Origin of the sequence: Cyanobium gracile UHCC 0139 (assembly GCF_034931325.1) — a bacterium.
GTDB lineage: Bacteria > Cyanobacteriota > Cyanobacteriia > PCC-6307 > Cyanobiaceae > Cyanobium > Cyanobium gracile_B.
The window spans coordinates 1-52,159 of sequence record NZ_JAYGHX010000014.1 but is presented as its reverse complement, the minus strand read 5'-3'; the positions used below and the strand labels follow the sequence as shown (position 1 = coordinate 52,159).

Here is a 52,159-nt window from a genome sequence, read left to right as displayed (position 1 = left end):
GGCATCGCCGAACTCAAGCAGCAGGGCTACAGGCCCTGGGAGCTGAGCGCCTCCACCCCGGAACTGCCGGAGGTGCTGCATCTGATCGAGAGCGGCCACTTCAGCAACGGCGACAAGGAACTGTTCCGTCCCCTGCTGGAGAATCTCACCGGCCGCGACCCCTTCTTCGTGCTGGCCGACTTCGAGGCCTACATGAAGGCCCAGCAGGACGTGAGCGAGGCCTGGAGCGACCGCCCGCGCTGGAACCGGATGTCGCTGCTGAACACCGCCCGCAGCGGTCTCTTCTCCTCGGATCGCTCGATCCGGGAGTACTGCGAGCGGATCTGGCAGGCGGAGGAGTTCCCCGTGACCATCACCTGCGAGATCGACGAGGCCCCGGCCAAGGGCCGACGGCTGCCGGCTGCGCCGTAGGGGCGACCTGAGACGGGGCGGGGCGTTTCAGCCGCCCCGGTGATCGGGAAGATCGGGGGTCTGGTGCAGCAGACGGTTGAGACGCAGTCGGTCGGCGTTGAGGGGGTCGGGGGCCAGTTCTCCGGCCACCTCTCGGAAGGTCTGCTCCACGGGCTCGGGCACCCGCACGTCGAAGATGCGCTCCATCAGGGCTTCGATGGAGAAGAGGTGGGCGTTGATGTTCTCCAGATCGGCCATGGCCTGGTGGATCGCCTCATTTTCAGGCGGTGCATCGACGTTGACCTCGGCCGAGGCGCTGTCAGGGGCCACGGGGGTGGGGGGCGTGTCGCCGTCGCCGTGCTGCTTCTGAAGCTCCTCCAGGACCCGGCCGGCGAGGGTACGGAACGACTGCAGCGCCGCCCAGTTGAGCTCCTGCTGCTGCCGCAGGCTGGGATTTTCTCGGATCAGCCGGTCGTGTTCCCGATAGAACCGCTGGCAATCAGGACATTGGCAGGGCTCTTCTGGCACCGCGTCCCTTCTTTCATTCAATGGTCATCATGGCACCGACCTGGCAGAGCGGGGAAAACTGCGGCGCCGGAGCGGAACCGCTCAGGCAGCCAGGGGGCCCTGATCGGGAGGATCACCCGCCTCATGGAGCAGCGGCAGGGGAATCTCAATCGAACTCACCACCTGGATCACGTCGCGCAGACGCATGGAGTCGGCGAACCAGCCCATGGCCTGCTCCACGTCGCCGCGGCGCTCGGCATCGCCGGCCTGCTCCTCGTGGGCATCGGCCAGCAGGGCCAGCCAGCAAAGGCAACGGGCCTGCACCACCGAGAGATCCAGCTCATCGGGATGGGCCTGGGCGATGTTCTCGCTTTCCTGTTGCACCAGCAACCGCAGGCGCAGGTCGTGAAGCTGGGCCATCCACCGCAGACGACTGGGGGCACGCTAGCGGGAGCGTCCACTTTGGGAAGCCCACCAGCGGTAGCGCTCGTTACCGGGCAGACGAGGGTTCAGTGGCCGGCGTAGGCGATGCCGGCCTCCACCGGGGCGATTGGGCTGCTGGGTGACGGCTGCGCCCGAGGCGATGACCACACCGGCGAGGAATGCGGTGGACGGCCAGCACAACTGGGGTGTGAAAAAACTCAACACCCTTGTTCGGTATCTTCCGACGCCTTGGCCTGTTCCGCTTCAGGGACTAGGAGCAGACGGTTAAACCACCCGGTGACCCGCAGACTGGAACAAGGGTGTTTGAGGCGATTTGGAGTCTGTCGATCGAAACGGAGCACGGGGCTGGCGGGACTCGAACCCACGACCTACGGTTTAGGAAACCGTCGCTCTATCCGGCTGAGCTACAGCCCCTCTTGTGTCGCGCCTGAGGTAGGGACCCGCACGCATGGGCACTTTAGGGGTGAGCTTGCCCCCCCTGGCTCCTAGTCTGGACAGAAGAAAGCAGGCGAGGTGATCGCGATCGGTGCGGTGCGGCCTACGGGCCATCGCCGCGGCCGGTTGAGGAAAGTCCGGGCTCCCCAATGGCCAGGCCTGCTGGGTAACGCCCAGTGCGGGTGACCGTGAGGACAGTGCCACAGAAACACACCGCCGATGGCCCCGTGGGAGGTTCGCCTCACCGGGTGCACAGGTAAGGGTGCAAAGGTGCGGTAAGAGCGCACCAGCGGCATCGAGAGGTGCCGGCTCGGTAAACCCCGGCTGGGAGCAAGGCCCAGGGACAGCGGTTGGCCATCTTCCCCGTCCCGATTCCCATGCGCCGCTCGAGGCCGCCGGTAACGGCGGTCCCAGACAGATGATCACCCCCCCCTGCCGGCGGTCCGCCGCCGGCAGGGGAGAACAGAACCCGGCTTACGTCCTGCTTTCCCCCTTTGCCCCGTGATGACTCCCCAGCGCCGCCAGAAGATCCTGGCTTTCCTGGAGAGCCTCGGCTTCGGCGGCGCCTCCGGTCTGCTGCCCCCGGATCCGGCCGCCGCGGACGCCGCCCTCGACACCCTGGATGAGGCCCTCACCCACAGCTCCACCGGCCTCCCACGCCACCACGACCGCCTGGAGTTCCTCGGCGACGCGGTGCTGCGGCTGGCGGCCGCCGAGTTCCTGCACCGGGAGCATCCGTCCCTGGGCGTGGGCGACACCTCCGCCCTGCGGGCCCAGCTGGTCTCCGACCGCTGGCTCAGCGAACTGGCCCGCACCATCGCCCTGGAGCCGGTGCTGCTCATGGGGCCGATGGCCGCCGGCGACCGGGCCGGCCGCTCCACCGTGCTGGCCGAATGCTGTGAGGCCCTGGTGGGCGCCATCTACACGGTCGGGGGCGGTCCCCAGGGCGGCCTGGTGGCCGTGCAACGCTGGCTGGCCCCCCACTGGCAGGTGAGCGCCGCCGAGCTGCTGGCCGACCCGGCACGCCACAACTGGAAGTCAGTGCTGCAGGAATGGAGCCAGGGCCAGGGGAAGGGCCTGCCCGCCTACCGCTGCCACGAGCGCAGCCGGGTCCACGGAGATCCGGAACGTTTCGAATGCCGGGTGGAGGTGGCCGACCTCAGCGGTGAGGGCCGGGGACGCTCCCGTCGGGAGGCGGAGCAGCAGGCGGCCCGGGCGGCCCTGGCGGCCCTCGCCCTCAGGCCTGCTCCAGGGTGCTGAGCGGCACGGTCACCAGCTTGTCCCAGTTGCCGCCTTCGAACAGCACGGCGGCCATCGCCCCGCTGATGCGCTGCACGAAGCCCTGGTAGCCGTTGTAGATGGAGCGGGGATCGCGCACCACCACGGTGGAACCGGGCAGGATCGGGCTGCTGGCCATGGCGGATGCCCCTGGAGGGGACCATCAAGTGGGGCCATTATCGATGCCCGGGCGCCCCGTTGGGCCCGTGACGCGATGATGCGCCGCGACGGGAGCGATCAGGCCGTGGCCGACATCAGCAACGAGGGGCAAGGGGCCGACCCGGGTGAGCTCATGGCCGTGGGGAGGGTCGTGGCGGCCCAGGGCATGGGCGGCGACGTGCGCCTGCTGCCCCTGAGCGACTTCCCCGAGCGGTTCACCCGGCCCGGCCCCCGCTGGCTGCAGGCCCCCGGGGGCGAACCGCGGCCGGTGCGGCTGCTGGCCGGCAGACCCGTGCCCGGCAAGACCCTGTTCGTGCTCCGCCTGGAGGGCATCGGCGACCGCAACGCCGCCGAGTCCCTGGTGGGCCAGCACCTGCTGGTGCCGGCCGCCGACCGCCCCACCCTGGAGCCGGGGGAGTTCCACCTCCTCGATCTGGTGGGGCTCCAGGTGCGGCTGCTGCCGGATTCCCAGGCCCCGATCGGCACGGTGACCGACCTGATCCATGGGGGCAACGATCTGCTGGAAGTGGAGCTCAGCGAGGGCGGCCGGCGGCTGCTGATCCCTTTCGTGGAGGCGATCGTGCCGGAGGTGAACCTGGCGGAGGGCTGGATCGGCCTGACGCCTCCGCCGGGCCTGCTGGACCTCTGAAACCGTCCCGGGTGCACCCCGACGCTGACGGCCGGGGCCGGCTCGGGTTGAATGGGCCCGTCTGATGGTCCTGCGGGACAGCTGCCGCCGCGATGGCTACCCCCTCCCTGGTTCCAGTGATTCTCTGCGGCGGCACCGGCACCCGCCTCTGGCCCCTGTCCCGGGCCAGCTATCCGAAGCAGTACTGGCCCCTGGCCGGCACCACCGAGGAAACCCTCCTGCAGCAGACCCACCAGCGCCTCCAGGGGCTGCCCGACCTGGCGCCGCCCCTGCTGATCTGCAACGAGGACCATCGCTTCATCGTGGCCGAGCAGATGCGCCAGATCGGTGTGGAGCCGGCGGCGATCCTGCTGGAGCCGGTGGGTCGCAACACCGCCCCGGCGGTGGCAGTGGCGGCCCTGCAGGCCACCGCCCGCGGTGAGGACCCCCTGCTGCTGATCCTGGCGGCCGACCACGTCATCCGCCGGGCCGGCGACTTCCGCGCCACCGTGGCCGCCGGCATGGCGGCGGCCACCGCCGGACAGCTGGTCAGCTTCGGCATCGTGCCCACCAGCCCCGAAACGGGCTACGGCTACATCGAGGCCGCCGGGCCTATGGCCGCCACCCCCGTGCCGATCGCCCGCTTCGTGGAGAAGCCGGACCGGGCCACCGCCGAGGCGTTCCTGGCCACCGGCCGCTTCACCTGGAACAGCGGCATGTTCCTGTTCCGCGCCAGCGCCATCCTCGCGGAGCTGGATCGTTTCGTGCCCGAGGTGGTGAGCGCCTGCCGCACGGCCCTGGAGCACGACAGCGCCGACCTGGAGTTCCTGCGACTGGAGCGGGAGGCCTTCGCCAACGGCCCCAGCATCGCCATCGACGTGGCGGTGATGGAGCGGACCGACAAGGGCGTGGTGCTGCCCCTCGATGCCGACTGGAGCGACGTGGGCAGCTGGGCGGCCCTGTGGGAGACCTCGGACCAGGACCTGGAAGGCAACGTGCTGCGGGGCCGGGTGATCAGCGAGGGCAGCCGCAACTGCTACCTGCGCAGCGAGCACCGCCTGGTGGTGGGGCTGGGGGTGGAGGATCTGGTGGTGGTCGAGACCGACGACGTGGTGCTCGTGGCCCACCGGGACCGCGCCCAGGAGGTGAAGGGCATCGTCGGTCGGCTGGAGCGGGACGGGGCCCCGGAGAGCCGCGCCCACCGCCGCATCTACCGCCCCTGGGGCCATTACGACGGGGTGGTGGAAGGGGAGCGCTGGCAGGTCAAGAAGATCTCGGTGAAGCCCGGCGCCAGCCTCTCCCTGCAGATGCACCACCACCGGGCCGAGCACTGGGTGGTGGTGCGGGGCACCGCCGTGGTGGAGAAGGACGGGGTGCAGGAGCTGGTGGGCGAGAACCAGAGCACCTACATCCCCCTCGGCGCCCGGCACCGCCTCACCAACCCCGGCAAGATCCCCATGGAGCTGATCGAAGTGCAGAGCGGCCCCTACCTGGGCGAAGACGACATCGTCCGCTTCGACGACCGGTACGGCCGCAGCGATGTCCCGGCCCTGCCCAGCCCCTGAGCCAGCCTTGAGGGTGCCGGCCTGCGGCGGGCGAGCCCGCGGAGGGGGCAACGCCGCCTTCGGTCGGCGCCCTCAAAGCGGCCAGGGGAGTGCGCCATGGATGGATCTCGAGCCCCCCTCTCCCAGGAGGTTGTCGGTCCGCGGTGGGCTCGGAGGTGGCGTTGCCCGCACTAGCGGGCTCGCCCACCGCAGGCCCACCGCGGACCGACACCCTCATTCGACGGTGACGGATTTGGCCAGGTTCCTGGGCTGATCGACGTCCAGGCCGCGGTGGGCGGCGATGTGATAGCTGAGCAGCTGCATCGGGATCACCGTGAGCAGGGGGCTGAGCAGTTCGTCCACCTCCGGCAGGGGCAACAGCACGTCAAACAGTTCGGTGTCCGGGCAGGCGGGGGCCACGCCGATCAGCTGGGCGTCGCGGGCCTTGGCCTCCTGGGCATTGGAGAGCACCTTCTCGAACACGGTTCCCGGCACGGCGATCGACACCACCGGCACCCGGGCGTCGAGCAGGGCGATCGGGCCATGCTTCATCTCCCCCGCCGGGTAGCCCTCGGCGTGGATGTAACTGATCTCCTTGAGCTTGAGGGCCCCCTCCATGGCGATCGGGTAGTTGATGCCCCGCCCCAGGAAGATCACGTCCTGGGTGTCGGCGAACAGGTGGGCCAGCTCGGCGCAGCAGCGATCGTGGTCGTCGACCAGGCGCTGGAGCACGGCGGGCAGGGCCCGCAGCTGCTCCACCAGCTCCCGCAGCTGGGCGGGGGTGCGGCCGCCGCCGAGGGGATGGGCCGTGCCGCCTCGGCGTTCGGCGAAGGCCAGGGCCAGGCCGTAGAAGGCCAGCAGCTGGCCGAGGAAGGTCTTGGTGGCGGCCACCCCCACCTCGATGCCGGCGCCGATGTCGAGCAGGTGGGGCACCAGGCGACCCAGGGAGCTCTCCGGACGGTTGGTGATGCCCAGCAGCCGGGGGGCGTAGGCCGGATCGGCCACGAGGAAGCGCCGGTCCTGCTCCATCGCCAGGGCGGCGAGGGTGTCGGCCGTCTCGCCTGACTGGGTGACGCCGATGGTGAGGGTGTGGGGCTCCAGCGGCGGCGGGGCGTAGCGGAATTCACTGGCGTAGAACACCGCCGTGGGCAGCCCCGCCAGCTGCTCGAGCAGATGGGCCCCCACCTGGGCCGCGTGGCGGCTGGTGCCGCAGGCGAGGATCTGGATCCGCTCCACCCCCTCGTAGACGGACTCATCCAGGGGGAGGGCCACCAGGGCGCCCTCCGGCAGATGGCGGGCCACCCACAGGGCCACCGTTTCGGGTTGCTCGTGGATCTCCTTGTGCATGAAGTGGCGGAAGCTGCGCTTGTCCGCCACGTGCTCGGTGCCCACCAGCAGCGTCGGGTTGCGCTGCACCCGCGCTCCCTGCCCGTCGTAGAGCTCGATGCCCAGGGGCGTGAGCAGGGCCACCTCCCCGTCCTCCAGGGGCAGGATCGTGCGGGTGAAGCCGGCCAGGGCCGGGGTGTCGCTGGCGCAGAGGAACTCCCCCTCCCCCAGGCCGATCAGCAGCGGCGCCTGGCGCCTGGCCACCACCACCGCCCCGGGCACCGCCGCCCACACCACCGCCAGGGCATAGGCCCCATGCAGCAGGGGCAGCACCTGCTGGAGGGCCTCCAGCAGCAGCGCCGGCGAGGCCTTGGCCCCCTCCGCCTGCCGCTGCCGCAGCCGGCGGGCGATCAGGTGGGGGATCACCTCGGTGTCAGTGTCGGAGCGGAACTCCACCCCCTCGGCCTGCAGCTCCTCCCGGAGGCTGCGGTGGTTCTCGATGATGCCGTTCTGGACCACGGCCAGCTGGCCGCTGCCGTCGAGGTGCGGGTGGGCATTGCGCTCCTCCGGCTTGCCGTGGGTGGCCCAGCGGGTGTGGCCGATGCCGCACTGACCCGGTGCGCCCCGCTCCTCGAAGCGGGCCGTGAGGTTGACCAGCTTGCCCTCGGCCTTGAGGCAGTGGAGACCGGCCCCGTCCACGGTGGCGATGCCGGCGGAGTCGTAGCCGCGGTACTCCAGCTGGCGCAGCCCCTCCAGCAGCTGGGGGGCCGCTTCCCGCGAGCCGATCAGGGCAACGATGCCGCACATAGACAGGTAGGCCAAAAAAAAGCCCGGCGCAGGCGCCGGGCATGAGCTTATGGGAGGGCAGCGGTGCTGCCGGCGTTCAGTAGGCCAGGCCCATGGAGCGGCTGGTCTCGTCGCCGAGGTAGACGCGAATGCTCAGGAAGTCGGTGGGGCAGGCGGTTTCGCAGCGCTTGCAGCCGACGCAGTCTTCGGTGCGGGGCGAGGAAGCGATCTGGCCGGCCTTGCAGCCGTCCCAGGGGACCATCTCGAGAACGTCGAGGGGGCAGGCACGGACGCACTGGGTGCAGCCGATGCAGGTGTCGTAGATCTTGACGGCGTGGGACATGCCAGGGCCGGGAACGAACGGCGAGGTGCCCAAAGTACCCACACCGTTCCGGCGCAGGGCGGCATCCGCCGCCGGCCGTCACCCTTGTTCATACGCGGAAAGGGCCCGAACAGGGCGACCCGTAGGATGCTGCCTCCCTCACAGCAGCCATGTCCCAGGAAGCGATCTTCGAGAAAGTCCGGTCGATCGTTGCCGAACAGCTCAGCGTGGAGGCTGACGAGGTCAAGCCGGAATCCAATTTCCAGAACGATCTGGGAGCCGATTCCCTCGACACCGTCGAGCTGGTGATGGCCCTGGAGGAAGCCTTCGACATCGAGATCCCCGACGAGTCGGCCGAGGGGATCACCACGGTGGGTGACGCCGTCAAATACATCCAAGAGAAGCAGGCCTGAGGCGTCCATGGTGGAGGGTCTCCGCCGCGTCGTCGTCACCGGCCTGGGCGCGGTCACACCGATCGGCAACAACGTCGCGGATTACTGGGAGGGGCTGACCAGCGGCCGCAACGGGGTGGCGCCGATCACCCTTTTTGATGCCTCCCGCCATGCCTGCCGCTTCGCCGCCGAAGTCAAGGACTTCGACACGGCCGGCTGGCTGGAGCCCAAGGAGGCGAAGCGCTGGGACCGCTTCTGCCAGTTCGGGGTGGTGGCGGCCAAGCAGGCGGTCGCCGATGCCGGCCTGACGATCGATGACGGCAACGCCGCGCGCATCGGCGTCGCCATCGGCTCCGGCGTGGGCGGGCTGCTGATGATGGAAACCCAGGCCCACGTGCTGGCCGACCGCGGTCCCGACCGGGTCAGCCCGTTCTGCGTGCCGATGATGATTCCCAACATGGCCACCGGACTGGCCGCCATCGCCATCGGCGCCCGCGGGCCCAGCAGCGCCGTGGCCACCGCCTGCGCCGCCGGCTCCAACGCCATCGGCGATGCCTTCCGGCTCATCCAGCTGGGCCTGGCGGACGCCATGGTCTGCGGCGGTGCCGAATCGGCGATCACCCCCCTGGGGGTGGCCGGCTTCGCCAGCGCCCGGGCCCTGTCGTTCCGCAACGACGACCCGGCCACGGCCAGCCGTCCTTTCGACGCCGAGCGCAACGGCTTCGTGATCGGCGAAGGAGCAGGGGTGCTGGTGCTGGAGAGCCTGGAGCACGCCACGGCCCGGGGCGCCCGGGTGCTGGGCGAGATCGTCGGCTACGGCATGACCTGCGACGCCTACCACTACACCCTGCCTTCCCCCGGCGGCGTCGGGGCGGCGGAGGCCATCCGCCTGGCCCTGGCCGATGCCCGCCTGGAGCCGGAGGCGGTGGACTACGTCAACGCCCACGGCACCAGCACCCAGGCCAACGACAGCAACGAGACCGCCGCCATCAAGTCGGCGCTCGGGGCCCACGCCATGACCATCCCGGTCAGTTCCACCAAGTCGATGACCGGCCACCTGCTGGGCGGCAGCGGCGGCATCGAGGCCATCGCCGCGGTGCTGGCGGTGGCCCACAACCTGGTACCGCCTACGATCAACTACAGCACGCCTGATCCTGCCTGCGATCTGGATGTGGTGCCCAACCAGGCCCGGGAACACGCCGTCAACGTCGTGCTTTCCAACTCCTTCGGATTCGGCGGCCACAACGTCTGCCTCGCCTTCCGCCGGATGACCTGACCACCCGGCGCGCCAGAGCGCACCGGGCCACCCATCCCAGGAACACCTCCCTCCTCCCCGTACTCCCCCGTCAAGCCATGGTCGCCGCCCCCACCACCCAGGTCGATAGCCACGTAGAGACGCTCTGCATCAACAGCATCCGCTTCCTGGCGGTCGACGCGATCAACAAGTCCAACTCGGGGCACCCCGGCCTGCCCATGGGCTGCGCCCCGATGGCCTTCTCCCTCTGGGACAAGGTGCTGCGCCACAACCCGAAGAATCCGCAGTGGTTCAACCGCGACCGCTTCGTGCTCTCCGCCGGCCACGGCTGCATGCTGCTGTACGCGCTGCTGCACCTCACCGGCTACGACAGCGTGACCCTGGAGGACATCAAGCAGTTCCGCCAGTGGGGCTCCCGCACCCCCGGCCACCCGGAAACCTTCGAGACCCCCGGCGTGGAGGTCACCACCGGCCCCCTGGGCCAGGGCATCTCCAACGCCGTGGGCCTGGCGATCGCCGAAGCCCACCTGGGGGCGAAATTCAACAAGCCCGACGCCACCATCGTCGACCACTACACCTACGTGCTGATGGGTGACGGCTGCAACCAGGAGGGCGTCTCCAGCGAGGCCGCTTCCCTGGCCGGCCACCTGGGTCTGGGCAAGCTGATCGCCCTCTACGACGACAACCACATCACCATCGACGGCAACACCGGCGTGTCCTTCACCGAGGACGTGCTGAAGCGCTACGAGGCCTATGGCTGGCATGTGCAGCACGTGGCCGACGGCAACACCGACGTGGCGGCCATCACCCGGGCGATTGAGGCGGCCAAGGCGGTCACCGACCGTCCCAGCCTGATCAAGGTCACCACCACGATCGGCTACGGCTCCCCAAACAAGGCCAACACCGCCGGCGTGCACGGCGCCGCCCTCGGGGCCGAGGAGGCCGAGCTCACCCGCCAGCAGCTGGAGTGGAGCTACGGGGCCTTCGAGGTGCCCGAGCCCGCCTACGAGCACTGGCGCCAGGCGATCCAGCGCGGTGCCGCCGCCGAAGCCTCCTGGAATGAGAGCCTCGCCGCCTACCGCAGCCGCTATCCCGCCGAGGCCGCCGAGTTCGAGCGGCTGCTGCGCGGTGAACTGCCCGAGGGCTGGGATGCGTCCCTGCCGGTGTTCACCCCCGAGGACAAAGGCCTGGCCACCCGCCAGCACTCCTACAACGCCCTCAACGCCTTCGGCCCCGGCCTGCCCGAGCTGATCGGCGGCTCCGCCGACCTCACCCACTCCAACCTCACCGACATCAAGGGCGAGGCCAGCTTCCAGAAGGGCCACGAAGCCAACCGCTACCTGCACTTCGGGGTGCGGGAGCACGCCATGGCGGCCGTTCTCAACGGCATCGCCTACCACAACAGCGGCCTGATCCCCTATGGCGGCACCTTCCTGGTGTTCGCCGGCTACATGATCGGCGCCATGCGCCTGTCGGCCCTCTCCCAGCTGGGCGTGATCTACGTGCTCACCCACGATTCGATCGGCCTGGGCGAAGACGGCCCCACCCACCAGCCGGTGGAAACCCTCGCCAACCTGCGGGCCATCCCCAACCTGCTGGTGATCCGCCCCGGCGACGGCAACGAGACGATGGGGGCCTACAAGGTCGCCGTCACGAACCGCAAGCGCCCGACGGTGCTGGCCCTCAGCCGCCAGGCCATGGCCAACCAGGCCAACTCCGCCGCCGAGAAGGTGGCCCTGGGCGGCTACGTGCTCCAGGACTGCGACGGCACCCCGGACCTGATCCTGATCGGCACCGGCACCGAGCTCGATCTCTGCGTCAAGGCCGCTGCCCAGCTCAGCGCCGAAGGCAAGGCCGTGCGCGTGGTGTCGATGCCCTGCGTCGAGCTGTTCGAGGAGCAGGATGCCGCCTACCGCGAGTCGGTGCTGCCCGCCGCCGTGCGCAAGCGGGTGGTGGTGGAGGCCTCCAGCTCCTTCGGCTGGCACAAGTACACCGGCTTCGACGGCGCCAGCGTCTCGATCGACAGCTTTGGTGCCTCCGCCCCCGGCGGCGTGTGCCTCGAAAAGTTCGGCTTCACCGTCGACAACGTGGTGGCCACCGCCAAGGCCCTGGGCTGAACCCGCCGGGGCTGGCACCAAGCTCCCACCGACCGACTGCCGGGCCTTCGGGCCCGGCTTTTCCATGGCTGCCCAGGGGGTGGCGCCGGCGGTGGCTCAGCGCTCGCGCAACGGCACGTTGTGGCGGCTGCGCTCCACCACCAGGGGCAGGCGCAGGGTGCGCTGGTTGATGAAGCCGATGTATTCGCCCAGGATGCCGAGGGCGAACATCATGGCGCCGGCGAAGAACAGGGCCGAGATCGAGAGCATGGCCAGGCCGAACTGGAAGCTCTGCCAGAAGATCAGCTTGCTGAGCATGACCACGAAGGAGAGCAGGATCGAAAGGGCCCCGAGCGAGAGGCCAGCGGTGGTGATCAGCCGCATCGGCTTGCGGGAGGAGGTGACGATGCCCAGCACGCCGAAATCCACCAGGAACGAGAGGGAGGCGGAACTGCTGCCACCCTTGCGATCGGCGCTCACATAGGGAATGGTGGACCACTTGAAGCCGATGGCGCACACCAGGCCCTTGATGAAGGGGTAGGAATCGATCGACTGGCGCAGGGCCAGGATCACGGAGCGGTCGTAGATGCCGAAACCGGTGGTGTCCCGCACCATCGGATAGTCGGACAGCCAGGAGAGGGTGGCGTAGTAGATCTTCTTGCAGAGAAACAGGATCGGGCTCTCATGGCTGGAGCGCCGCACCGCAAAGATCACCTGGTCGTCACCCTTCTTCCAGCCATTGATCAGGTCCGCCACCAGCTCGGGGGGATCCTGCAGATCCGACATCAGAAAGACATTCGCGTCGGCATCGGGCGCAAGCAGGGCATTGGCTGAGGAGCGCACGAAGCCGAAGTTCGAGACATTGCGGATCAGGCCGACACGGGAATCCCGTGCCGCCAGGCCCTCGATCAGTTCCACCGTGTGGTCGGTGGAGCAGTTATCGGCAAAAACGATCGAGAAGACGTCGTCTGGGAACTGCTCGAGAACTTTCGCCAGCCTCACATAGAGCGCTTCGATATTGGACGACTCGTTGTAACAGGGAATGCAAATGGCGATATGATGCGGCGATCTCGTCATGGGCTAATGTTGTCAAAAAGCATGCTGCAGGCAGTGTATCTTTTGGCTGCCGTTCTTGCGGCATGCCTGGGCCAATTCATCTTGCGGATCCGTCCACCAGCCGAAGGCGTGCGCACCGGTGCGCTCTACCTGGCGGCGTCGCTTGTTTGCTATGGCGCCTCCTTCGGAATCACCGCCCTCGTTCTGCCCGCCGCCGACCGAAAACTGGCGGTGCTGATGCTGAGCCTGCAGTATCCGCTGCTGTATGTGCTGTTCTCGCTCAAGGATGCGGCTGCCCTGCAGCCGGCCAGCGTGATGGCGATCACCCTGGGCTATGCGATCGTCGCCGTCGGCATGTTCGGGCGTTAGGAACGCTCGGCGCAAAGGCGCTCGATCTGTTGCTGTTTCAGCTGGAAGTTCCAGGTTGGGCCGCCATAGATCTGGATCGGCATCGGATCCTGGCGCTGGCATTGCGCGCTGAGCTGCTCCGCATAATCCAGCATCCGAATCTGGCGGTCGGGCGTCACCATAAAGACGGGCCTGGGGACGACATTGTTGTGATAGAAGATCAGCGTGAGCACCAGCCAGATCGTCAGGGCCCGGCCCGGAAGGCTGCGGCGACCGCGTGGATCCCGCACCAGCAGCACGAAGGCGATCAGCAGCACCGACAGAAACAGGACGCTGTTCCAGTAGAAGAAACGCCCGCCCGCATCCTCGATCACCACCAGTTTCAGGTCCACGCCGCGGCGGGTGGCCACCAGCAGGCTGGACAGGGAGAGCACCAGGGTGGAAAAGATCGCCACGTAGAGCAGGCCCGGCTGCCCCATGGGCCTCACCACCACCCGCAGCGCCAGCAGCACCAGGGCCAGGACCACCAGCACCGCCAGCAGCTGCAGGGGATCGGGCAGAGTCCGCAAAAACCACCACGGCTTGTAGCCGCCCAGCAGCGGGCTGATCAGGTGGACGGTGAACCAGTCGAGCAGCAGGGCCGGACGGGACAGCAACGCCTTGAGGGCCTCGGCCGTCGACAGGGGGTAGGTGGTCTGCAGCTGGGAGACGTAGAGCTGCAGGGAGGAGAGCAGCACCGGCAGGCTGAGCCACAGGGGCCGCAGCGGCAGGCGGCGGCGGCGCAGGCCAGCGAAGATCAGCAGTGGAATCGCGTAGATGGCCAGGAACGGGCCCGTGAAGGCCGCCACCAGCCCGTACAGGAACAGCAGGCCCCGAAGGGGCGCAGGCCAGGGGGGCTCGGGGCGACCGCTGCCCTGCCGGGCCACCACGCCGTAGGCGATCAGGATGAAGCCGAGCGGGAAGAAGATGTAGGCGTTCGGCAGGTTGAGGTAGGTCTCACCGGCATAGGGGACATAGACGTAGGGGATGTAGGCGACCCGCATCAACCGGCCGAACACCCCGGCGCCGATGAGCGCCTCGACGCTGATCAGGGGCAGCAGCCAGGACAGCCAGGCCACCAGCAGAAAGAAGCCGGGATAGGCCAGCGGGGAGAGCTGGTTCACCGCGGTTAGCGCCGTGATCCGCTGCAGGAGATGGCTGTAGCCCGCATACAGCTGCAGCAGCGATCCGGCGCCCTGGTCGATGGCCTGCTGCAGGAAGACGGAGCCGTCCTCCGCGTAGAGGGTGGGCACCAGGGAGACGGAGGGACGCCGCAGGTGGTACCCGAGGGCGCAGAGGCCGATCAGGGCGGCGGAAACGAGAAAGCCGTGCAGCCGGGCAGGCAGCCGCTGCTCCGCTGACCGGCGGAAGCGCTGAATCGCGTGGAGGACGTTCGCCATGGGTGCGCGCAACGGCTCCGCTCAGGCCGCCATCAGCTGGGTTTCGGTCCAGGTGAGCATGCTGGCGACGCCCTCGCGGCAGGAGATCGCCGGTGACCAGCCCAGGAGACGCTCGGCCTTGCCGATGGCGGCGATGAAGCAGTCCTGGTCGCTGGCGCGGCGGGGGGTGGGCGTGTACACCAGCGGCGGCATGGCCAGCAGCTCGGCGAGCAGGGCGAACAGCTCCAGCAGGCTGAGGGAGTTGGCGGCGCCGCCGCCGATGTTGAAGATCTCGCCGTTCATCTGATGGCGATGGTCGTAGGCGGCCCGATAGAGGCGGATCAGGTCGTCGGCGTGGAGGACATCGCGCACCTGCTTGCCGGTGCCGGCGATGGTGAAGGGCTCGGGGGCCACACCGGCCTGGTGGGCGCGCTTCTGCTCGATCGCCTTCTGGCAGAACCAGCCCACCCAGCCCTGGTCGAAGGAAGCGAACTGGCGGCCGCCGAAGATCGAGGAGTGGCGGAACACCACCGTCTTGAGGCCGTACACCCGGGCCCAGTCGCGCACGTACTGATCCGCCGCCCCCTTGGAGCAGCCGTAGGGGGTGGAGAAATCGAGGCCGAGGGACTCATCGAGGCCGTCGGGATGGTCGGGAAGGCGGTAGCGGGTGGGGGTCTCCTCGTAGCGGAGGCCCTCCAGGTCGCCGTACACCTTGTTGGTGCTGCTGTAGGCGATCAGGGCCTCGGGGGAGAGGGCCCGGGCGGCCTCGAGCACGGCGAAGGTGCCGAGCACGTTGGTCTGCAGGTCGCGGGCGGGATCGGTCAGGGAGGTGGTCATGGCCACCTGGCCGCCCACGTGGCAGATGTAATCGAAGGGGGCGTGGCGCCGGAACACGGCCAGCACGGCCTCGGCCTCGGCCAGGTCGGCCTGGATGAAGTGGAAGCGGCCCGGGGCGGCCTGCTGCTCCAGCCAGGCCAGGTTCGCCGCCGAACCACGCCGGAACAGGGCATCGACCACGATCACCTCGGCCCCTTCCTGCAGGTAGGAGGCGGCCAGGTTGGAGCCGAGGAAGCCGCAACCGCCGGTGATCAGGACCTTCATCGACATCAGGGCAGAGGGGACGCGGGAAGCCTCAAACCAGCCAGGTCCGGAACGTATCGCTCGATCTGATCGGGGCGGTCGGGAAGCACACCGGGGCGCAATCTACCGGTCGCCCCCAGGCGCTCCCATTCCGCCGCGGCGAAGGCCAGCAGGCTGGTGGCAACGCCCGAGCCGATGTTGGTCACCAGGGGCCGGCCGGGCTCCACATCGGGCCGGGTGCAGGCCTCCAGCAGGTGGGCCGCCACGGCGGCGACGGGCACGAAATCGCTGACCTGGCGGCCGGAGGTCATGGGGAAATCCTCTCCGGCAAGAGCCGCGCGCCGCAGGGAGGGCCAGAAGTTGCCTGCGAACTGGCCCTCGCCGTAGGCGGTGAAGATGCGGCCGTAGAAGAGCTCCAGGCGCCGCTCGATGGCGAAGGTGCGCAGCAGCTGGAAGGCCGCCGCCTTGCTGGCCCCGTAGGCGCTCAGAGGCTCCAGGGGGGCATCGGGGGGGATGGCCGCAAACCGGCGGGCGGCGTTGCCGTACTCGTGGCTGGTGCCGGTGACGACGCAGCGGCGCACCCCCGCCTCCGCCGCCCGCTCCAGCAGCCGCAGGCTGCCGGCCACGTTGGCCTGCACCAGCTCCTTCCATGGCACCTGCTTCGGGCTGACACCCGCCGAGGCCAGGTGCAGCACCGCCTCCACCCCCTCCAGCGCGGAGGCCGGGAGGGTGAGCAGATCGCCCTCGCACCACTCGGGCTGGCGCGGCAGGGGGATCACCGGGGCGGAGGCGGGGCTGCGGCGCAGGACGCGTACTTGGTGCCCCGCCGCCAGGGCCGCCGCCAGCACGTGGGAGCCGATGAAGCCGGTGCCGCCGGTGAGGAACAGCCGCATCAGACCTGGCAGAAGTCCTTGATCACGTCGATCTCCCGCTCCAGCATCGGCGCCGTGAGGCCCGGGTAGGTGCCCAGGAACAGGGTGTCGACCATGATCGCGTCGGCGCCGGCCAGATCGCCCACCACCCGCAGGGCGTCGGGGCGATCGGCGCGCAGCTGCACGAAGGCCGGCTGGCGCACCAGGTTGCCGCCGAAGAGCATGCGGTTGCCGATGCGGTGGGCATCAAGCTCCCGGGCCAGGTCGGTGCGGCGGAAGGGGGCGTCGGGCTTGACGGCGATCTTGAAGCCGAACCAGGAGCAGTCGGTGCGGCAGCCGCTGGCATCCCAGGAGAAGCCGGTCTGCGGATCCCAGCCGGTGGCGTGGGTGGGCAGGGAGAACTCGAGCACGTGCTCGGTGGCCACCAGCCCCTCGCGCAGGGTCTGCCAGTTGCGCTTGCGGGCCTCGATGAACTCCGGCAGGCGGCGCAGCTGCACCCGGCCGATGGCGGCCTGGGGATCGAGGGGTTTGAGGTTGAAGCCGAGGTGGCTGTAGATGTACTTGTGGTCGTAGCCGGCGGGCAGTTCGCCCAGCTGCCAGTCGAAGCGCTTGCCGCAGGTGTCGTCCTTGCCGGAGGGGCACCAGCAGTCGCGGCCCCAGTCGCGGAAGCTCTCGGCCACCACCTTGAGCTTCTGGTCGCGGACGATGTTGACGGCGCCGCCCTCGCCCATGGTGAGGTGGTGGGGCGGGTAGAAGCTCTGGGTGCTGATGTCGCCCCAGGTGCCGGTCCAGCGGATGACGCGGTCGGGGCCCTCATCGAGGCCGGGGCTGTTGTCGGAGAAGCCGAGGGATTCGGCCAGCTCCCGGGGCATGGAATAGGAGCAGCCCAAGGCGTCGCAGTTGTCTTCGACGAGATAGAGGTCGTGGGCGCGACAGAAGCGCAGCACGGCGGCCAGGTCAAAGGGGTTGCCCAGGGCGTGGGCCATCATCACGGCCTTGGTGACGCCGGGCCGGTAGGCGGCTTCCAGCTGGTCGCAGCGGGCGTTGCCCGTGATCGGATCGGCGTCGATGAACACCGGCACCGCACCCACCTGCAGGATCGGCGCCACGGTGGTGGGGAAGCCGGCGGCGACGGTGATCACCTCATCGCCGGGGCGCAGGCGCCGCTCGGCCGGCAGGCGGTGGGAGGTGAGGGCCGAGATGGCCACCAGATTCGCCGAGGAGCCGGAGTTCACCAGCAGGCTGTGGCGCACCCCCAGGAAGGCGGCCAGCTCGCTCTCCATGGCGGCGCCTTCGGTGCCGAGGGTGAGCCAGAAGTCGAGGGTGGTGCCCACGGCCGCTTCGACTTCGTCTTCGGTGAAGACCCGGCCCGCGTAGGGGATGGTCTGGCCGCCCTCGTAGGGGGTGCGATCCGGGTCGTCGCCGGGACGGAAGCCGGCGTGGGCGCGGCGGGCGTAGTCGCGGGTGAGCCGCAGGATCTCCTGCTTGAGCTGGTCGAGGTCGGCGGTCATGGGGTGGATCGGCCCGGCGGGAGAGAAGCGAGATAGGCGGTGAGGTCGTCGAGGCAGCAGGACACGGGGTCGTCGCCGGCTTCGATCACGCGGCGATACCACTGAAGCGTGCGGGCGGTGGTGGTCGCGAAATCCCAGCGGGGCGACCAGCCGAGGCGATGGTGGGCCTTGTCGACCACCAGATTCAACAGGCCCGCCTCGTGGGGGGCGGTGGGGTCGGAGGCATCGATCCAGGTGCCGGGCCAGTGGTGCAGGGCCTGCTCCACCAGCTCCTGCACGGGCCGGTTGGCCTCCAGCTGGGGCCCGAAGTTGAAGGCTTCGGCCATGGCTGCGCCACCAGCGGGCTCGGCGAGGGCCTCGGCCAGGGCCAGGTAGCCGCCGAGGGGTTCGAGCACGTGCTGCCAGGGGCGGGTTGCGCCGGGATTGCGCAGGGTGATGGGCTCACCGGCGCGGAGGGAGCGGACCGTGTCGGGAATGATGCGGTCGGCGGCCCAGTCGCCACCGCCGATGACGTTGCCGGCCCGGGCGCTGGCCAGGCGCAGGTGGGGCGACTGGTGGGGCAGGGTGCCGCAGTAGCTGGCGCGCCAGGAGCTGATCGCCAGCTCGGCGGCGGCCTTGCTGCTGCTGTAAGGGTCGTGGCCGCCGAGGGGATCGTTCTCCCGGTAGCCGTAGAGCCACTCGTTGTTGCGGTACACCTTGTCGGTGGTGATCAGCACCGCGGCGCAGGGCTGGGCCAGGGGCCGCAGGGCCTCGATCAGGTGGATGGTGCCCAGGACGTTGGTTTCCCAGGTGAGCACCGGCTCGGCGTAGCTGCGGCGCACCAGGGGCTGGGCCGCCAGGTGCAGCACCACCTCCGGCTGGACGGCCGCCACCAGCTCGCTGAGGGCGGCCGGATCACGCAGATCCCCCACGTGGTGATCGAGGCGGCCGGCCAGGCCCAGCTGGTCGAACAGGGAGGGTTCGGTGTCCGGCGCCAGGGCGAAGCCGGTGACGCGGGCCCCCAGCTCGCAGAGCCAGAGGGCCAGCCAGCTGCCCTTGAAGCCGGTGTGGCCGGTGAGCAGCACCCGCTTGCCCTGCCAGAAGGCGGGATCGGGCTGCTGCCAGGCCCGCCGGGGGGAGGTGCTGGCCATGGTCAGCTCCAGATCTTCCAGGGGGCGCGGCCCTGCTGCCAGAGGTCTTCGAGGCGCTGGCGGTCGCGCAGGGTGTCCATGGGCTGCCAGAAGCCGCGGTGCTTGAAGGAGTTCAGCTGGCCCTGGGTGGCCAGGGCCTTGAGGGGGGCCTGCTCCCAGATGCACTGGTCGCCGTCGATCAGGTCGATCACGGGGGGCTCGAGCACGAAGAAGCCGCCGTTGATCCAGGCATTGTCGCCGTCGGGTTTCTCCTCGAAGTCGGTGACGACATCGCCGTCGAGGTGCAGGGCGCCGTAGCGGCCGGGGGGCTGGACGGCGGTGAGGGTGGCCTGCAGGCCCTGGCGCTGGTGGTGGGCGATCAGGGCGGTGATGTCCACATCGGCGACGCCGTCGCCGTAGGTGAAGCAGAAGGATTCCCCGGGCGGCAGGTAACTGCGCACCCGGGCCAGACGGCCGCCGGTGAGGGTGGCGTCGCCGGTGTCGACCAGGGTGACCTTCCAGGGTTCGGCCTTCTGGCGGTGCACTTCCATATGGTTGAGATCCATATGGAAGGTGACATCACTGGTGTGCAGGAAATAGTTGGCGAAGTATTCCTTGATCACATAACCCTTGTAGCCACAACAGATGATGAAATCGTTGATGCCGTGGTGACTGTAGATCTTGAGAATGTGCCACAGGATCGGCTTGCCGCCGATCTCCACCATCGGCTTGGGCCGCAGGTGGGTCTCCTCTGCGAGTCGGGTACCCAGTCCACCGGCCAGGATGACGGCTTTCATCGAGAGGGAAGGCGGGGAGGGAATGGCTGAACCGCCGACCGCGTCAGGCCGCAAGTTCAAGGCTGCGGGGGGAACCTAGCAAAGGATCCCTACCGTCCCAGGCCATTCCAGGCCTGGAGCGCAGGTGGATGGCCTGGGTGGTGGGAGACCACCCGCGGGTGGCGGCGTGCCGCACCCCCTCCTGGCTCGCCCGCAATCACAGCTCCTCTTTGGATGTTTCGTGACCATATTCGGCCTAGAGGGGCGGGTTCACAGGAGCATGGCAAGGTTCAATTGCCAGCCGCATGGCCACAATCGACATAGCGCTTGGCGATCTATTTTTAATGACCTTGTTGGGCCGCGGCGTTGGAAATACGAGCCTCACCCCCTCCCACACCCGCATGAATCCAGAAGCACATTAATCAGACGAGCAAGCCATTCCACGCTCAAAGGTTATGTCAGCCTTCAGAAGCAAGTCGCCGCCCATGACCCTTCGGCCGAAGAAGGGACTCAGAATGCGTACAGCTCAGCCTCGATGTAAATAATCTGTGCGCTTACAGGAAACCCAAACGAAAGAACAGTGGCCCGACTAGTGGCAACGAAGACAATGGACAACAACGAGTGCCTTGTCAGAGATTAGTGTCAAGATAATCCTCTGTCGCCTTGACAAGTTGCTTGACAAAGTAAATGTGCTTGCGAATATCGTCCTTTGTTACTGGGTGCGGAACCGGAAGGCCCGCAATTGGGCGTAAAGAGCGATGCGCGATGTCTCCCCTCTTTCTTACAAGGCGATTCAACTCTGCTTTAGCTTGTTCCTGCTTACAATTGTTCCAACACCAGCCCTCAGTGACGTCCAATGCAAGATACTTCTTGAAGATCATTTTTACGCGATCAACATTGGGAGAGTTGAAGGTCTTAAGGTCAACCTCTAAAGATTGCCGGTAAAAGACTGCTAGCCTCTCGTCCGCACCGCTCAACTGACATGCTGCACTTACTGCTTCTGATAGCCGATCTTCAAAGTAGGTTTCCAATGCTGCAAGCGCCATAACCAAGCTGGCACGCTTGAGGACTTCAATCTCAGGGGGTGGAGGCTGCCTATTCAAAGCATCAAAGTGCCGGATGAGATCTTCAGAGTCTTGAATAGCATGATGAAAGTTCTCAAATGCTTGTGAAGTCATTCGTCGGAGTTTGAATGCTTAGAATCATCAGCAGCGGCAGCCCGCTGCACTAGTGGAGCAAGTTATTCTCCATCCACTGCATCGTGCCGATAGACCGCCTCTATGATCACAAGCCAAGCCCATTGCACTCGATACAGCTTTTCAGGTTAGGCGCAGCAGAGAATGCAGGGACAATATAGGAAAAGACGTTGGCTTCATCACTAAGATCCTTAAAGATGTCTTCCAATTCTCGCTCTTCGCCTTTACTCGCCTTAGCGTATGTATCTTTGTGCATTTCGGCAAGGATGAAGATGTTAAAAAAGAACTTGTACCTTAGGCGGTAAAGCATCCTTTGGCCAAGGGCCAACTTGATCCCGTCAAGCGAATCGCTTAAGTACTTGATTTCAATAGCAATGCCATCCTCATTAATTGTCAGGTCGGGCCTGTGGCGCTTGCCAAAGCAATAAACGCTTTTGACGATTGTATCCTGATCGGTTTGAGAGAATATCTTTCCCTTCAGTCTATCTGAGTGGGCTGCGAGCGTTTGCGTGAATGCAAACTCAAACCCGCGCTCGCTCTTTCCTGTAAGCGCAAAGCGAGTCTTTTTAACAATTGCGTCAATTGCAATCACGTCATCCCAAACAGAGCCGCGGCGTATTCCCTTTTCAAAGCCCATGGCCTCATGCAAAGCGAGTATGGGCAAGAAGCTTAGCGATCCCGCCCTGGGAACGGCTGACTTGAAGATCAGCGGCGGGCATTTTCTCTCTACATTCGCGATGAATTCTCGGACCTGCCCGCTGGATTATAATGCTGGATGGCGGCAAATCAAAATACCGTTCCCAGGACACTAGATTACTTGCATAATTGCATGTCAAGTGGGCATTGGTTGGTGACATTTAGACTGAACAGTAGTTCCTTTCATCCATTGATGTGTGGCCTTCTGTCGAAGGCTCAGCTCTCCGACCCTTGCATCACTTACATCCCTAGGGTCTATCATTGTGGAGGCACTGGCACGCCGGCTAGCCAAAGCATGGTGAAGGGCCACAATGGGCGGTAGAGTGACTCAACTCTTGACTTCCTGCAAAAGCGACCCCCTGCTAATGCCCGTCTCGAATTGCGTTGAAGTTGGTTCGGGCATCCAGCTGACCAAGCTTCATGTTGAAAACTTTAAGTCGCTTGTAAACTTTGATATTTCATTCTCAAAGTTTAGTTGCCTCATAGGCTTAAACGGCTCAGGCAAGACAACTGTTCTTCAGTTTATAGACTTCCTTTCGCAGTTATCGAAAGGCGATACATTGGACTGGCTCAAGACGAGACAGTGGTCCTCTAGTGATCTCCACTCAAAGCTGACTAGCCAAAGACTTATCAAGTTTAGCGCAACCTTTTTGCTTGATGAGATTGGTCAAGTCATATGGGAGGCAACCTTTAATCCGGACCTTAGCCGATGTACTTATGAGCGAATTAGCATTGATAAATTGATATTGATGCTCGCAGAAGAGAAAAAACTATCGCTACACAAGAATGTAGACAATTCTGTGCCGCCTATTCAGAACTATCCAATCATCTTTGACTATCAAGGATCAGTCATTTCTCAACTTGGCCATGATCTGCTTGGCAACTTCCACCCCGCTCTCCTTAAAGTTAAAGAGTTCTTGTTGAAAACCCACAGTCTTGAGCTGCTTTCTCCTGCATTTCTTCGCAGGCGATCACGCAACTCAGAAGGTGGGATCGGCTATGGAGGAGAGCAGATGACTGCAGTGCTTTATGGTCTTGGGCGTTCTAAGCGAAATGAAATTCTTGCAAAACTCAAAACTGTGTATCCGTACCTGCAAGAAATTGATGTTAGTCAGCTCCAAGCGGGCTGGAAAAAGCTTAGCGTAGTTGAAGAGTATAGTTCCAAAAAGTATAGTTTTGAGTCCAAGCACGTGAACGATGGCCTGCTTAGATTACTGGCAGTCTTTGCGCAGCTAAAGTATGATGATGGTTTTGTCTTGTTCGACGAGATTGAGAATGGTATCAATCCCGAGCTGATTGAGTTCGTAATAGATCTTCTCGTTGAGAGTCCGCATCAAGTTCTTGCATCTACCCATAGCCCAATCGTGTTGAACTATATTGAGGATAACGTCGCGATCGAGGGGCTTATCTATATTTATAAAGGGCAAAATGGCTTCACAAGGTCAATCCCATTCTTTTCAATTCCCAGCATGAACGAAAAGCTTTCAGTCATGGGTCCTGGCGATGTATATCAGGACACCAGTCTTGTAGAACTTCAAGAAGAGATCATCTCTCTAGGGTATCTTGAGCCGCACCAATGATCATTGTGTTCAGCGGTGAAGGGCCAACTGACTTAGGATCAACATACGCTGGGACCTTCTCTCCAGGTCCAGTAGCACTCATGATAAACAGATGGATTTTCAAACGTATTGGATATTCTTTATTGGAGACTAATGGCGCGAACTATTATGTCTGTAAGGCGACTTTGGCGGATATTGCCAAGCAACTCCCGAGAGCGGCATTGTTGCGAGGGAAAAAGGCAGACCGTGGTGGACTTAGCTTGGAGACTAGATATTACTTCCAGAATGCTCGTGCACTAGTTGCATGGATTAGGGAACAGAGGCTAGAGCAACCTGCCATAGCACTCTTGTTTCGAGATGCGGATGGTACCGCGAGTGCAGGCAGGGGTGAATGGGAACACAAAGTTAATTCAGTTATTCATGGCTTCCATTTTGAGAACTATCCATATGGTGTGGCGGCCATTGCAAAGCCTAAATCCGAAGCATGGTTCCTCTGTGCTGTGCGATACAACTACGCCAACTGCCAATCTATAGAGGCTTCGTCTTCGGGCAATGATGCTTCTCCAAATAGTTTAAAGCAGCAATTGGAAGCGGCAATGCATCAGAGATTCGGGTGTGGCTGCTCTCGAGACGATCTGAATCAGATAGTATCCGACGGACTTATTGATGAGCAAGAGATAGATATGCAAAGCCTAAATCTGGTTAAGTCCCAATGCAATGATGTAGTTGACTTGATCTTCGGCATCTCGCCACGCGCATAACCCAACGGCGCATGTCTAGCCTACGAAAAAGATGTCTCGAGATTTCACCTATAGACGATTTCGTTCAACCTTGTGCAACCACCCAACTTGTTATCCGGTGGTCCCGTGAACCACCCACAGCCCATAGGCCCATTCCCGACAAGACGGTTGAGTTCAAAGCAAACTGTGCCTTAATTCCTTGGCACGCAGCGACACTCGATCCAGAAACGCCAACTCCAACCGCAGTTAGCGCGTCCGTGAACCACTTGTGTTCACGGCTACAACAGAGCGCAATGGTGTGATTCAAACGGGGGTGCTCCAGCGGCAGCCCCTGCGCCTTCGAGGCCCGCAAGCCGCCGCGCAGGTTGGCCATCTGGGTCAGGCCTTTCTTCTGCAGCTGCTGCGTGGCCAGGGCGGAACGGCTGCCGGAGTGGCAAAGCACCACCGTGGGACGATCCGTGGGGATCTCGTCGGCTCGCGTCGGCAACTCGGGCAAGGGAATCAGCAGGCTGCCCGGGATGCGACCGTCCGGGCCCTGAACTTCCGCTTCGGAGCGCACGTCCACCAGCGTCAGGGTCTCGCGGTGGTCGGCCACCCAGTCGGCCGTCAGTTCCGGCAGGCCGGCATAGCTGCGCTCGATCGGTGCCCAGTCGTCCGCCTCCTCCAGGCCGCCGTCAGCGGGCCGGCCGGAGCGCAGGTTGGCCGGCACGGCCACGGAGATCCGGTTGGGGTGGGGGAGGTGCAGGTTCTCCATGTAGCCCACGAAGTCGCGCTCGTCGGTCTCGCCCCCGAGCCGGGCGTTGTAGGCCTTCTCCTCGGCCACCGAACTCACCGCCCGGCCGCTGTAGTCATGGGCCGGGTAGAGCAGGCAGTGGTCGGGCAGGGAAAGGAGCTGCTCGGTGATCGAGTGGTAGAGGGTGGCGGCATCCCCCTGCTGAAAGTCGCAGCGGCCGCAGCCCCGCACCAGCAGGGCATCGCCGGTGAAGGCCACGCTGTGGGTCATCGAGCACGACGCTGAGGCAACCGTCGGTGTGACCAGGGGTGGCGCGCACCTCCAGAAGGCGGCCGCCGAAGCTCACCCGATCCCCATGGCGCAGGGGCAGGGTCACGTTCTCGGCCCCGGCAACCGCCGCCAGGGCGATGGCGCAGCCGGTGGCCCGGTGGAGTCGCCAGCTGCCGGTCACGTGGTCGGCGTGGACGGGGTGTCGAGGCTGGCGACCAGCTTGGATGCCCAGCTCCCGGATCAGGGAGAGATCACGCGGATGCTGCTCGTACACCGAATCGATCAGCACCCCCTGCCGGGAGGCCACATCGGCCAGGAGGTAGATAAAGGTGCTGGTCTCGGCGTCGAACAGCTGCCGCAGCAGCAGCGGCGCACCGCCGGCGGCGGCCGCCAAGGCGAAGGGAGCGTTGGAAGCCATCGCGTCGGGGGCGTCAGCCCTTCAGCTTGGGGCGGCCTTCCGCAAGCACCCCCTGCAGGTAGGCGACCACGAACATCCCGGCCAGGCTTTGACGCCGAGGGTGAGGACCATGACCATCAGTCCCAGTCCGAGGAACAGCCCCCCGACCAGGTAGGACGTGACGCCATTGGGAAATGGGAAGCCCAATCGATGCGGTCCCCGAAACCGCTAGGGCCATAAACACATTAGTGGACGTGGGCAAATCAAGGCCGTGCACGGTTATAGGAGGTCTTGAAAGCTGGCTCTTGTGAGCTTGACATCACGAAGAATGCTTGCCAGAAGTCCAGGCCCCAACGTTTCATTGGAATGAACGGGCACAACCGTCGCTCTACCGTCTGGGTGCCTCAGGAAATGGTGACTACCTTTCACCCTGATTTCCCCAAAGCCAATGTCTTTCAACGCTGCGATGAGAGCCTTTCCTGAAACCGCAGAATATCTCGTCACACCTCGACGGTAACGCGCTGCACTCCTACGAAGTCAAGCGACTCAGGAGCGGTACCGGCGACTTCAAGGCAGAGCTCAATGGCCTCCTTGACTCGCTCCATCAATTGATCCAGGGATCGGGCCTGCGTATGGCAACCGGGCAGTGCCGGGACGGTCGCCACAAAGAAACCTTCTGAATCCCTTTCGACGACGACATCAAATTGTCTGGACATTGAAGACACCTCCTCAATTCACTCTAGCGGCTTTGCCTCTGCTCTCTCCGCCCTGGCTCACAAGCCGACCAGACCTCCCGGTCAGTCAGAGTCAAACGCCTTGATCACTGGCAGCGCACCAGGAAACATCTCACCCAGCGCCCCCAACTCCATCCGCTCCACCCGTTCCGGATCCACCCGCCCCCACACACTGGTGCCCAGCAGCGCGTAGCCGAAGGCGCCAGCCGGAGCCACCCGTCCTGCATGAAACGTGCCACCGGCAATCGCCAGCTGGGGCCGCTCCCCTCCCACCAGATCGCTCCCCACCCGATGCCGTGAGGCCACGCCATCGGCGGACACCAACAGCACCTCCAGTGGATCGCCCAGGTAGTGGTGATACACCTGATCCTGGGCGATGCGATGCAGCTGGATGCCCCGCTCCGGGCTGGCCAGGAAGTAGAGGGCACCGCCAGGGATTGCTCCGGCCGTGTAGCTCTGGGCCACCAGGCCGCAGGTGCGGTGGGGCTCCAGGCCCAGGAGGGTGATCACCTCCTGGGCCGTTGGCTGTGCCACCCCCAACCTCAGACCCCCAGCGGTTCCCCCTGCGCCTTCTTCTGCTCGGCCAGCACCTGCTCGAGACCCTCGATGTCTTCGTCGGTGATCTTGGTCTGCATCGGGCAGTGCTTGGGGCCGCACATCGAGCAGAACTCGGCCTGCTTGTAGATATCGGCCGGCAGGGTTTCGTCGTGGTACTCGCGGGCCCGCTCCGGATCCAGGCTCAGGTCGAACTGCTTGTTCCAGTCGAAGGCATAGCGGGCGCGGCTGAGCTCGTCATCGCGGTCGCGGGCGCCGGGGCGGTGGCGGGCGATGTCGGCGGCGTGGGCGGCGATCTTGTAGGCGATCAGGCCCTCACGCACGTCTTCGGCGTTGGGCAGGCCCAGGTGCTCCTTCGGCGTCACGTAACAGAGCATCGCCGTGCCGTGCCAGCCGGCCAGCGCCGCGCCGATGGCACTGGTGATGTGGTCGTAGCCGGGGGCAATGTCCGTCACCAGAGGACCGAGCACGTAGAAGGGCGCCTCGCTGCACTCCTCCATCTGCTTCTTGACGTTGAACTCGATCTGGTCCATCGGCACATGGCCCGGACCCTCCACCATCACCTGCACGTCGTGCTTCCAGGCGCGGCGGGTGAGCTCACCCAGGGTCTTCAGTTCCGCCAGCTGGGCCGCATCGGAGGCATCGTGCTGGCAGCCGGGGCGCAGCGAATCCCCCAGGGAGAAGCTGCAGTCGTAGCGCTTGAAGATCTCGCAGATGTCGTCGAAGCGGGTGAACAGCGGGTTCTGGCGGTGGTGGTACAGCATCCACTGGGCCAGGATGCCGCCGCCGCGGCTCACAATCCCGGTGAGGCGGCCCTTCACCTTGGGCAGGTGCTCGATCAGCAGGCCCGCATGGATCGTCTGGTAGTCGACGCCCTGCTGGCAGTGCTTCTCGATCACATGCAGGAAGTCGTCCTCATCCAGCTTCTCGATCATCCCGTGCACGCTCTCCAGCGCCTGGTACACGGGCACCGTGCCGATCGGCACCGTGGAGGCGTTGATGATCGCCGTGCGCACCTCATCGAGGTTCACGCCGCCGGTGGAAAGGTCCATCACGGTGTCGGCGCCGTACTTCACCGCCAGCTTCAGCTTGGCCACCTCCTCGTCGAGGTCGGAGGCATTGGGGGAGGCGCCGATGTTGGCGTTCACCTTGCACTTTGACGCAATGCCGATCGCCATCGGCTCCAGGCCGGGGTGCTCAATGTTGGCGGGGATGATCATGCGGCCCCGGGCCACCTCCTCCATCACCAGCGACTCGGGCAGGTTTTCCCGCTTCGCCACGTAGGCCATCTCCTCGGTGATCACCCCCTGGCGGGCGTAATGCAGCTGGGTGACGTTGGCTTGACCACGACGCTTCTGGATCCAGGCGCTGCGCATGACGGGCTACGGCAAAGGACGGGGGCGCTGCCGGAGACTGGTTTCACATTCCTGTTCCACTTCCCTGCGCCGGCATGACCCGGATCAGGTTCGGAGGGTGTGATCTCAGCCCTGGGCGAAGCGATCGGTGGATCCTGCGCCGGGCACCCCTAGTGACGCTCGAAACCTAGCAAGGCTGGACGGGGGTGGGGCCAGGGCTGAAAGGGGGCGGGGCCAGGGCGGAACGGGGACCGGGCTCCGCCACCACGAATCCCGGTTCTGTACAGGCTGTACAGGTCTGGGGAACAACGCGCCACCCCATCCCCGGCGCCCACGAACCGTCGGATCGGCGCAGGTGCAGGCGTCAGGCCTGCAGACCGTCCAGGGCAATCGCCGTCACCCGGTGGTCGCCGTCGCCCTGCAGCGCCGCGAGGGCCTCGCGGGCCTGGGCCGCCTCCGGCCCCCGGCCCTCGCGCACCAGGCGGCCCAGGATCTCGGCCCCGCCGGCCCGCACCGTGCCGTCACCGTCGGTCACCGCCTCCCGGGCCAGCTCCAGCAGCCAGGCCGGCGGCATGGCCTCCTGCTCGGCCAGGGCCGAGAGGATGCTGCAGCGCACCAGCCACTGGTCGTCGGCCACGAACGCATCCCGCAGCAGGGGCCAGGCCCGCTCCACCCCGTAGCTGGCCAGGGCGTTGGCCGCCTCGGCGCGCACGTTGGCGTCCTCGTCCTGGCGCACGGCCGTCTCCAGGGCCGCCCAGCCGGCCTCGCTGCGCTTCACCCCCAGCCCGGCGCAGGCCAGCGAGCGGATCACGAAGGTGGTCTGCTCCAGCCCCAGCAGCAGCAGCGGGATCGCCGCCTCCGCCTCCACCCCCCGCAGGCCCGCCAGGGCCGGCATGGCCTTGCTCGGATCACCCGAGGCGATCGCCTGCCGCACCGCTTCCAGATCGGGGGTGGATTCACTCACGGGGATCAGGGCGGGGATCCTTCACCTTGGCGCAGCTCGCCGCCGGCTGGGGGGGCCTGCCGCAGGGCCCGCAGCAGCTCGGCCCGACGCCGCCGCCGCCGGATCCAGCTGGTGGTGAGCAGGCCGCCGCCGATCACCAGGGCGGGCACCGCCGGCAGCCGGTCGGTCCCCTGGCGGGTGAACAGCACCAGCAGGGCCAGCAGGATCAGCAGCGGCGAGGAGAGCGCCAGCAGCGCCGCCCGGAAGCGGGAGGGCCGACGGCCGCTCAAACCGGCTGCTCCATCCAGCGCAGCAGGCTGAGGGTGAGGACCTTGATGCCCACCTCCAGGCAGCCCTCATCCGGATCGAAGCTGTTGCTGTGCAGGGGCGTGCAGCCGCCGGGCCCGGCCACCCCCAGGCGGAACATGGTGCCGCGGGTGCCCTCCAGCAGCTGGGCGAAGTCCTCGGCCCCCAGGGACGGCTGCTCCAGCCACTGCACCCGGGCGCGGCCCAGCAGAGCCACGGCCGTGTCGGCCACCAGCTGGGTGAGCTCCGGATCGTTGTGCACCGGCGGCGAGATGCAGCGGTAATGCACCCGGGCCTCGCCGCCGTGGCCCTGGCAGAGGGCGTGCACCGTGTCCTCGATCCAGCCCGGCAGCTGGGCGTGCACCTCCAGATCCAGGCAGCGCACCGTGCCCAGCAGGCGCACGTGGTCGGCGATCACGTTGAAGGCCTTGCCCCCCTCGATCAGCCCGAAGCTCACCACCACCGGATGGAGCGGATCCAGCCGCCGGCTGATCGCCTCCTGCAGCCCGCTCACCACCCGGGCGGCGATCCAGATCGCATCGGTGCTCTGGTGCGGGCGGGCGCCGTGGCCCCCTTCCCCCAGCACCTCCACCTCCAGCTCCCCCGCCGCGGCCGTGAGGCTGCCGCTGCGCACCCCCACCGTGCCCACCTCCAGGCTCGGGAACACGTGCACCCCGAACAGGGCCTGCACCCCCTCCATCGCCCCGTCGGCCCGCATCCAGGCGGCCCCCTCGGCCGTCTCCTCCGCCGGCTGGAACAGCAGCCGCACCCGGGCCGTGAGCCGGTCGGCCACGCCGGCCAGCAGCCGTGCCACCCCCAGGCCCACGGTGGTGTGGATGTCGTGGCCACAGGCATGCATCAGGCCCTGGCGGCTCGACGCGTAGGGCAGCTCGGTGCGCTCCTCGATCGGCAGGGCGTCCATGTCGGCCCGCAGGGCCACCAGCGGCGCCCCCACCGGCCCCAGCTCGGCCACCACCCCGGTGCGGCCCACCCCTTCGCGCACCTCCCAGCCCCAGCGCCGCAGCTCCCCGGCCACCAGGGCGGCGGTCTGCTGTTCGTGGCCGCTCAGCTCGGGGTGGCGGTGGATGTGGCGGCGGATCTGGATCAGCTCCGGCAGCAGCGTCTGCAGGGTGTCCTCCAGCCCCAGGGCGTCCCAGGTGGCATCAGCCGGGGCCATGGGGGACAGGGGGGGAGGCGTCATGGACGGGGGTGGTTCAGGAGGCCAGGGCCAGGAACTGGGCCAGAGCCTGCACGGGCACGGGCGGCCAGCGCCGTATCTGCAACAGCCATTCTTCCTGCCGGTAGCGGGGATCGAGCCCGGAGGCCGCGGCCCAGTGGCTCTCCGCCTCGCCCCGGGCCCCCCGCCGCCACAGCAGCGCCGTCAGGCCGGCACGGGCATCGGCGAACAGGGGATAACGGCGGATCAGGTCGCGCAGCTGCTTCTCCGCCACCGTGGTGTCCCCCAGCTGGAAGGCGGCCAGGGCGGCGCTGGAGCGGGCCATGGCGAAGCCCGGCCGGGCGGCGGCGGCCGCCTCGAAACAGGCGCGGGCCGCCGGCCAGTCGCCCCGGGAGCCCTCCACGTTGCCCAGGTTGTAGAGGGCGGAGGCATCCTCCGGATTCCGTTCCAGGATCCACTGGTAGTCCGCGGCGGCGGCACTCCACAGGCCCAGGGCCTCCTCGGCGGTGCCGCGGTTGAGGTGGGGGTCGGCGCTGGCGGGCTCCAGCTCGATGGCCTTGTCCTGGTCGGCGATCGCCGCCCGGGCGTCCCCCAGGGCCAGCTGCACGTTGCCGCGGTTGCTCCAGGCCGAGGCGTCCTCGGGCGCCAGATCCACCACCCGGTCCCACAGGGGCAGGGCCTCGCCGAAGCGCCCCTCGCGGCTGGCGGCCAGGGCCTGCTCGAACAGCGCCGGCAGCGTCGCCGCCACCCCCGCCGCCGGCCAGGCCAGCAGGCCCACCAGCAGCAGCACCAGCAGGGGCAGCACCGCCGCCGCGCGCCGCCTCATGCCGCCACCGCGGAGGCACCGTCGAGGTGGGCGCGGCCGGCCGGCGTGACGATCCGCCCCCGGGGCGTGCGCTGCAGGAAGCCCAGCTGCAGCAGGTAGGGCTCCACCACCGCTTCGAGGGTGGCGGGGTCCTCCCCCAGCCCCGCCGCCAGGGTTTCCAGCCCCACCGGCCCGCCGCCATAGGCCTCCATCATCAGGCTCAGCAGGCGCCGGTCGCTGGCATCGAGGCCGCGGCCGTCCACCCGGTGCAGGGACAGGGCCTCCTCCACCAGCGCCGCATCGATCCGGCCGTGGCCCCCCACCGCCGCCACATCCCGCACCCGGCGCAGCAGCCGGTTGGCGATGCGGGGCGTGCCCCGGCAGCGGCGGGCCACCTCCTGGGCGGCGCAGGGCTGCAGGGCCAGCTGCAGCAGACCGGCGGCCCGCACCACGATCGCCTCGAGGTCGCCCTGGCCGTAGAACTCCAGCCGCTGGATCAGGCCGAAGCGATCCCGCAGCGGCGAACTGAGCGAGCCGGCGCGGGTGGTGGCCCCCACCAGGGTGAACGGGGCCACCTCCAGGCTGCGGGTGCGGGCCGTGGTGCCCTTGCCGACGGTGAGATCGAGGCGGAAGTCCTCCATCGCCGGGTAGAGGATCTCCTCGGCCACCCGGTTGAGCCGGTGGATCTCATCGATGAACAGCACCTCGCGGGGCTGCAGGTTCACCAGCAGGCCGACGATGTCGCGGGGGCGCTCCAGGGCCGGGGCGCTGGTGATGCGGCAGCGCACCCCCAGCTCCTCGGCCAGCACCAGGGCCATGGTGGTCTTGCCGAGGCCGGGGGGGCCGTAAAGCAGCACGTGGTCGAGGGCCTCCTGGCGGCGGCGGGTGGCCTCCACGGCGATGCGCAGCACCTGCTTGAGCTCGCTCTGGCCGATGTAGTCGTCCAGCCGGCGGGGCCGCAGGCCGTCCTCCCGCACGGGGGGCTCCTCGACGGCGGCGGTGGGGTCGACAAGCCGCTCCGGAGCCGCTCCTGACCGCTGCCCCCGGGGAGCGGGTGCGGCCGTTCCTCCCGAAGAGATGATCGCCATAGCTGGAGGGTACCGGCTGCTGCCTAGGGTCGGGGAGCACCCAGGTGATCAGGAACGCGGCGATGGCGAAGGGGCCCGGCAGGAAGGGCGGTGGCGCCAAGGGCGCCGATCCGGCCAACCGGCTGCTGGCCGACAACCGCCTGGCCCGTCACCAGTACGAGATTCTCGAAACCCTCGAGACCGGCATCGAGCTGCTCGGCACCGAGGTGAAGTCGATCCGGGCCGGCCAGGTGAACCTGCGCGATGGCTTCTGCCTGATCCGCAACGGCGAGATGCAGCTCCACAACGTCCACATCTCCCCCCACAGCCACGCCGGCAAGTTCTTCAACCACGAGCCGCTGCGGGTGCGCAAGCTGCTGGCCCACCGCCGCGAAATCGACAAGCTGCGCGTCGCCCTCGACCAGAAGGGTCTCACCCTGATCCCGCTGAACCTGCACCTCAAGGGTTCCTGGATCAAGATCACCATCGGCCTGGGCAAGGGCCGCAAGCTGCACGACAAGCGCGCGGACGAGAAGAACAAGCAGATCGCCAAGGAGACCCGGGCCGCCGTCGCCCGGCTCTGAGCGACTTCAGGGGTTGGTGGCCTCCGGCCTTCAGGGGTTGGTAGGCGGCGGCGGTGCCGCAGGGGCCGGGGCCGATGGCGCAGCGGGGGCCGGGGCGGCCGGGGCCGGGGTGGCGCCGGGGGTGGCCGGAGCGGGCGTGGCCGGCGTGTCCTGCGGTTCCTCGGGGGCCGGTGGGGCGTCCGGCTCCGGCGGCGGCGTGGGGGCCGGTGGATCGGCCCGCAGCGACAGGCGGATCAGGGCCGGGGCGACGCCGTCGTTGGTGAGCAGCAGCTGCACCGGCGAGCTTTTCTGGGAATCGAGGGTGACCACCCGCAGCGGCCCCCTCGGCTCCAGCAGGGTGCCCCCGGCCGAGTAAACGCTCATCTGGAGCAGCGGCGAACCGCTAACGCCGAGGGCGAGGCCATGGCCGGCGGGCAAGCGAATCGGGAACAGGCGCGCCCCGCTGGCGGGCACCTCGGCCGACAGCACCTGGGCGGTGCCGGAGGGGGCCTCGATCGGTTCGATCCTCAGGTTCTCCAGCATCATCTCGGCGGCCGCGTACCAGATCTGGCGGAACGGTTCCGGCGGGATCGCCTGGGAGGCCCGGCTCGGCAGCAGGTTCTGGACGCTGGCCGACACCAGCTCCCGCAGCACCGCCGGGCTCAGCCCCTGGCGCACGAAGGTGCCCTGGCGCTGCTCCCAGTCGCTGGCACTGAAGCTGCCCAGCCGGCGGCGCAGAGGCAGGGGCAGCTGTTCCACCCGGGCCAGCCATTCCTCGGCCAGTTCGTTCCACACCCGCCGCAATGGCGCGTCCTCCAGGGCATCGGAGGGGAGGCGACCGTTGCGCTCGGGGTACTGGGCCAGCAGGGCCGCATCCACCAGGCTCAGGAACCAGGCCCGATCCACCTGCATCGCCCGCAGGCGGTTGAGCAGCTGCTGGCGCTGATCCACCTCCGAGGGGGGCAGGCTGCTGGGAAGCTCGCTCTGGCCGCCGGGGGCCGGGGCGGCCACCTTGCCGCGGCTCAGCCACCACCAGCCCACCGCCGTCCCCACGACCGCCGACAGCACCAGGGCGATCAGCACCGGCCAGAAGCCCCCCTCGGCCTCCTCCTCCCGTTCCTCATGGCGGCGGCGCACGCTGTCGGTCACGGCCACGGCGGCCGGTGGCGCTGGCGGGCTGGCGGCCGCCGTGCGCAGTGGCAGCTGGGGCTCCGCCCGCGGCGCCTGCGGCGATCTGCTGGCGCCGATCAGGCCCCCCTCCCCGGCGACCTCGGCCGGCCGCCACTCCTGGGCCGCCTCGGATGGCGGAGGTGGGGCCGGGGCCGGCGGTGGCGGCGGTGGCGCGGCGGCCTCGGGCACCAGCACCACGGTGCGGTCGGCCCGCGGCACCGGACCCATGCTGTCGGGCATCGCCAGCGACTGGAACGCCACCAGGGCCTGGCCGGCGGAGGCGAAACGCTCCTCGGGCTGGCGGCTGAGCAAGCGCTGCAGCTGGCGCAGCAGCTCCGGCTCGTGCTCGAGCGCCGCCGGCCAGCGCCACTGCATCGTCGCCGGATCGAGCAGGCGCTCCGGCGCGTCGCCGCTCAGCAGCACCAGGGACATCACCCCCAGGGCGTGCAGATCCATCCAGGGCTGGGCGGGCTCGCCCCTGGCCAGCTCCGGCGGGGCGTAGCCCGGGGTGGCCCCCAGCAGCCGCTCGCCGGCGGGGCCGCCGGCCGTGCCCCGCACCAGGCCGAAATCCAGGGGCACCGGCAGGCCGTCGCTGTCACGGCGCAGCAGGTTGGCGGGACTGAGGTCCCCGTGCAGCAGGTCCTGGCTGTGCAGGGCGGCGAGCACCGGCAGCAGCTGGCGCAGCAGCAGCAGCACCTCCCCCGCCCCGAACACCAGCTGGCGCTCGGCGCGCAGGTCCAGAAGCTGCTGGTAGGTGCGGCCCGCCTGCCACTCCCGCACCAGCCAGAGCTGGTCCTCGGCTTCGATCACAGCGCCGATGCGGGGAACCTGGGGATGGAGCACCCCCTGCAGCCGCGACCACAGCTCCCGGGCCCGGGCCTGGTCCTGCTCCGGCCCGATGCGGCGCAGGGCCACGGGCGCATCGGCGGCCAGCTGGTCACTCGCCTGCCACAGCTCCCCCTGGGGCCCGCCCGTCTCCGCCGCGAGCCGGCGCTCCAGCCGGTAACGGCCGCCGATCACCTGGCCCTGGGCTGCGGTCATGGGATCAGGGCCGTTCCGGTGCGCTGGGGCTGCTCCAGGCCGCGGCCCGCCAGCCAATCCGGGTCGTAGAGGCGGGAGCGGTAACGATCGCCGCTGTCACAGAGCACGGTGACGATGCGATGACCAGGCCCCAGCCGTCGGGCCGTCTCCACCGCCGCGGCCACGTTGATCCCCACCGAGCCGCCCATGAACAGGCCCTCCTGCCACAGCAGGCCGTAGATCGTGCGCAGGGCCATGGGGTCGTCGATGCGCACCGCGTCATCGATCGGCGCCCCCTCCAGGTTGGCGGTGACGCGGCTGTTACCGATGCCCTCGGTGATCGAGTTGCCCTCGCTCTTCAAGGTGCCGTCGGTGGCCCAGCTGTAGAGGGCGCTGCCGCAGGGGTCGGCCAGGACGCAGCGGATCCTGGGATCCTGCTCCTTGAGATAGAGGGCCACCCCGGCGTAGGTGCCGCCGGTGCCGGTGGCGGCCACCCAGGCATCCAGCCGGCCCCCGGTCTGCTGCCAGATCTCCGGCCCGGTGCTGCCGTAGTGGGCGCGCCGGTTGGCGAGGTTGTCGAACTGGTTGGCCCACACGGCGCCGGGGGTCTCCTCGGCGATGCGGCCCGAGAGACGCACGTAGTTGGCCGGGTCGCTGTAGGGCACGGCGGGCACCGTGCGCACCTCCGCGCCGAGGCTGCGCAGCAGGCCGATCTTCTCCGCCGACTGGGTCTCGGGGATGACGATCAGGCAGCGGTAGCCGCGGGCATTGCAGAGGTGGGTGAGGCCGATGCCGGTGTTGCCGGCGGTCCCCTCCACCACCGTGCCCCCCGGCTTCAGTTGGCCGCTGGCCTCCGCCTCCTGGAGGATGCCCAGGGCGGCCCGGTCCTTGACCGACCCGCCGGGGTTCATGAATTCGGCCTTGCCCAGGATCTCGCAGCCGGTGAGGGCGCTCAGGGCATGGAGCCGGATGAGCGGCGTCCCGCCGACCGCCCCGCTGAAGCCCTCGGTGATCCCGGTGCTCATGCCGTCGCTGTGGGCTCCCATGCGGCTGGCCTTCTCCATGGCTGCGTGGCCGGATCGTAGGGAACATCCCTATGGTCGGCCCCAGAGAACGGCAGGACCATGGGTTCCAGGGCACACGCGCCGGCGGACATCTCCTGCCTCCTGCAACGGCTCCAGGCGGTCCGCCAGCACAGTGAACGTCTGATCGAGGGTCTGGAGCCCGAGGATCTCTGCCTGCAGGGCATGGCCGATGCCAGCCCCGCCAAGTGGCACCTGGGGCACACCACCTGGTTCTTCGAGACCTTCCTGCTGGAGCCCCACCTGCCGGGCCACGCGACGCCCGACCGCCGCTGGGGCCATCTGTTCAATTCCTATTACGAAGCGGTCGGCAGCCGCCACCCCCGCCCCGAACGGGGGCTGCTCACCCGGCCGGCCATCGGCGAGGTGCTCGCCTGGCGCCGGCGCGTCGACGCCGGGCTGGAGACGCTGCTGCTGGAGCTGGATCGCGGCCCCGCTGAAGCCGCGGCCCCCCTGCTGGAGCTGGTCGAGCTGGGGCTGCAGCACGAGCAGCAGCACCAGGAGCTGCTGCTGATGGATCTGCTCGACGGCTTCAGCCGCAACCCCCTGGAGCCCGCCTATGGCGTTGAACCCCCCGGCGCTGGGGCGCCGGACACCGCCGGAGGCTGGCGCTCCCACCCCGGCGGCTTGGTGGAGATCGGCCACGCCGGCGCTGGCTTCCATTTCGACAACGAAGCCCCCCGCCACCGCCAGTGGCTGGAGCCCTTCAACCTCGCCGAAACCCTGGTGTCCAATGAGGCCTACGCCGCCTTCATCGCCGATGACGGCTACCGGCGGCCGGAGCTGTGGATGAGCGAGGGCTGGGCGGTGGTGCAGGAGCGGGGCTGGTGCGCCCCGCGCTACTGGCGCGGCGACTGGGAATTCAGCCTGGCGGGCCGCCGGCCGCGCCACCCCGAGGCGCCCGTGCGGCACCTGAGCTGGTTCGAGGCCGATGCCTTCGCCCGCTGGAGCGGCGGCCGCCTGCCGAGTGAAGCGGAATGGGAGCTGGTGGTGACGGAAGCCGCCCAACCGGGCGGCCGCCCCCTGCCCCAGGCCTTCGGCGCCCTCTGGCAATGGACCGCCAGCCCCTACCGGCCCTACCCGGGCTTCCGCCCCGCCCCCGGTGCGGTGGGGGAATACAACGGCAAGTTCATGTCCTCCCAGTTCGTGCTCCGCGGCAGCGGCTTCCTCACCCCGGCGGACCACGCCCGCCCCACCTACCGCAACTTCTTCGGGCCCCACTGCCGCTGGATGGCCGCCGGAGTGCGACTGGCCCGCGACGGCGCCACCCGCCCGTGCTGATCGACCTCCATCCCGAGCCGGCCGACATGGCCCGGCTGGTGATCGAGGGCATGGCCCGCCGCCCGAAGCAGCTGCCGGCCTGGCTGCTGTACGACGCCGAGGGGTCACGCCTGTTCGAGGCCATCTGCGAGCAGCCGGAGTACGGCCTCACCCGCACCGAGACGGCCCTGCTGGAGGCGCGGGCACCCGAGCTGGCCGCCGCCCTCGGGCCCGGGGTGGTGGTGGAGTTCGGCGCCGGCAGCGCCCGCAAGGTGAGTCCCCTGCTCAGCGCCCTGCAGCCGGCCGCCTATGTCGCCCTCGACATCAGCGCCGACCACCTGGCCCCCGCCTGCCGGGCCCTGCAGCAGCGCCATCCCGACCTGCCGGTGCTCGGCATCTGCTGCGACTACAGCCGCCTGGAGCAGCTGCCCGACCACCCCGCCCTGGCCGGCCACGGCCGGCTGGGCTTCTACCCGGGCAGTTCGATCGGCAACTTCGACCCCGCCGGCGCCCGGGACCTGCTGCGCCAGTTCCGCCGGCTGCTGGGGCCGGACAGCCGCCTGCTGATCGGCATCGACCAGCCCAAGGCGGTGGAGCGGCTGGAGGCGGCCTACAACGATGCGGCCGGCTGGTCGGAGGCCTTCGCCCGCAACCTGTTGACCCGGCTCAACCGGGATCTGGAGGGCGATTTCCACCCCGACGACTTCCACTACCGGGCCTGGTGGGACGCCGGCCAGTCCCGCATCGCCATGGCCCTGGTGAGCCGCCGCGAGCTGGAGGTGCACCTGGCGGGGCGGCCCTGGCCGTTCAAGGCCGGCGAACCGCTGATCACCGAATACAGCCACAAGTACGCCCCCGAGGCCTTCCTGGCCCTGGCCGCCGAAGCCGGCTGGCTGGGGGCGGGCCGCTGGAGCGATGCCGCCGGCGATTTCTGTCTGCATCTGCTGGTGCAGGCAGACTCGGAACAGCACCGGAGCACGCCATGAGCAGGGAGGAGCAGCGTCAGTCGATGCGCGGGGTGCGCGAGGGGCTGATCGAGGAGCTCGAGGACCTCTACCGCCGGGCCTTCGACAGCATCGGCGCGCAGGACCTGGGCGAAGGGGCCATCGCCCGGCTCACCCAGCTGCTGCTGCGCTCGCGGGAGGCGGCCATCACCCCCCTGCAGGAGGAGATCGAGGCGCCCCTGATCACGCGCGCCCCCGGCGAACCGATGCCATGAGCAGCAGCTGGCTGGAGGAACTGGAGGCGCGGCTGGATCAGCAGCTCGAGGGCTTCCTGCGCACCAATCCCCAGCAGGAGGAGCTGCTGCGGGAGCAGGCCGCCCGCGACCGCCAGCGGCAGCTGCTGGCGGAACGGGTGCGCCTGCGCCAGCAGGCGGAAGAGCAGCGGCGCGAACTGCTGCGGCTGGCCGAGGAGATCCGCCAGTGGCAGGAGCGCACCGGCCGCGCCCGGGCCGCCGGCGCCGAGGACCTGGCCGGCCGCGCCGAGCAGCACATGACCGGGCTGATGGATCAGGGTCGCCACCGCTGGCGCGCCCTGGCCGATCTGGGCCAGCGCTTCGCCGGCGTGGAGCAGGAGCTGGCCGAACTCACCAGCCGCCCCCGCAGCGGCGCCGCCCCCACCCCTGACCTGGAGGCCGACTGGGCCCGGTTCGAGGCCCAGCAGGAGCTGCAGGAACTGAAGCGCCGCAGCCAGCGCTGAGCCCCGCCGTCCCATGGGTTTCCTGCTCTCGAAGCTGCTGCCGCTCGGCCTCTACCCCCTCGGCCTGGCCCTGCTGCTCCAGATCGCCGGCCTGCTGGGCGGCCAGCGCCGCTTCGCCCCGGTGCTCTCCGGGGTGGGCATCGCCCTGCTCTGGCTGGCGGCCACGCCCCTGCTGAGCCGGCAGCTGGTCTGGAGCCTGGAGGAGCGGGCCGTCCGGCTGACGCCGTCGCCGATCCCCAGCGCCGATGCGGTGCTGGTGCTGGGCGGCGGCCTGCGGCCCGCCCTGCCGCCGCGCCAGGGGGTGGAGGTGAATGAGGCCGGCGACCGGCTGCTGCGGGCCGTGGCCCTGATGCGGGAGGGCAAGGCCCCCTGGCTGCTGGTGACCGGCGGCAAGGTCACCTTCATGGCCAACGATCCGGCGGCCGGTGAGGCCCGGCTGGCCAAGGCCCTGGCCACCAGCCTGGGGGTGGCCCCCGATCGGATCGTGACCAGCGAGGAGGGGCGCAACACCGGCGAGGAGGCCGGAGCCCTGGTGCGGGTGGCCCGGCAGCGGGGCTGGAACTCCCTGCTGCTGGTCACCAGCGCCACCCACCTGCCCCGTTCCCTGGCCACCCTGCGCCGCGCCGCCCCGGAGCTGCGCATCATCCCGGTGGCCTGCGACTTCCAGCTGCCCGAGCGGCGCTCCTTCGGCACCCCCACATTGGCCGGCACCCTGATGGGAGTGCTGCCCAGCGCCGAAGCCCTGGTGCTGACCACCACGGCCATGCGCGAGCACCTGGGCCTGGTGGCCTACCGGCTGCGGGGCTGGATCTGAGTGGGCTTGGTCGCCGGAGACGGCGGCGGGTTACTTCTTGGGCGCCGGCGGCACCAGGCTCACCCCTTCGGGCGGCGGGGTGGGGTCGGGATCGGCGATGAGCATGTGCTGCAGCACGATCTCCGGACGTTCACTGTCCCGCCAGCGGATGCGATAGGCGGGCATCTTGGTGCCCCGGCTAGTGGTCTGCTCCACGGGCTCCATGACCCAGCCACGGCGAGATCGCCCCTGGGGATTGCGCTTCACCACAGCATCGGCGTGTTGAAAGCGAAAACCGACGCGCTCACCACTCATACCAGAGCCCCGAGGGGGAGAAGGCCTACTGGGGTCCATTATCCCACTGCGTCGGTTCCGGCCTTCTCGCGGGCCTCCGGGCGCAGCAGGGGGAAGGCGATCACATCGCGGATCGAGGGGCTGTCGGTGAGCAGCATGGCCAGGCGATCGATGCCGATACCGAGGCCGCCGGTGGGGGGCATGCCCACCTCCAGGGCGTGCAGAAAATCTTCGTCCACCGTCTGGGCTTCGGGGTCCCCCGCCTGGCGGCGCAGCTGCTGCAGCTCGAGCCTGGCGCGCTGATCGAGGGGGTCGATCAGCTCGCTGAAGGCGTTGGCCGTCTCCCGCCCGACGATGAACAGCTCGAAGCGCTCCACCAGCCCGGGCTTGCTGCGGTGGGCCCGGGCCAGGGGCGAATTCTCCACCGGGTAGTCCATCACGAAGGTGGGCTGCACCAGGGTGGTCTCCACCGCCTGCTCGAAGGCCTCCACCAGCAGCCGGCCCACGCTGTCGGCCGCCTCGGGGGTCGCCAGGCCGGCGGCCGCCATCGCGGCTGCCGCCTCGGCACGATCGCCGAAGGTGTGGAAATCCAGGCCGGTGGCCTGCTCCACCAGCTCGTGCATGGTGACCCGCCGCCAGGGCGGGGTGAGATCGATCTCGGTGCCCTGGTAGGTGATCCGGGTGTCGCCGCAGACCTCCCGGCAGGCCGTCGCCAGCAGCTGCTCGGTGAGGTCCATCATCGTGTGGTAGTCGGCGAAGGCCTGGTAGATCTCCACCGAGGTGAACTCGGGGTTGTGACGGGTGCTCACCCCCTCGTTGCGGAAGATGCGCCCCAGCTCGTAGACCCGCTCGAAGCCTCCCACCACCAGCCGCTTGAGGTGCAGCTCGGTGGCGATGCGCAGGGTGAGGGGCAGGTCGAGGGTGTTGTGGTGGGTGGCGAAGGGGCGGGCGTCGGCACCGCCGGCTTCGGTCTGCAGGACGGGCGTCTCGATCTCGAGGAAGCCGCGCTCGTCGAGCCAGCGGCGCATGGCGCTCACCAGCCGCGCCCGGCGCCGGAAGGTCTCGCGGGTGTCGGGCGAGACGATCAGATCGAGGTACCGCTGGCGGTAGCGCTTCTCCACGTCCGCCAGGCCATGCCACTTGTCAGGCAGGGGCTGGAGCGCCTTGGAGAGCATCACCCAGTCGCTCACCTTCACCGACAGCTCGCCCCGGTCGGTGCGGCGCAGGCTGCCGTGCACCCCGATCCAGTCGCCGCCATCCACCAGGGAGGTGATCTGGGCGAAGGCCTCCGGCTCGTCCGGGTGGGCGGCCAGCAGGGCGGCCTTCTCGATGAACAGCTGGATCGGACCGGTTTCGTCGGCGATGGTGAAGAAGGCCAGCTTGCCCATCACCCGCCGGGTCATCACCCGGCCGGCCACCGCCACCGCCACGGCCCGCTCCTCGCCGTTGGGCAGGTCGGCGTGGGCCTGCTGCAGCTCGGCGGTGCGGTGGCTGGGGGCGAAGCCGAGCGCATAGGGGGCCCGGCCGAGGGCCTCCAGGGTGCGGGCTTTCTCCAGACGGGTCTCACGCAGATCCGACAAGGCAGGCAGGGCGATGGAGAAGGGTCGCTGCCCATCCTGCAGGACCGGACGGCATCGGCTTCGGCGGGCGGTTCAGCCGGCGGCGGCCAGGGTTCCTTCGCCCATGCGCTGGGAGGCGTAGCCCGTGCCCCTCACGGTGAGGATCAGCTCCGGGTTGCGGGGGTCGGGCTCGAGCTTGCCGCGCAGCCGCGCCACATAAACGTCCACCACCCGCAGGTCGGCGGCCCGGCGGGGCGGGTAGCCCCAGAGCTGCTCGAGGATCTCGGCCCGGGGCACCACCCGCCCCGGCTCGCGGAACAGGAGCTCCAGGAGGCTGAATTCGGTGTAGGTGAGGGCGATGCGCTGTCCCTCGCGGGTCACCTGGCGGCGATTGGTATCGACCACCAGATCCCCCACCCGCAGCACGCCGGTGCCCGTCGGCAGCTCCCGCGGCTCGCTGGTGGCGGCCCCCCGGCCCATGCGGCGCAGGATCGTGGAGATGCGGGCCTCCAGTTCCTTGGGACTGAAGGGCTTGGGCAGGTAGTCGTCGGCGCCGAGGTCCAGGCCCGCCACCCGCTCGGCAATGGCATCGAGGGCGGAGAGGAAGATGATCGGCACGCACGACTCGGCCCGCAACCGCCGGCAGACGGCGAAACCGTCCAGTTTCGGCAACATGACGTCGAGGACCACCAGGTCGGGCTGCTCCTTGTGGAACAGGGCCAGGGCCTCCTCGCCGTCCTCGGCGCACAGGACCCGATAGCCGGCCAGCTGCAGGCGCATCAGCAGCACCCGCCTGACGGCGGCCTCATCGTCAACGACGAGCAGGGTGGCGATGGGCTGGGAGGGCTGCTGGTCGGCGGTAGGGGGTGACGCGGGCTGCTGGGCGGCGGAAGCACCACCGGAGGATTCCTGCTCATCAGCCCCGTCGGTGAATGCGGAGGCTGAGGATGCAGAGGATGCAACCGATGGAATGGGCATCGCTCCTGTCCGACCGGGTGAAGAATCGCAACCATAACGCGACGTCGTTTCAGGCCGCGAACACGGAAACGGCTCCGGCAGCTGGCCTCTGGCCGGTTTACAACATTTCTTCAGAGTCCCCGGCCCGCCGGCGGCGGCCTCAGGGCCAGCGGGCCTCGGCGTAGCTGTTCCACTGCCTCTCGGCCTCAGCCAGGGCGGCATCGCTGTCGAGCTGCCCCAGCATCGCCCGCTGCAGCTGGGTGTAGAGGATCGCCTGCAGCCGCTTCACCCCCGGGGTCGCCGGCACCAGCACCCGCGCCGCGGCCAGGGTCTCGATCGAGAGCAGCCGGGCGGTGTGGACCAGCCGCTCCTGCCCGTCAGCGGGCACCGCCGCCCGCAGCCGACCCTCCAGGCTCGCCAGGGCGCCGCGGGAGGAGGGCAGCACCCGGGCCTCCTCGGCGAAGGCCAGCTGGTTGGCTGCGTTGCTCAGGAACAGGGCGAAGCTCAACGCCTCCGGGGCCATGGCGCTCTGGCGCGGCACCACCAGGTTCATCACCGCCACATTGGCCTCGCCGCTGGCCCCGGTCAGGGGCGGGAAGGGGGCGGAGGTGGCGGCGATGCCGGGGGCGTTGGTCTGCAGGTTGCGCAGGAAATCAGGACCGCTGGCCACCTGCGCCAGATCCCCGGCCTGGTAGAGCTCGATCGCCCGCCGGTAGCCCTGGCTCACCACCTCCCGCGGCAGCAGGCCGCGGCGGTAGAGATCGCTCCAGAAGGCAAAGGCCCGGCGACCGGCGGGGCTGTTGAACGTCGCCCGCTGGCGGTCGTCCAGCAGCCGCACCCCCATCTGCACCATCGACTCCATCAACTCGCCGGAGTCGTCGGGAACCACGGTCACGAACAGGGCATAGCGGCCGGTGCGGCGCCGGACAGCCTCGGCATAGGCCGGCACCTCCTCCCAGCGCCGCGGCGGGGCCACCAGGCCGGCCTTCCGCAGCAGCCGGCGGTTGGCGATCGTCACCCGGGCTGTCAGGTACCAGGGAATGCCGAACTGCTCACCCCCTTGTTGGCCGGAGGTCCAGATCCCGGCCAGGTAGCGCTCGTCGGCGTCGGGAGGCAGCAGGGGGGTGAGGTCCCGCAGGCCCCCCTTGCTGGCCAGGTTGGCGGCGAAGTTGGGGTTGAGGTTGACCAGATCAGGGGCGGTGCGGGCGAACACCGAGGCCAGCAGCTTGCGTTCCACCGAGCCCCAGGGCACGTCGGTCCAGCGCACCGTCACGCCGGGATGGGCCCGCTCCCAGGCGGCGATCACCCGCCCCATGTAGTCGTTGAAGCGGGGCGCCAGATCCAGGGTCCAGACGTTGAGCACCTTGCCCCGGCCGGGCGCGGGCGGCCGGGCGCAGGCTCCGGCGGCGAGGGCGAGGGCGAACGGGGCGGCCAGCAGCCGCAGGGCCTGGCGGCGGGGCAGGCGGGACGGCCGGCTGGAGCGGGGGGGGATCCTGACCATGGCTAGCGGCGCCAGCCGGAGCCCAGTTGCCGCCAGAACAGCAGTTGCAGGGAGCAGAGCATCGGGGCGAGCAGGGCCGTGATCAGGGTCTGGGCGAGCAGAACCCGCAGGCCGGATCCCGCCAGATCATCCCAGCGCCAGCCCGGCAGGGCCAGCAGGGCGGGATTCACCCCGTGCTCCTGGGCACTGCGGCCGGCCACCGGACCCGCCAGCTGCAGCGCGTCCCGGGTGCCGATCCAGTCGAGGATCCCCCACTGCAGCATCAGGCTGAGACCCAGCAGGGCCGTGCCCAGCAGGGCGAGCAGGCCGAGGCTGAAGCTGCGCTGGATCGGCGCCGCCCGCCGTCCCATCCGCCCCCACCACCAGCCCAGCAGCAGCAGGGCGGGGATCTGGGTGACACCGCCGGGGTGGAGGGCATCCAACAGCAGGCCGAGGGCCAGGCCGGCGCAGGCCCCCGAGAAGGGGCCGTCGCTCAGCGCCCAGGGCAGCAGCCACAGCACCGCCCAGCAGGGGCCGACGCCATCGAGGGCCAGCCAGCCCGGCGAGGCCAAGGCGAGCAGCGGCACCAGCAGGACCGTGGCGGCGAGCAGGGGCTGCCGGGTGAGCAGATCCATCAGCGCACCTGCACCTGCACCCAGTCGAGGGCCGACACCGGCGCGATCAGCTGCACCACCGCCTCCGGCGCCGGATCGGCGTTGGCGTCCATGGACTGGATCACGCCCACCGGCAGGTTCGGCGGCACCAGGGTGCTGGCGGGGGAGGTCACCACCACGTCACCGGGACGGGCCTGGGGATCCTTCTCGAGGAAACGCAGCAGGGGCCGGGCGGTGCCGATGCCGGTGAGCAGGCCGTGGTGCTGGGTGCGCCCCACCCAGACCCCGACCCGGCTGCTGGGATCGGTGAGCAGGGTGACGCTGGCGGTGCTGGGGGTGACACTCCCGACCAGGCCGACCAGGCCGCCCGGGCCGAGCACCGCCTGGCCGGCCCGGATGCCGCTGAGGGCCCCCTGGCCGAGCAGCAGCTGCCGCCACCAGCCGGAACCCTCCCGGGAGATCACCGGCGCGGTCACCCGATTGGGATTCTTCTGCTGCAGCTCCAGGAGCGAGCGCAGCCGCTGGTTGTCCCGCTCCAGCTGGGCCAGCCGGGCTCCGTCCTCGACGCGGCGGGCCGAGCGCAACCACTCGGCCTGGGCGGTCCCCGGCCAGAAGGGACGGCTGAGGAAGGCGTAGGCGTCGGTGAGCATCGCCCCCTTGCTGAGACGCACGGCCACGAGCGCCAGCAGCACCAGCAGCCAGGGCAGGAGGCGTCGCAGGGAGGGGCCTTGGACGAAGCGGAGCCAGCGCCAAGCCGGCATCGGACTCAGGCCGTCATACGGGCGAACTCGGGGGTGTCGAGCACGCGCTCGAGCCGGCTGTAGTCCTCCAGGACCATGCCGCAGCCGTTGACCACGCAGAGCAGGGGGTCTTCGGCCACGTGCGTGAGGATGCCGGTCTCGTGGCTGATCAGGTCGCAGATGCCCCGCACCAGGGCACCGCCGCCGGCGAGCATGATCCCCCGGTCGACGATGTCGGCCGCCAGTTCGGGTGGGGTGCGCTCCAGGGTGCGCTTGACCGCCTCCACGATCACGTTGAGCGGCTCGGCCATGGCTTCGCGGATGTCACCGGCCCGGATGTTGATCGTGCGCGGCAGGCCCGAGAGCAGGTGCAGACCCCGCACGTCCATGGAGGTCTCATCGTGGCCGTCGTCGGGGAAGGCGGAGCCGATGCGGATCTTGATGTCCTCGGCGGTGCGCTCGCCCACCACCAGGTTGTGGACCTTCTTGAGATAAACGCTGATGGCGTCGCTGAGCTCATCACCCGCCACCCGCACCGACTCGCTCAGCACGGTGCCGCCCAGGCTCAGCACGGCCACCTCGGTGGTGCCGCCGCCGATATCGACGATCATGGTGCCCACCGGATCGGTCACCGGCAGGCCGGCGCCGATGGCGGCCGCCACTGGCTCATCGATCAGGTGCACCTGCCGGGCCCCGGCCAGGCCGGCCTGATGCACGGCGCGGCGCTCGACGCCGGTGACGCCGCTGGGGATGCCGATCACCAGGCGCGGGGCGATCACGCCGCGGCCTTCGTTGCCCTTCTGGATGAAGCTCTTGATCATCTGCTCGGCCGCATCGAAGTCGGCGATGACGCCGTCACGCAGGGGCCGGATCGCCCGGATGTTGCCGGGGGTGCGGCCGAGCATCAGCTTGGCCTCCTCCCCCACCGCCAGGGGGGTGCCGCGCTCCAGATCGATCGCCACCACGGAGGGCTCCTGCAGCACGATCCCCTTGCCCGAGACGTACATCAGCGTGTTGGCCGTCCCCAGATCGATGCCGATGTCGCGGGAGAACTGGAAACGGCGGAAAAACACGGGCAGGGCCTCTGGCAGCGGTGAATCATAGGTGGGGCGATCCCGGCGGACCGGCCAGGTCGCCGCGGGTGTGACAACCGGGACGAAGGGTGGAACGGAAAGGGAGAGGCCCCCGATCGGGGTGCCGCATCATTGATCCATTCGTTCCAGGAGCACGCCATGGGCGTCAATTCCATCACCCTCGTCGGCAGAGCCGGCCGCGACCCGGAAGTCCGCTACTTCGAATCCGGCAGCATGGTCGCCAACCTCACCCTGGCGGTGAACCGCCGCAGCCGCGACGACGAGCCCGACTGGTTCAACCTGGAGATCTGGGGCAAGCAGGCCCAGGTGGCCGCCGACTACGTCCGCAAGGGTGCCCTGATCGGCATCATCGGCTCGTTCAAGCTCGACCGCTGGACGGACAGGGCCAGCGGCGAGGAGCGCAGCAAGCCGGTGATCCGCGTCGACCGGCTGGAGCTGCTCGGCAGCAAGCGGGACGCCGAGGGCGGCGGCGGCGGCAGCTTCGGGGGCGGTTTCGGCGGGGGCGAACCCAGCGAAGAGGAGGTGCCGTTCTGAGCCGGCGGGCCCGGATTCAGCCCGGGGGGCTTGTGCCAGTGGCCCAGCCGGGTTATCAAGCGTCCGAAGCCAGAGAAGGCGCCCCCCGGGGCGCCTTTTTTACTGTCAGCCCCTGGGTCAGAGCCGTTGGCGGTTCTGCTTCCAGACCCGCAGCGCCAGCCCCACGCCCCCCGCCAGCACCGCCAGCAGCAGCACCACCTTCACCACCCGGGCGGCCGGCTCGATCCAGCGCTCCACATTCGTGTAGCCCTCCCCCAGCGCCAGGCCCGCCAGCGTCAGCAGCAGGGTCCAGATCAGGCTGCCGGCGGTGGTCCAGAGCAGGAAGGGCGTCAGCGGCATCATCTCGATGCCGGCCGGCACAGAGATCAGGGTGCGGATACCGGGCACCAGCCGTCCCCAGAACACCAGCGCCGTGCCATGGCGGCTGAACCAGCGGCGGCTGCGGTGCAGCTCCTGGGGGCTGATCCCGATCCAGCGACCGTGGCGCTCCAGCCAGTGCTCGATGCGCTCCTCGTTCACCAGCCGGCCGATGCCGTACCAGGGCAGGGCACCGAGCACGGTGCCGAGCAGGCCGGCCAGCACCACCGGCACCAGAGCGAGCTTGCCCTGGTGCACAAAAAACCCCCCGAGCGGCATGATCAGCTCGGAGGGAATCGGGGGAAACAGGTTCTCCAGGAACATGGCCGCGAAGATCGCGCCATACCCTGCCGCCGGGTTGGCCTCCACCGCCGCACCGATCATCTCGGGCAGCTTCTGGACCAGTTCGATCACCATCGGGCCAGCCGGAACAGAGGCGAACGTCTTCCACGACGGCCCGGACGCTGCCAGCAGCGCCGGGCCGGCCGCCGCTCAGTAGCGGTAGTGGTCGAGCTTGTAGGGGCCTTCCACCGGGACAGCGATGTAAGCCGCCTGTTCGGGGGTGAGCTCGGTGAGCCGGGCGCCGATCCGCTCGAGGTGCAGGCGGGCCACCATCTCGTCGAGGTGCTTGGGCAGCACGTAGACCTCCTTGCCGTACTGGTCGCCCTTGGTGAACAGTTCGATCTGGGCCAGCACCTGGTTGGTGAAGGAGTTGCTCATCACGAAGCTGGGGTGGCCGGTGCCGCAGCCCAGGTTCACCAGCCGGCCCTCGGCCAGCAGGATGATCCGGTTGCCGCTGGGCAGGATCACATGATCCACCTGGGGCTTGATGGTCTCCCAGGCGTACTGCTTGAGGGACGCCACATCGATCTCGTTGTCGAAGTGGCCGATGTTGCACACGATCGCCTGGTTCTTCATGGCGAGCAGGTGCTCGTGCCGGATCACGTGGTAGTTGCCGGTGGCGGTCACGAAGATGTCCACATCCGCCACCACATCGTCGAGACGCACGACGCGGTAGCCCTCCATAGCGGCCTGCAGGGCGCAGATCGGATCGATCTCGGCGATCATCACCGTGGCGCCGAGTCCGCGCAGGGACTGGGCCGAACCCTTGCCCACATCGCCGTAGCCCATCACCAGGGCCACCTTGCCGGCCACCATCACGTCGGTGGCACGCTTGATGCTGTCGACCAGCGATTCACGGCAGCCGTAGAGGTTGTCGAACTTGCTCTTGGTGACCGAATCGTTGACGTTGATGGCAGGGAACGGCAGCTCACCGCTCTTCTGCATCTGGTACAGCCGGGCCACGCCGGTGGTGGTCTCCTCGGTGACGCCCTGGATGTTGGCGTAGATGCGGGAGTAGAAGCCCGGCTGCACCGCCAGCCGCTGGCGGATGGAGTTGAACAGCGCCACCTCCTCCTCGCTGGAGGGGTTGTCAAGCACCGAGAGATCCTTCTCGGCCTTGCTGCCGAGCACCACCAGGCCGGTGGCATCGCCACCGTCATCGAGGATCATGTTGGGGGTGCCGCCATCGCCCCACTCGAGGATGCGGTGGGTGAAGGCCCAGTACTCATCCAGCGTTTCACCCTTGTAGGCAAACACCGGAATGCCGGCGGCGGCAATGGCGGCGGCGGCGTGGTCCTGGGTGGAGAAGATGTTGCAGGAGGCCCAGCGCACCTCGGCGCCGAGGGCCACCAGGGTCTCGATCAGAACGGCGGTCTGGATCGTCATGTGGAGGCTGCCGGCGATCCGGGCGCCCTTCAGGGGCTGCTCGGCGCCGAACGTCTCGCGCAGGGCCATCAGGCCGGGCATCTCGGTTTCGGCGATCGCCAGTTCCTTGCGGCCCCAGTCGGCCAGGCCGAGATCGGCGATCACATACGAAGCGGTCGCCTGAAGGCCAGCAAAGGCAGCCTCAGGGCTGGAAGGTGTTGCCACCATGCATGAAAAGCTCCCCTAGGGGAGGACGAAGAAGTGGAAATATCTGCAGAGACGCCGAGGCTTCGGGCTCGCTGGAGGGCAATCTACATCGATGGAATCCGCTGACGCGATCGAGGTGTGCCATCTGGCGGACCCCGCCGCCACCGACGCCCTGGGGCGGCGACTGGCGTCGCAGCTGCTCGCGGCCGTTGACGGGGACGGCGCCCTGCTGCTGCTGCGGGGGGAGCTCGGGGCCGGCAAGACATCGCTGGTGCAGGGGCTGGCCGCCGCCCTGGGCATCAGCGAACCGGTCACCAGCCCCACCTTCGCTCTGGCCCAGCACTACGACATCGACAGCGGCTCGGACGCGGGAACCACGGCCCTGGTGCACCTGGATCTCTACCGGCTGGAACCCGGTGCCGCGGCCGATGAACTGTTCGCCCAGGAGGAGGAGGACGCCCGCGGCCTTGGTGCCGTCCTGGCGGTGGAGTGGCCCGAGCGGCTCAGCTTCCGGCCCGAGGGAGCCTGGGAGGTGGCGTTGAGTCACGCGGAGGATGGCGAGGGCCGGCTGGCCCGGATCAACCCGCCGCCAGGCTTGACCCCGCCGCGACCCTTGCCTCCAGCGCCGCGATGATGCGGGCATTGGCGGCCGGAAAGGGGTAGCTGGCGAGTTCATCCGGCGTCACCCAGCGCACCTGCTGGGAGGCCAGCGGCTGCGGCTCCCCCGCCAGCCAGCGGCAAAGATGCACCACGAAGCGCAGCCGCTTGTGGCTGTAGGCGTGCTCAAGGGTGATCAGCTCCTCCCCCACCGTCACCTCGATGGCCAGCTCCTCGCGCAGCTCCCGCTGGATGGTTGCTTCGATCGCCTCCCCCGGCTCCTGCTTGCCCCCCGGAAACTCCCACAGCCCCCCCAGCAACCCCTCCGGGAGCCGCTGGTCGATCAGCACCCTGCCCGCAGCGTCCGACACCACCCCCACCCCGATCACCTGGAACGGCACGGGCGGGGGGGTGTCCTTCACGGGGAAGCGGCCGGGGTCGCCGGCAGCGTAGGCAGCGCAGTGCGCCTGCCACGGGCAGGCGCCGCAGGAGGGCTGGCGGGGGGTGCACACGCCGGCGCCCAGATCCATCAGGGCCTGGTTGAAGGCGCGGGGCCGCTGCGGGTCGAGCAGCGTCTCGCTGAGCCGCCAGAACCCGGCCAGCTCCCGCTTCGGCGGAGCCGGGTGGGCCACCAGCCGGGCCAGCACCCGCTGGACATTGCCGTCGAGGATCGCGAAGGGCCGATCGAAGGCGGAGGAGAGGATGCTGCCGGCGGTGCTGCGGCCGATGCCCGGCAGGGCCATCCAGCCTTCGAGCGTGCGCGGCCAGGGGTCGCCCGTGCCCTGAGGCGATGGCTGGGAGGTGGCGTGGAGCTGCCGGGCCCCCGCGTGGAGACGGCGGGCCCGGGCGTAGTAGCCCAGGCCCTGCCAGAGCATCAGCACCTCGTGCTCGCTGGCGGCGGCGAGGGCGTCGAGGTCGGGGAAGGCCGCCATCCAGCGGTGCCAGTAGGGCAGCACCACCGCCAGCTGGGTCTGCTGCAGCATCACCTCGGCGACCCACACCCCGTAGGCGGCCAGGGGCTCCCCCGGCCCGGGCCGGGAGCCATCGGGGTGCAGCTTCCAGGGGATGTGGTGGCGGCCGTCCCGCTCCCACCAGTCGAGCAGGTGGGCCCGCAGTGGTTCGATCGGGCCCGGAACCTGCGGGGACCGCGTCCTAGAGGAACCCACCCGGACGGGGTCGGCCGCTGGAGAGGGACACGTTGCCCTGCCCGCCGCCGGCCCCAGCCCCCTGGGCCGAGGCTGGCGGCGGTGCTGGGCGCGGTGGTGGCTGGGGCACGGCCACGACGTTGAAGGCGATCGACCAGCGTTCCCCCTCGCCCCGGAAGGGGGGCACCGAGTGGGGCTGCCAGGCCGGGAACACGTAGAAATCACCGGGCACCGGCAGCACGTAGTGGGCCATGCCGGTGCGGAAGCTCTGGATGTGCCATTCCTCCGGGCCGTGGAAACAGAGCTGGCCGTCGAAGCTGTCGGCCCGGATCTGGGGCGGCACCTGCAGGAACAGCACGCCGGAGAAGCTGCCGCCGTGGGTGTGGGTGGGGTTGTAGTCGCCGGCGCGCTGGGCGTTGAGCCAGAGGTCGATCATCTGCAGGCCATAGCGGCCCGGCGTCCAGGGGCCGCGGCCCTGGGGCGGCTGCTGGTCGATCACGTGGCGGATCCAGCGCTCGCAGGCCGGCAGGATCACCGAACGGCAGAGCTCGGCGGCGGCGGGGTGGTCAGGGCCGAGTTCCCGCTGCTGGGTCAGCTGGCCGGCCAGCTTCACGGAGGCATCGGGACTGCGTTCGGGCGCCGCCAGCACCGCCCGGGCCATGGCCTGCAGCTCGGCCAGCTGGGAGGGGCCCAGATGGCCCTGGAGCAGGTAGCGGGGAAAGAGACTGATCACCTCCATGGTCGGGGCCTCCGAGGCTGCGGGGGGCATGCCGGCCATGGGAAGAGGAGGTGCGTGCGGTTCCAAGCCTCGCAAACGGAGCGCTCCGAAGGGCGTCAGATGGCCACGTAGGCCTCGACGGCGTCGCTGAGGCGGCGCAGCCCGGCCAGGCCGTCGCGCTCCAGGTTGCGCACCCGGTCGCGGCTGATGCCCAGGATGCGACCGATGCCGGTGAGGCTCATCGGCTCCTCGCCGTCGATGCCGTAGCGCATCTTCAGCACCCGCCCCTGCAGTTCCGGCAA

The 52,159-nt window shown here is 68.6% G+C and carries 57 protein-coding genes, 1 tRNA gene, 1 other RNA gene and 1 riboswitch; of the genes, 19 read left to right on the top strand and 40 right to left on the bottom strand.

The window, feature by feature from the left end:
- Positions 1-411 (top strand): glycogen/starch/alpha-glucan phosphorylase (locus VB738_RS15600; protein WP_323306614.1); only part of this gene is annotated, 411 nt, incomplete at its 5' end.
- A 27-nt stretch (positions 412-438) separates the two neighbouring features.
- Here VB738_RS15600 and VB738_RS15595 read toward each other — a convergent pair.
- The 3 genes from VB738_RS15595 to VB738_RS15585 all read right to left on the bottom strand — a co-directional run bounded on the left by VB738_RS15595 (position 439) and on the right by VB738_RS15585 (position 1,755).
- Positions 439-918 carry a hypothetical protein gene (locus tag VB738_RS15595; RefSeq protein WP_323306613.1) on the bottom strand — a complete coding sequence of 160 codons (480 nt, stop codon included), beginning with the start codon at positions 916-918 and terminating at the stop codon, positions 439-441.
- A gap of 81 nt (positions 919-999) precedes the next feature.
- Complete coding sequence (locus VB738_RS15590; protein ID WP_323306612.1) at positions 1,000-1,317, bottom strand: hypothetical protein; 318 nt, start codon at positions 1,315-1,317, stop codon at positions 1,000-1,002.
- A gap of 364 nt (positions 1,318-1,681) precedes the next feature.
- Positions 1,682-1,755, bottom strand: a tRNA-Arg gene (locus VB738_RS15585).
- Between the two features lie 86 nt (positions 1,756-1,841).
- Between VB738_RS15585 and rnpB the strand changes: the two genes are divergently transcribed.
- An RNA gene (gene rnpB / locus VB738_RS15580) (RNase P RNA component class A) lies at positions 1,842-2,269 on the top strand.
- An 11-nt stretch (positions 2,270-2,280) separates the two neighbouring features.
- Positions 2,281-3,036: a ribonuclease III gene (rnc, locus tag VB738_RS15575; protein WP_323306611.1), complete on the top strand. Its 756-nt coding sequence runs from the start codon at positions 2,281-2,283 to the stop codon at positions 3,034-3,036.
- Here the strand turns inward: rnc and VB738_RS15570 are convergent.
- Complete coding sequence (locus tag VB738_RS15570) at positions 3,014-3,193, bottom strand: NAD(P)H dehydrogenase subunit NdhS (protein ID WP_015109734.1); 180 nt, start codon at positions 3,191-3,193, stop codon at positions 3,014-3,016. The genes rnc and VB738_RS15570 overlap by 23 nt on opposite strands.
- Positions 3,194-3,346: 153 nt before the next feature.
- Between VB738_RS15570 and rimM the strand changes: the two genes are divergently transcribed.
- On the top strand, positions 3,347-3,862 hold the full coding sequence (rimM, locus tag VB738_RS15565) for a ribosome maturation factor RimM (protein ID WP_323306618.1): 516 nt from the start codon (positions 3,347-3,349) through the stop codon (positions 3,860-3,862).
- A gap of 92 nt (positions 3,863-3,954) precedes the next feature.
- Positions 3,955-5,406: a mannose-1-phosphate guanylyltransferase/mannose-6-phosphate isomerase gene (locus VB738_RS15560; RefSeq protein WP_323306610.1), complete on the top strand. Its 1,452-nt coding sequence runs from the start codon at positions 3,955-3,957 to the stop codon at positions 5,404-5,406.
- Positions 5,407-5,619: 213 nt separating this feature from the next.
- Here VB738_RS15560 and glmS read toward each other — a convergent pair whose 3' ends face one another.
- Both glmS and psaC read right to left on the bottom strand, forming a co-directional pair.
- Complete coding sequence (gene glmS / locus VB738_RS15555; RefSeq protein WP_323306617.1) at positions 5,620-7,518, bottom strand: glutamine--fructose-6-phosphate transaminase (isomerizing); 1,899 nt, start codon at positions 7,516-7,518, stop codon at positions 5,620-5,622.
- Between the two features lie 76 nt (positions 7,519-7,594).
- A complete protein-coding gene (gene psaC, locus VB738_RS15550) occupies positions 7,595-7,840 on the bottom strand; it encodes a photosystem I iron-sulfur center protein PsaC (protein ID WP_007099573.1) in 246 nt (81 codons plus the stop codon).
- Between the two features lie 149 nt (positions 7,841-7,989).
- On the opposite strand from psaC, the gene acpP reads away from it, so the two are divergent.
- From acpP to tkt, 3 genes are all read left to right on the top strand, one after another.
- On the top strand, positions 7,990-8,232 hold the full coding sequence (gene acpP, locus VB738_RS15545) for an acyl carrier protein (protein ID WP_035833476.1): 243 nt from the start codon (positions 7,990-7,992) through the stop codon (positions 8,230-8,232).
- 7 nt (positions 8,233-8,239) lie between these two features.
- Positions 8,240-9,487 carry a beta-ketoacyl-ACP synthase II gene (fabF, locus tag VB738_RS15540; RefSeq protein ID WP_323306609.1) on the top strand — a complete coding sequence of 416 codons (1,248 nt, stop codon included), beginning with the start codon at positions 8,240-8,242 and terminating at the stop codon, positions 9,485-9,487.
- A 77-nt stretch (positions 9,488-9,564) separates the two neighbouring features.
- The gene (gene tkt, locus VB738_RS15535) at positions 9,565-11,583 is read left to right on the top strand and encodes a transketolase (protein ID WP_323306608.1); all 2,019 of its coding nucleotides are present in this window, start codon (positions 9,565-9,567) and stop codon (positions 11,581-11,583) included.
- Between the two features lie 96 nt (positions 11,584-11,679).
- On the opposite strand, the gene VB738_RS15530 is transcribed toward tkt, so the two are convergent.
- A complete protein-coding gene (locus VB738_RS15530) occupies positions 11,680-12,639 on the bottom strand; it encodes a glycosyltransferase family 2 protein (RefSeq protein ID WP_323306607.1) in 960 nt (319 codons plus the stop codon).
- 21 nt (positions 12,640-12,660) lie between these two features.
- Here VB738_RS15530 and VB738_RS15525 point away from each other — a divergent pair, with 21 nt between their 5' ends.
- A complete protein-coding gene (locus VB738_RS15525) occupies positions 12,661-12,987 on the top strand; it encodes a hypothetical protein (RefSeq protein ID WP_323306606.1) in 327 nt (108 codons plus the stop codon).
- Here the strand turns inward: VB738_RS15525 and VB738_RS15520 are convergent.
- The 8 genes from VB738_RS15520 to VB738_RS15485 form a co-directional block, all read right to left on the bottom strand.
- Positions 12,984-14,405: a hypothetical protein gene (locus VB738_RS15520; protein WP_323306605.1), complete on the bottom strand. Its 1,422-nt coding sequence runs from the start codon at positions 14,403-14,405 to the stop codon at positions 12,984-12,986. The genes VB738_RS15525 and VB738_RS15520 overlap by 4 nt on opposite strands.
- 21 nt (positions 14,406-14,426) lie before the next feature.
- Entirely contained in the window at positions 14,427-15,485 is a 1,059-nt protein-coding gene (locus VB738_RS15515; RefSeq protein WP_323306604.1) for an SDR family NAD(P)-dependent oxidoreductase, read from the bottom strand.
- Positions 15,486-15,490: 5 nt separating this feature from the next.
- Positions 15,491-16,357: an NAD(P)-dependent oxidoreductase gene (locus VB738_RS15510; protein WP_323306603.1), complete on the bottom strand. Its 867-nt coding sequence runs from the start codon at positions 16,355-16,357 to the stop codon at positions 15,491-15,493.
- On the bottom strand, positions 16,357-17,847 hold the full coding sequence (rfbH, locus tag VB738_RS15505) for a lipopolysaccharide biosynthesis protein RfbH (protein ID WP_323306602.1): 1,491 nt from the start codon (positions 17,845-17,847) through the stop codon (positions 16,357-16,359). Before rfbH ends, VB738_RS15510 begins: the two co-directional genes overlap by 1 nt.
- Positions 17,844-18,977 carry a CDP-glucose 4,6-dehydratase gene (gene rfbG / locus VB738_RS15500; RefSeq protein ID WP_323306601.1) on the bottom strand — a complete coding sequence of 378 codons (1,134 nt, stop codon included), beginning with the start codon at positions 18,975-18,977 and terminating at the stop codon, positions 17,844-17,846. The genes rfbH and rfbG overlap by 4 nt, the downstream gene beginning before the upstream one ends.
- Positions 18,978-18,979: 2 nt before the next feature.
- Positions 18,980-19,753 (bottom strand): glucose-1-phosphate cytidylyltransferase, encoded by a 774-nt coding sequence (rfbF, locus tag VB738_RS15495; RefSeq protein WP_323306600.1) that lies wholly within the window; start codon positions 19,751-19,753, stop codon positions 18,980-18,982.
- Positions 19,754-20,361: 608 nt separating this feature from the next.
- Entirely contained in the window at positions 20,362-20,910 is a 549-nt protein-coding gene (locus tag VB738_RS15490; protein WP_323306599.1) for a HEPN domain-containing protein, read from the bottom strand.
- Positions 20,911-21,016: 106 nt separating this feature from the next.
- Entirely contained in the window at positions 21,017-21,565 is a 549-nt protein-coding gene (locus VB738_RS15485) for a hypothetical protein (RefSeq protein WP_323306598.1), read from the bottom strand.
- A gap of 424 nt (positions 21,566-21,989) precedes the next feature.
- Here VB738_RS15485 and VB738_RS15480 point away from each other — a divergent pair, with 424 nt between their 5' ends.
- Both VB738_RS15480 and VB738_RS15475 read left to right on the top strand, forming a co-directional pair.
- The gene (locus VB738_RS15480; protein WP_323306597.1) at positions 21,990-23,204 is read left to right on the top strand and encodes an AAA family ATPase; all 1,215 of its coding nucleotides are present in this window, start codon (positions 21,990-21,992) and stop codon (positions 23,202-23,204) included.
- A complete protein-coding gene (locus VB738_RS15475; RefSeq protein ID WP_323306596.1) occupies positions 23,201-23,944 on the top strand; it encodes a hypothetical protein in 744 nt (247 codons plus the stop codon). Before VB738_RS15480 ends, VB738_RS15475 begins: the two co-directional genes overlap by 4 nt.
- Before the next feature lie 64 nt (positions 23,945-24,008).
- On the opposite strand, the gene VB738_RS15470 is transcribed toward VB738_RS15475, so the two are convergent.
- The 11 genes from VB738_RS15470 to ruvB all read right to left on the bottom strand — a co-directional run bounded on the left by VB738_RS15470 (position 24,009) and on the right by ruvB (position 32,286).
- Positions 24,009-24,677: a rhodanese-like domain-containing protein gene (locus tag VB738_RS15470; protein WP_323306616.1), complete on the bottom strand. Its 669-nt coding sequence runs from the start codon at positions 24,675-24,677 to the stop codon at positions 24,009-24,011.
- Positions 24,678-24,771: 94 nt separating this feature from the next.
- Positions 24,772-25,344, bottom strand: a complete 573-nt coding sequence (locus VB738_RS15465) for a hypothetical protein (protein ID WP_323306595.1) — start codon at positions 25,342-25,344, stop codon at positions 24,772-24,774.
- A gap of 258 nt (positions 25,345-25,602) precedes the next feature.
- On the bottom strand, positions 25,603-25,827 hold the full coding sequence (locus VB738_RS16480; protein WP_416233191.1) for a type II toxin-antitoxin system HicA family toxin: 225 nt from the start codon (positions 25,825-25,827) through the stop codon (positions 25,603-25,605).
- The gene (locus tag VB738_RS15460; protein ID WP_323306594.1) at positions 25,824-26,039 is read right to left on the bottom strand and encodes a type II toxin-antitoxin system HicB family antitoxin; all 216 of its coding nucleotides are present in this window, start codon (positions 26,037-26,039) and stop codon (positions 25,824-25,826) included. The genes VB738_RS16480 and VB738_RS15460 overlap by 4 nt, the downstream gene beginning before the upstream one ends.
- 81 nt (positions 26,040-26,120) lie before the next feature.
- Positions 26,121-26,591: a cupin domain-containing protein gene (locus tag VB738_RS15455; protein ID WP_323306593.1), complete on the bottom strand. Its 471-nt coding sequence runs from the start codon at positions 26,589-26,591 to the stop codon at positions 26,121-26,123.
- Positions 26,592-26,599: 8 nt separating this feature from the next.
- Positions 26,600-27,988, bottom strand: a complete 1,389-nt coding sequence (thiC, locus tag VB738_RS15450; RefSeq protein ID WP_216920261.1) for a phosphomethylpyrimidine synthase ThiC — start codon at positions 27,986-27,988, stop codon at positions 26,600-26,602.
- 44 nt (positions 27,989-28,032) lie between these two features.
- A riboswitch (TPP riboswitch) is annotated at positions 28,033-28,149 on the bottom strand.
- A 182-nt stretch (positions 28,150-28,331) separates the two neighbouring features.
- Positions 28,332-28,931 carry a HEAT repeat domain-containing protein gene (locus VB738_RS15445; RefSeq protein WP_323306592.1) on the bottom strand — a complete coding sequence of 200 codons (600 nt, stop codon included), beginning with the start codon at positions 28,929-28,931 and terminating at the stop codon, positions 28,332-28,334.
- A gap of 5 nt (positions 28,932-28,936) precedes the next feature.
- Entirely contained in the window at positions 28,937-29,200 is a 264-nt protein-coding gene (locus tag VB738_RS15440) for a DUF3188 domain-containing protein (protein WP_323306591.1), read from the bottom strand.
- Positions 29,197-30,417 carry an amidohydrolase gene (locus VB738_RS15435; RefSeq protein ID WP_323306590.1) on the bottom strand — a complete coding sequence of 407 codons (1,221 nt, stop codon included), beginning with the start codon at positions 30,415-30,417 and terminating at the stop codon, positions 29,197-29,199. The genes VB738_RS15440 and VB738_RS15435 overlap by 4 nt, the downstream gene beginning before the upstream one ends.
- 13 nt (positions 30,418-30,430) lie before the next feature.
- Positions 30,431-31,219: a tetratricopeptide repeat protein gene (locus VB738_RS15430; RefSeq protein WP_323306589.1), complete on the bottom strand. Its 789-nt coding sequence runs from the start codon at positions 31,217-31,219 to the stop codon at positions 30,431-30,433.
- Positions 31,216-32,286 (bottom strand): Holliday junction branch migration DNA helicase RuvB, encoded by a 1,071-nt coding sequence (ruvB, locus tag VB738_RS15425; RefSeq protein ID WP_323306588.1) that lies wholly within the window; start codon positions 32,284-32,286, stop codon positions 31,216-31,218. Before ruvB ends, VB738_RS15430 begins: the two co-directional genes overlap by 4 nt.
- A 62-nt stretch (positions 32,287-32,348) precedes the next feature.
- Here ruvB and smpB point away from each other — a divergent pair, with 62 nt between their 5' ends.
- Entirely contained in the window at positions 32,349-32,849 is a 501-nt protein-coding gene (smpB, locus tag VB738_RS15420; RefSeq protein ID WP_159817618.1) for an SsrA-binding protein SmpB, read from the top strand.
- Positions 32,850-32,879: 30 nt separating this feature from the next.
- Here the strand turns inward: smpB and VB738_RS15415 are convergent, their stop codons facing one another.
- Both VB738_RS15415 and VB738_RS15410 read right to left on the bottom strand, forming a co-directional pair.
- Positions 32,880-35,039 (bottom strand): serine/threonine protein kinase, encoded by a 2,160-nt coding sequence (locus tag VB738_RS15415; RefSeq protein ID WP_323306587.1) that lies wholly within the window; start codon positions 35,037-35,039, stop codon positions 32,880-32,882.
- Positions 35,036-36,064, bottom strand: a complete 1,029-nt coding sequence (locus VB738_RS15410) for a cysteine synthase A (RefSeq protein WP_323306586.1) — start codon at positions 36,062-36,064, stop codon at positions 35,036-35,038. The genes VB738_RS15415 and VB738_RS15410 overlap by 4 nt, the downstream gene beginning before the upstream one ends.
- A 78-nt stretch (positions 36,065-36,142) precedes the next feature.
- On the opposite strand from VB738_RS15410, the gene egtB reads away from it, so the two are divergent.
- From egtB to VB738_RS15385, 5 genes are read left to right on the top strand one after another with little or no spacing between them, the layout of a single operon-like run.
- Entirely contained in the window at positions 36,143-37,381 is a 1,239-nt protein-coding gene (gene egtB, locus VB738_RS15405) for an ergothioneine biosynthesis protein EgtB (protein ID WP_323306585.1), read from the top strand.
- Positions 37,375-38,346, top strand: coding sequence for an L-histidine N(alpha)-methyltransferase (egtD, locus tag VB738_RS15400; protein ID WP_416233190.1), 972 nt, complete (start codon positions 37,375-37,377; stop codon positions 38,344-38,346). Before egtB ends, egtD begins: the two co-directional genes overlap by 7 nt.
- Positions 38,343-38,579, top strand: coding sequence for a hercynine metabolism small protein (locus VB738_RS15395; protein WP_323306584.1), 237 nt, complete (start codon positions 38,343-38,345; stop codon positions 38,577-38,579). The genes egtD and VB738_RS15395 overlap by 4 nt, the downstream gene beginning before the upstream one ends.
- On the top strand, positions 38,576-39,061 hold the full coding sequence (locus VB738_RS15390) for a hercynine metabolism protein (RefSeq protein WP_323306583.1): 486 nt from the start codon (positions 38,576-38,578) through the stop codon (positions 39,059-39,061). Before VB738_RS15395 ends, VB738_RS15390 begins: the two co-directional genes overlap by 4 nt.
- Before the next feature lie 13 nt (positions 39,062-39,074).
- Positions 39,075-39,875 carry a YdcF family protein gene (locus VB738_RS15385; RefSeq protein ID WP_323306582.1) on the top strand — a complete coding sequence of 267 codons (801 nt, stop codon included), beginning with the start codon at positions 39,075-39,077 and terminating at the stop codon, positions 39,873-39,875.
- Between the two features lie 30 nt (positions 39,876-39,905).
- On the opposite strand, the gene VB738_RS15380 is transcribed toward VB738_RS15385, so the two are convergent.
- The 7 genes from VB738_RS15380 to VB738_RS15350 form a co-directional block, all read right to left on the bottom strand.
- Entirely contained in the window at positions 39,906-40,169 is a 264-nt protein-coding gene (locus VB738_RS15380) for a hypothetical protein (protein WP_035832975.1), read from the bottom strand.
- Positions 40,170-40,207: 38 nt separating this feature from the next.
- Positions 40,208-41,728 (bottom strand): lysine--tRNA ligase, encoded by a 1,521-nt coding sequence (gene lysS / locus VB738_RS15375; protein ID WP_323306581.1) that lies wholly within the window; start codon positions 41,726-41,728, stop codon positions 40,208-40,210.
- 72 nt (positions 41,729-41,800) lie between these two features.
- Positions 41,801-42,685: a response regulator transcription factor RpaB gene (gene rpaB, locus VB738_RS15370; protein ID WP_323306580.1), complete on the bottom strand. Its 885-nt coding sequence runs from the start codon at positions 42,683-42,685 to the stop codon at positions 41,801-41,803.
- Between the two features lie 139 nt (positions 42,686-42,824).
- Positions 42,825-44,165, bottom strand: coding sequence for a sugar ABC transporter substrate-binding protein (locus VB738_RS15365; RefSeq protein WP_323306579.1), 1,341 nt, complete (start codon positions 44,163-44,165; stop codon positions 42,825-42,827).
- 2 nt (positions 44,166-44,167) lie between these two features.
- Entirely contained in the window at positions 44,168-44,779 is a 612-nt protein-coding gene (locus tag VB738_RS15360) for a rod shape-determining protein MreD (protein ID WP_323306578.1), read from the bottom strand.
- Complete coding sequence (mreC, locus tag VB738_RS15355) at positions 44,779-45,519, bottom strand: rod shape-determining protein MreC (RefSeq protein ID WP_323306577.1); 741 nt, start codon at positions 45,517-45,519, stop codon at positions 44,779-44,781. Before mreC ends, VB738_RS15360 begins: the two co-directional genes overlap by 1 nt.
- Positions 45,520-45,524: 5 nt before the next feature.
- Entirely contained in the window at positions 45,525-46,571 is a 1,047-nt protein-coding gene (locus VB738_RS15350) for a rod shape-determining protein (RefSeq protein ID WP_216920256.1), read from the bottom strand.
- Positions 46,572-46,730: 159 nt separating this feature from the next.
- On the opposite strand from VB738_RS15350, the gene VB738_RS15345 reads away from it, so the two are divergent.
- Positions 46,731-47,126, top strand: a complete 396-nt coding sequence (locus VB738_RS15345; protein ID WP_216920242.1) for a single-stranded DNA-binding protein — start codon at positions 46,731-46,733, stop codon at positions 47,124-47,126.
- Positions 47,127-47,243: 117 nt separating this feature from the next.
- On the opposite strand, the gene VB738_RS15340 is transcribed toward VB738_RS15345, so the two are convergent.
- Both VB738_RS15340 and ahcY read right to left on the bottom strand, forming a co-directional pair.
- Positions 47,244-47,900, bottom strand: coding sequence for a DedA family protein (locus VB738_RS15340; protein WP_323306576.1), 657 nt, complete (start codon positions 47,898-47,900; stop codon positions 47,244-47,246).
- 75 nt (positions 47,901-47,975) lie between these two features.
- A complete protein-coding gene (ahcY, locus tag VB738_RS15335; protein WP_323306575.1) occupies positions 47,976-49,418 on the bottom strand; it encodes an adenosylhomocysteinase in 1,443 nt (480 codons plus the stop codon).
- Between the two features lie 91 nt (positions 49,419-49,509).
- Between ahcY and tsaE the strand changes: the two genes are divergently transcribed.
- Positions 49,510-50,031 (top strand): tRNA (adenosine(37)-N6)-threonylcarbamoyltransferase complex ATPase subunit type 1 TsaE, encoded by a 522-nt coding sequence (gene tsaE / locus VB738_RS15330; RefSeq protein ID WP_323306574.1) that lies wholly within the window; start codon positions 49,510-49,512, stop codon positions 50,029-50,031.
- Here tsaE and mutT read toward each other — a convergent pair.
- The 3 genes from mutT to VB738_RS15315 form a co-directional block, all read right to left on the bottom strand.
- Positions 49,976-51,160: an 8-oxo-dGTP diphosphatase MutT gene (mutT, locus tag VB738_RS15325; RefSeq protein WP_323306573.1), complete on the bottom strand. Its 1,185-nt coding sequence runs from the start codon at positions 51,158-51,160 to the stop codon at positions 49,976-49,978. The genes tsaE and mutT overlap by 56 nt on opposite strands.
- The gene (locus tag VB738_RS15320; protein WP_323306572.1) at positions 51,147-51,908 is read right to left on the bottom strand and encodes a putative 2OG-Fe(II) oxygenase; all 762 of its coding nucleotides are present in this window, start codon (positions 51,906-51,908) and stop codon (positions 51,147-51,149) included. Before VB738_RS15320 ends, mutT begins: the two co-directional genes overlap by 14 nt.
- A gap of 65 nt (positions 51,909-51,973) precedes the next feature.
- A partial coding sequence (locus tag VB738_RS15315; protein ID WP_323306571.1) for a sigma factor-like helix-turn-helix DNA-binding protein occupies positions 51,974-52,159 on the bottom strand: 186 nt, incomplete at its 5' end.

Excerpts from the sequence above, each read along its gene's own strand:
- VB738_RS15570 (WP_015109734.1), bottom strand. The coding sequence starts at position 3,193 with ATGGCCAGCAGCCCGATCCTGCCCGGTTCCACCGTGGTGGTGCGCGAT.
- mreC (WP_323306577.1), bottom strand. The coding sequence starts at position 45,519 with ATGCCGGCTTGGCGCTGGCTCCGCTTCGTCCAAGGCCCCTCCCTGCGA.
- rpaB (WP_323306580.1), bottom strand. The coding sequence starts at position 42,685 with ATGCCCATTCCATCGGTTGCATCCTCTGCATCCTCAGCCTCCGCATTC.
- psaC (WP_007099573.1), bottom strand. The coding sequence starts at position 7,840 with ATGTCCCACGCCGTCAAGATCTACGACACCTGCATCGGCTGCACCCAG.
- VB738_RS15475 (WP_323306596.1), top strand. The coding sequence starts at position 23,201 with ATGATCATTGTGTTCAGCGGTGAAGGGCCAACTGACTTAGGATCAACA.
- VB738_RS15320 (WP_323306572.1), bottom strand. The coding sequence starts at position 51,908 with ATGCCCCCCGCAGCCTCGGAGGCCCCGACCATGGAGGTGATCAGTCTC.
- VB738_RS15560 (WP_323306610.1), top strand. The coding sequence starts at position 3,955 with ATGGCTACCCCCTCCCTGGTTCCAGTGATTCTCTGCGGCGGCACCGGC.
- rnc (WP_323306611.1), top strand. The coding sequence starts at position 2,281 with ATGACTCCCCAGCGCCGCCAGAAGATCCTGGCTTTCCTGGAGAGCCTC.
- ahcY (WP_323306575.1), bottom strand. The coding sequence starts at position 49,418 with ATGGTGGCAACACCTTCCAGCCCTGAGGCTGCCTTTGCTGGCCTTCAG.
- VB738_RS15460 (WP_323306594.1), bottom strand. The coding sequence starts at position 26,039 with ATGTCCAGACAATTTGATGTCGTCGTCGAAAGGGATTCAGAAGGTTTC.
- fabF (WP_323306609.1), top strand. The coding sequence starts at position 8,240 with ATGGTGGAGGGTCTCCGCCGCGTCGTCGTCACCGGCCTGGGCGCGGTC.
- VB738_RS15390 (WP_323306583.1), top strand. The coding sequence starts at position 38,576 with ATGAGCAGCAGCTGGCTGGAGGAACTGGAGGCGCGGCTGGATCAGCAG.
- VB738_RS15345 (WP_216920242.1), top strand. The coding sequence starts at position 46,731 with ATGGGCGTCAATTCCATCACCCTCGTCGGCAGAGCCGGCCGCGACCCG.
- VB738_RS15490 (WP_323306599.1), bottom strand. The coding sequence starts at position 20,910 with ATGACTTCACAAGCATTTGAGAACTTTCATCATGCTATTCAAGACTCT.
- VB738_RS15465 (WP_323306595.1), bottom strand. The coding sequence starts at position 25,344 with ATGGCTTCCAACGCTCCCTTCGCCTTGGCGGCCGCCGCCGGCGGTGCG.
- VB738_RS15530 (WP_323306607.1), bottom strand. The coding sequence starts at position 12,639 with ATGACGAGATCGCCGCATCATATCGCCATTTGCATTCCCTGTTACAAC.
- VB738_RS15435 (WP_323306590.1), bottom strand. The coding sequence starts at position 30,417 with ATGACGCCTCCCCCCCTGTCCCCCATGGCCCCGGCTGATGCCACCTGG.
- VB738_RS15525 (WP_323306606.1), top strand. The coding sequence starts at position 12,661 with ATGCTGCAGGCAGTGTATCTTTTGGCTGCCGTTCTTGCGGCATGCCTG.
- rimM (WP_323306618.1), top strand. The coding sequence starts at position 3,347 with ATGGCCGTGGGGAGGGTCGTGGCGGCCCAGGGCATGGGCGGCGACGTG.
- VB738_RS15485 (WP_323306598.1), bottom strand. The coding sequence starts at position 21,565 with ATGGGCTTTGAAAAGGGAATACGCCGCGGCTCTGTTTGGGATGACGTG.
- rfbG (WP_323306601.1), bottom strand. The coding sequence starts at position 18,977 with ATGGCCAGCACCTCCCCCCGGCGGGCCTGGCAGCAGCCCGATCCCGCC.
- ruvB (WP_323306588.1), bottom strand. The coding sequence starts at position 32,286 with ATGGCGATCATCTCTTCGGGAGGAACGGCCGCACCCGCTCCCCGGGGG.
- VB738_RS15590 (WP_323306612.1), bottom strand. The coding sequence starts at position 1,317 with ATGGCCCAGCTTCACGACCTGCGCCTGCGGTTGCTGGTGCAACAGGAA.
- egtB (WP_323306585.1), top strand. The coding sequence starts at position 36,143 with ATGGGTTCCAGGGCACACGCGCCGGCGGACATCTCCTGCCTCCTGCAA.
- VB738_RS15470 (WP_323306616.1), bottom strand. The coding sequence starts at position 24,677 with ATGGAGAACCTGCACCTCCCCCACCCCAACCGGATCTCCGTGGCCGTG.
- VB738_RS15410 (WP_323306586.1), bottom strand. The coding sequence starts at position 36,064 with ATGGGAGCCCACAGCGACGGCATGAGCACCGGGATCACCGAGGGCTTC.
- rfbH (WP_323306602.1), bottom strand. The coding sequence starts at position 17,847 with ATGACCGCCGACCTCGACCAGCTCAAGCAGGAGATCCTGCGGCTCACC.
- VB738_RS15385 (WP_323306582.1), top strand. The coding sequence starts at position 39,075 with ATGGGTTTCCTGCTCTCGAAGCTGCTGCCGCTCGGCCTCTACCCCCTC.
- smpB (WP_159817618.1), top strand. The coding sequence starts at position 32,349 with ATGGCGAAGGGGCCCGGCAGGAAGGGCGGTGGCGCCAAGGGCGCCGAT.
- VB738_RS15360 (WP_323306578.1), bottom strand. The coding sequence starts at position 44,779 with ATGGATCTGCTCACCCGGCAGCCCCTGCTCGCCGCCACGGTCCTGCTG.
- tkt (WP_323306608.1), top strand. The coding sequence starts at position 9,565 with ATGGTCGCCGCCCCCACCACCCAGGTCGATAGCCACGTAGAGACGCTC.
- VB738_RS15515 (WP_323306604.1), bottom strand. The coding sequence starts at position 15,485 with ATGAAGGTCCTGATCACCGGCGGTTGCGGCTTCCTCGGCTCCAACCTG.
- VB738_RS15480 (WP_323306597.1), top strand. The coding sequence starts at position 21,990 with ATGCCCGTCTCGAATTGCGTTGAAGTTGGTTCGGGCATCCAGCTGACC.
- VB738_RS15395 (WP_323306584.1), top strand. The coding sequence starts at position 38,343 with ATGAGCAGGGAGGAGCAGCGTCAGTCGATGCGCGGGGTGCGCGAGGGG.
- VB738_RS15340 (WP_323306576.1), bottom strand. The coding sequence starts at position 47,900 with ATGGTGATCGAACTGGTCCAGAAGCTGCCCGAGATGATCGGTGCGGCG.
- VB738_RS15365 (WP_323306579.1), bottom strand. The coding sequence starts at position 44,165 with ATGGTCAGGATCCCCCCCCGCTCCAGCCGGCCGTCCCGCCTGCCCCGC.
- VB738_RS15380 (WP_035832975.1), bottom strand. The coding sequence starts at position 40,169 with ATGAGTGGTGAGCGCGTCGGTTTTCGCTTTCAACACGCCGATGCTGTG.
- VB738_RS15430 (WP_323306589.1), bottom strand. The coding sequence starts at position 31,219 with ATGAGGCGGCGCGCGGCGGCGGTGCTGCCCCTGCTGGTGCTGCTGCTG.
- VB738_RS15415 (WP_323306587.1), bottom strand. The coding sequence starts at position 35,039 with ATGACCGCAGCCCAGGGCCAGGTGATCGGCGGCCGTTACCGGCTGGAG.
- rfbF (WP_323306600.1), bottom strand. The coding sequence starts at position 19,753 with ATGAAAGCCGTCATCCTGGCCGGTGGACTGGGTACCCGACTCGCAGAG.
- acpP (WP_035833476.1), top strand. The coding sequence starts at position 7,990 with ATGTCCCAGGAAGCGATCTTCGAGAAAGTCCGGTCGATCGTTGCCGAA.
- tsaE (WP_323306574.1), top strand. The coding sequence starts at position 49,510 with ATGGAATCCGCTGACGCGATCGAGGTGTGCCATCTGGCGGACCCCGCC.
- glmS (WP_323306617.1), bottom strand. The coding sequence starts at position 7,518 with ATGTGCGGCATCGTTGCCCTGATCGGCTCGCGGGAAGCGGCCCCCCAG.
- VB738_RS15520 (WP_323306605.1), bottom strand. The coding sequence starts at position 14,405 with ATGGCGAACGTCCTCCACGCGATTCAGCGCTTCCGCCGGTCAGCGGAG.
- VB738_RS15510 (WP_323306603.1), bottom strand. The coding sequence starts at position 16,357 with ATGCGGCTGTTCCTCACCGGCGGCACCGGCTTCATCGGCTCCCACGTG.
- thiC (WP_216920261.1), bottom strand. The coding sequence starts at position 27,988 with ATGCGCAGCGCCTGGATCCAGAAGCGTCGTGGTCAAGCCAACGTCACC.